Annotated in this window: 65 protein-coding genes, 1 pseudogene and 1 riboswitch (2 of these 67 only partly in view); of the genes and pseudogenes, 33 read left to right on the top strand and 33 right to left on the bottom strand. The window is 66.4% G+C overall.

Annotated elements, in window-relative coordinates; translation table 11 throughout:
• The 3 genes in view from ASG62_RS24205 to ASG62_RS24215 are tightly spaced (at most 26 nt apart) and all read right to left on the bottom strand, a layout consistent with a single transcriptional unit that may run on beyond the window.
• Positions 1-887, bottom strand: partial view of a 5-(carboxyamino)imidazole ribonucleotide synthase gene (locus tag ASG62_RS24205; RefSeq protein WP_056697683.1) — the 5' portion only. Its footprint begins 193 nt before the window's first position; only the first 887 of its 1,080 coding nucleotides appear in the window; the start codon lies at positions 885-887; its stop codon lies beyond the left edge, outside the window.
• Positions 884-1,348, bottom strand: a complete 465-nt coding sequence (gene purE / locus ASG62_RS24210; RefSeq protein ID WP_056697822.1) for a 5-(carboxyamino)imidazole ribonucleotide mutase — start codon at positions 1,346-1,348, stop codon at positions 884-886. The genes ASG62_RS24205 and purE overlap by 4 nt, the downstream gene beginning before the upstream one ends.
• Before the next feature lie 26 nt (positions 1,349-1,374).
• Complete coding sequence (locus ASG62_RS24215; protein ID WP_056697680.1) at positions 1,375-1,578, bottom strand: YdcH family protein; 204 nt, start codon at positions 1,576-1,578, stop codon at positions 1,375-1,377.
• 215 nt (positions 1,579-1,793) lie between these two features.
• Here ASG62_RS24215 and ASG62_RS26040 point away from each other — a divergent pair, with 215 nt between their 5' ends.
• Positions 1,794-1,967, top strand: a complete 174-nt coding sequence (locus ASG62_RS26040) for a YdcH family protein (protein ID WP_082537405.1) — start codon at positions 1,794-1,796, stop codon at positions 1,965-1,967.
• A 118-nt stretch (positions 1,968-2,085) separates the two neighbouring features.
• On the opposite strand, the gene ASG62_RS24220 is transcribed toward ASG62_RS26040, so the two are convergent.
• Positions 2,086-2,841, bottom strand: a complete 756-nt coding sequence (locus ASG62_RS24220) for a sulfite exporter TauE/SafE family protein (RefSeq protein WP_056697678.1) — start codon at positions 2,839-2,841, stop codon at positions 2,086-2,088.
• Positions 2,842-3,089: 248 nt separating this feature from the next.
• On the opposite strand from ASG62_RS24220, the gene ASG62_RS24225 reads away from it, so the two are divergent.
• The 6 genes from ASG62_RS24225 to ASG62_RS24250 all read left to right on the top strand — a co-directional run bounded on the left by ASG62_RS24225 (position 3,090) and on the right by ASG62_RS24250 (position 8,685).
• Complete coding sequence (locus tag ASG62_RS24225; protein ID WP_056697675.1) at positions 3,090-3,776, top strand: thiamine phosphate synthase; 687 nt, start codon at positions 3,090-3,092, stop codon at positions 3,774-3,776.
• Positions 3,773-4,804: a tetratricopeptide repeat protein gene (locus ASG62_RS24230; protein ID WP_056697673.1), complete on the top strand. Its 1,032-nt coding sequence runs from the start codon at positions 3,773-3,775 to the stop codon at positions 4,802-4,804. The genes ASG62_RS24225 and ASG62_RS24230 overlap by 4 nt, the downstream gene beginning before the upstream one ends.
• Before the next feature lie 103 nt (positions 4,805-4,907).
• The gene (gene efp / locus ASG62_RS24235; RefSeq protein ID WP_056697671.1) at positions 4,908-5,471 is read left to right on the top strand and encodes an elongation factor P; all 564 of its coding nucleotides are present in this window, start codon (positions 4,908-4,910) and stop codon (positions 5,469-5,471) included.
• A 77-nt stretch (positions 5,472-5,548) separates the two neighbouring features.
• Positions 5,549-6,397: an inositol monophosphatase family protein gene (locus tag ASG62_RS24240; protein ID WP_056697669.1), complete on the top strand. Its 849-nt coding sequence runs from the start codon at positions 5,549-5,551 to the stop codon at positions 6,395-6,397.
• A 211-nt stretch (positions 6,398-6,608) separates the two neighbouring features.
• On the top strand, positions 6,609-7,652 hold the full coding sequence (locus ASG62_RS24245) for a MotA/TolQ/ExbB proton channel family protein (protein WP_056697664.1): 1,044 nt from the start codon (positions 6,609-6,611) through the stop codon (positions 7,650-7,652).
• 4 nt (positions 7,653-7,656) lie between these two features.
• On the top strand, positions 7,657-8,685 hold the full coding sequence (locus ASG62_RS24250) for a peptidoglycan -binding protein (RefSeq protein WP_056697661.1): 1,029 nt from the start codon (positions 7,657-7,659) through the stop codon (positions 8,683-8,685).
• A gap of 34 nt (positions 8,686-8,719) precedes the next feature.
• Here the strand turns inward: ASG62_RS24250 and ASG62_RS24255 are convergent, their stop codons facing one another.
• Positions 8,720-10,522, bottom strand: a complete 1,803-nt coding sequence (locus ASG62_RS24255; RefSeq protein ID WP_056697818.1) for an ABC transporter transmembrane domain-containing protein — start codon at positions 10,520-10,522, stop codon at positions 8,720-8,722.
• A gap of 268 nt (positions 10,523-10,790) precedes the next feature.
• On the opposite strand from ASG62_RS24255, the gene rpmE reads away from it, so the two are divergent.
• A complete protein-coding gene (rpmE, locus tag ASG62_RS24260; protein WP_056697657.1) occupies positions 10,791-11,012 on the top strand; it encodes a 50S ribosomal protein L31 in 222 nt (73 codons plus the stop codon).
• A 154-nt stretch (positions 11,013-11,166) separates the two neighbouring features.
• On the opposite strand, the gene ASG62_RS24265 is transcribed toward rpmE, so the two are convergent.
• The gene (locus tag ASG62_RS24265; protein WP_056697815.1) at positions 11,167-11,697 is read right to left on the bottom strand and encodes a DUF1465 family protein; all 531 of its coding nucleotides are present in this window, start codon (positions 11,695-11,697) and stop codon (positions 11,167-11,169) included.
• A 367-nt stretch (positions 11,698-12,064) separates the two neighbouring features.
• On the opposite strand from ASG62_RS24265, the gene ASG62_RS24270 reads away from it, so the two are divergent.
• Both ASG62_RS24270 and ASG62_RS24275 read left to right on the top strand, forming a co-directional pair.
• Entirely contained in the window at positions 12,065-13,072 is a 1,008-nt protein-coding gene (locus ASG62_RS24270; RefSeq protein WP_056697654.1) for an NAD(P)H-quinone oxidoreductase, read from the top strand.
• A gap of 137 nt (positions 13,073-13,209) precedes the next feature.
• The gene (locus ASG62_RS24275) at positions 13,210-13,911 is read left to right on the top strand and encodes a DUF1013 domain-containing protein (protein WP_056697650.1); all 702 of its coding nucleotides are present in this window, start codon (positions 13,210-13,212) and stop codon (positions 13,909-13,911) included.
• A gap of 232 nt (positions 13,912-14,143) precedes the next feature.
• Here ASG62_RS24275 and ASG62_RS24280 read toward each other — a convergent pair whose 3' ends face one another.
• Entirely contained in the window at positions 14,144-14,953 is an 810-nt protein-coding gene (locus tag ASG62_RS24280) for a glucose 1-dehydrogenase (protein WP_056697647.1), read from the bottom strand.
• Positions 14,940-16,784: a glycoside hydrolase family 15 protein gene (locus ASG62_RS24285; RefSeq protein ID WP_244487651.1), complete on the bottom strand. Its 1,845-nt coding sequence runs from the start codon at positions 16,782-16,784 to the stop codon at positions 14,940-14,942. Before ASG62_RS24285 ends, ASG62_RS24280 begins: the two co-directional genes overlap by 14 nt.
• Before the next feature lie 247 nt (positions 16,785-17,031).
• On the opposite strand from ASG62_RS24285, the gene ASG62_RS24290 reads away from it, so the two are divergent.
• The 8 genes from ASG62_RS24290 to phoB all read left to right on the top strand — a co-directional run bounded on the left by ASG62_RS24290 (position 17,032) and on the right by phoB (position 25,993).
• Positions 17,032-18,135 (top strand): hypothetical protein, encoded by a 1,104-nt coding sequence (locus ASG62_RS24290; RefSeq protein WP_156382347.1) that lies wholly within the window; start codon positions 17,032-17,034, stop codon positions 18,133-18,135.
• A 107-nt stretch (positions 18,136-18,242) separates the two neighbouring features.
• Positions 18,243-19,514, top strand: a complete 1,272-nt coding sequence (locus ASG62_RS24295) for an ATP-binding protein (protein ID WP_082537412.1) — start codon at positions 18,243-18,245, stop codon at positions 19,512-19,514.
• 174 nt (positions 19,515-19,688) lie between these two features.
• Positions 19,689-20,729 carry a PstS family phosphate ABC transporter substrate-binding protein gene (locus ASG62_RS24300; RefSeq protein WP_056697637.1) on the top strand — a complete coding sequence of 347 codons (1,041 nt, stop codon included), beginning with the start codon at positions 19,689-19,691 and terminating at the stop codon, positions 20,727-20,729.
• Positions 20,730-20,871: 142 nt separating this feature from the next.
• Positions 20,872-22,344 carry a phosphate ABC transporter permease subunit PstC gene (gene pstC, locus ASG62_RS24305; protein ID WP_056697634.1) on the top strand — a complete coding sequence of 491 codons (1,473 nt, stop codon included), beginning with the start codon at positions 20,872-20,874 and terminating at the stop codon, positions 22,342-22,344.
• Entirely contained in the window at positions 22,341-23,663 is a 1,323-nt protein-coding gene (gene pstA, locus ASG62_RS24310) for a phosphate ABC transporter permease PstA (RefSeq protein ID WP_056697630.1), read from the top strand. Before pstC ends, pstA begins: the two co-directional genes overlap by 4 nt.
• Before the next feature lie 16 nt (positions 23,664-23,679).
• Complete coding sequence (pstB, locus tag ASG62_RS24315) at positions 23,680-24,489, top strand: phosphate ABC transporter ATP-binding protein PstB (RefSeq protein ID WP_156382370.1); 810 nt, start codon at positions 23,680-23,682, stop codon at positions 24,487-24,489.
• Positions 24,490-24,511: 22 nt separating this feature from the next.
• Positions 24,512-25,249 carry a phosphate signaling complex protein PhoU gene (gene phoU / locus ASG62_RS24320; protein WP_056697622.1) on the top strand — a complete coding sequence of 246 codons (738 nt, stop codon included), beginning with the start codon at positions 24,512-24,514 and terminating at the stop codon, positions 25,247-25,249.
• A 12-nt stretch (positions 25,250-25,261) separates the two neighbouring features.
• A complete protein-coding gene (phoB, locus tag ASG62_RS24325) occupies positions 25,262-25,993 on the top strand; it encodes a phosphate regulon transcriptional regulator PhoB (protein ID WP_056697619.1) in 732 nt (243 codons plus the stop codon).
• 148 nt (positions 25,994-26,141) lie between these two features.
• Here the strand turns inward: phoB and ASG62_RS24330 are convergent, their stop codons facing one another.
• Positions 26,142-26,723, bottom strand: coding sequence for a GcrA family cell cycle regulator (locus tag ASG62_RS24330; protein ID WP_056697806.1), 582 nt, complete (start codon positions 26,721-26,723; stop codon positions 26,142-26,144).
• Between the two features lie 461 nt (positions 26,724-27,184).
• Between ASG62_RS24330 and ASG62_RS24335 the strand changes: the two genes are divergently transcribed.
• Genes ASG62_RS24335 through ASG62_RS24345 form a run of 3 tightly spaced genes read left to right on the top strand, consistent with a single transcriptional unit; the run spans position 27,185 to position 30,359 of the window.
• The gene (locus tag ASG62_RS24335; protein WP_056697804.1) at positions 27,185-28,396 is read left to right on the top strand and encodes an aspartate aminotransferase family protein; all 1,212 of its coding nucleotides are present in this window, start codon (positions 27,185-27,187) and stop codon (positions 28,394-28,396) included.
• Positions 28,397-28,407: 11 nt separating this feature from the next.
• On the top strand, positions 28,408-29,343 hold the full coding sequence (argF, locus tag ASG62_RS24340) for an ornithine carbamoyltransferase (protein WP_056697616.1): 936 nt from the start codon (positions 28,408-28,410) through the stop codon (positions 29,341-29,343).
• Positions 29,340-30,359 carry an Hsp33 family molecular chaperone gene (locus tag ASG62_RS24345; protein WP_056697613.1) on the top strand — a complete coding sequence of 340 codons (1,020 nt, stop codon included), beginning with the start codon at positions 29,340-29,342 and terminating at the stop codon, positions 30,357-30,359. The genes argF and ASG62_RS24345 overlap by 4 nt, the downstream gene beginning before the upstream one ends.
• Positions 30,360-30,379: 20 nt before the next feature.
• Here the strand turns inward: ASG62_RS24345 and apaG are convergent, their stop codons facing one another.
• On the bottom strand, positions 30,380-30,772 hold the full coding sequence (apaG, locus tag ASG62_RS24350) for a Co2+/Mg2+ efflux protein ApaG (protein WP_056697611.1): 393 nt from the start codon (positions 30,770-30,772) through the stop codon (positions 30,380-30,382).
• A 155-nt stretch (positions 30,773-30,927) separates the two neighbouring features.
• The gene (locus tag ASG62_RS24355) at positions 30,928-32,124 is read right to left on the bottom strand and encodes an O-succinylhomoserine sulfhydrylase (protein ID WP_056697609.1); all 1,197 of its coding nucleotides are present in this window, start codon (positions 32,122-32,124) and stop codon (positions 30,928-30,930) included.
• Positions 32,125-32,217: 93 nt separating this feature from the next.
• A riboswitch (SAM riboswitch) is annotated at positions 32,218-32,295 on the bottom strand.
• Between the two features lie 129 nt (positions 32,296-32,424).
• Between ASG62_RS24355 and ASG62_RS24360 the strand changes: the two genes are divergently transcribed.
• A complete protein-coding gene (locus ASG62_RS24360; RefSeq protein ID WP_056697606.1) occupies positions 32,425-33,507 on the top strand; it encodes a 2'-deoxycytidine 5'-triphosphate deaminase in 1,083 nt (360 codons plus the stop codon).
• Positions 33,508-33,627: 120 nt separating this feature from the next.
• On the opposite strand, the gene ASG62_RS24365 is transcribed toward ASG62_RS24360, so the two are convergent.
• From ASG62_RS24365 to ASG62_RS24445, 21 genes and pseudogenes are all read right to left on the bottom strand, one after another.
• Entirely contained in the window at positions 33,628-34,725 is a 1,098-nt protein-coding gene (locus tag ASG62_RS24365) for a tyrosine-type recombinase/integrase (protein WP_056697603.1), read from the bottom strand.
• Between the two features lie 59 nt (positions 34,726-34,784).
• Positions 34,785-34,895, bottom strand: a pseudogene (locus ASG62_RS27780) (excisionase family DNA-binding protein); the annotation flags it as partial.
• On the bottom strand, positions 34,895-35,317 hold the full coding sequence (locus ASG62_RS26860) for a hypothetical protein (protein WP_056697601.1): 423 nt from the start codon (positions 35,315-35,317) through the stop codon (positions 34,895-34,897). The gene ASG62_RS26860 and the pseudogene ASG62_RS27780, both read right to left, overlap by 1 nt.
• Positions 35,314-35,628: a hypothetical protein gene (locus ASG62_RS24375; RefSeq protein WP_056697596.1), complete on the bottom strand. Its 315-nt coding sequence runs from the start codon at positions 35,626-35,628 to the stop codon at positions 35,314-35,316. The genes ASG62_RS26860 and ASG62_RS24375 overlap by 4 nt, the downstream gene beginning before the upstream one ends.
• Positions 35,625-35,783 (bottom strand): hypothetical protein, encoded by a 159-nt coding sequence (locus ASG62_RS26865; RefSeq protein WP_210168401.1) that lies wholly within the window; start codon positions 35,781-35,783, stop codon positions 35,625-35,627. The genes ASG62_RS24375 and ASG62_RS26865 overlap by 4 nt, the downstream gene beginning before the upstream one ends.
• Positions 35,783-36,205, bottom strand: coding sequence for a hypothetical protein (locus ASG62_RS24380; protein WP_056697593.1), 423 nt, complete (start codon positions 36,203-36,205; stop codon positions 35,783-35,785). The genes ASG62_RS26865 and ASG62_RS24380 overlap by 1 nt, the downstream gene beginning before the upstream one ends.
• A complete protein-coding gene (locus ASG62_RS24385) occupies positions 36,202-36,969 on the bottom strand; it encodes a hypothetical protein (RefSeq protein WP_056697589.1) in 768 nt (255 codons plus the stop codon). Before ASG62_RS24385 ends, ASG62_RS24380 begins: the two co-directional genes overlap by 4 nt.
• 130 nt (positions 36,970-37,099) lie before the next feature.
• On the bottom strand, positions 37,100-37,492 hold the full coding sequence (locus ASG62_RS24390; RefSeq protein WP_056697585.1) for a hypothetical protein: 393 nt from the start codon (positions 37,490-37,492) through the stop codon (positions 37,100-37,102).
• The gene (locus tag ASG62_RS24395; protein ID WP_162246036.1) at positions 37,489-37,800 is read right to left on the bottom strand and encodes a hypothetical protein; all 312 of its coding nucleotides are present in this window, start codon (positions 37,798-37,800) and stop codon (positions 37,489-37,491) included. Before ASG62_RS24395 ends, ASG62_RS24390 begins: the two co-directional genes overlap by 4 nt.
• 193 nt (positions 37,801-37,993) lie before the next feature.
• Entirely contained in the window at positions 37,994-38,314 is a 321-nt protein-coding gene (locus tag ASG62_RS24400; RefSeq protein WP_056697579.1) for a hypothetical protein, read from the bottom strand.
• Positions 38,311-38,694, bottom strand: a complete 384-nt coding sequence (locus ASG62_RS24405; protein WP_056697574.1) for an HNH endonuclease — start codon at positions 38,692-38,694, stop codon at positions 38,311-38,313. The genes ASG62_RS24400 and ASG62_RS24405 overlap by 4 nt, the downstream gene beginning before the upstream one ends.
• Positions 38,691-39,911 (bottom strand): recombinase RecT, encoded by a 1,221-nt coding sequence (locus tag ASG62_RS24410; RefSeq protein WP_056697573.1) that lies wholly within the window; start codon positions 39,909-39,911, stop codon positions 38,691-38,693. Before ASG62_RS24410 ends, ASG62_RS24405 begins: the two co-directional genes overlap by 4 nt.
• Positions 39,908-40,873 carry a PD-(D/E)XK nuclease-like domain-containing protein gene (locus ASG62_RS24415; protein WP_056697571.1) on the bottom strand — a complete coding sequence of 322 codons (966 nt, stop codon included), beginning with the start codon at positions 40,871-40,873 and terminating at the stop codon, positions 39,908-39,910. Before ASG62_RS24415 ends, ASG62_RS24410 begins: the two co-directional genes overlap by 4 nt.
• Positions 40,870-41,145, bottom strand: a complete 276-nt coding sequence (locus ASG62_RS24420) for a hypothetical protein (RefSeq protein WP_056697568.1) — start codon at positions 41,143-41,145, stop codon at positions 40,870-40,872. Before ASG62_RS24420 ends, ASG62_RS24415 begins: the two co-directional genes overlap by 4 nt.
• 2 nt (positions 41,146-41,147) lie before the next feature.
• Positions 41,148-41,411: a hypothetical protein gene (locus tag ASG62_RS24425; RefSeq protein ID WP_056697566.1), complete on the bottom strand. Its 264-nt coding sequence runs from the start codon at positions 41,409-41,411 to the stop codon at positions 41,148-41,150.
• Entirely contained in the window at positions 41,408-41,581 is a 174-nt protein-coding gene (locus tag ASG62_RS26870; protein ID WP_156382350.1) for a hypothetical protein, read from the bottom strand. The genes ASG62_RS24425 and ASG62_RS26870 overlap by 4 nt, the downstream gene beginning before the upstream one ends.
• Positions 41,581-41,751: a hypothetical protein gene (locus ASG62_RS26875; RefSeq protein WP_156382351.1), complete on the bottom strand. Its 171-nt coding sequence runs from the start codon at positions 41,749-41,751 to the stop codon at positions 41,581-41,583. The genes ASG62_RS26870 and ASG62_RS26875 overlap by 1 nt, the downstream gene beginning before the upstream one ends.
• Positions 41,751-41,981, bottom strand: a complete 231-nt coding sequence (locus ASG62_RS24430; RefSeq protein ID WP_056697563.1) for a hypothetical protein — start codon at positions 41,979-41,981, stop codon at positions 41,751-41,753. The genes ASG62_RS26875 and ASG62_RS24430 overlap by 1 nt, the downstream gene beginning before the upstream one ends.
• Positions 41,982-42,151: 170 nt before the next feature.
• Complete coding sequence (locus ASG62_RS24435) at positions 42,152-42,358, bottom strand: hypothetical protein (protein ID WP_056697561.1); 207 nt, start codon at positions 42,356-42,358, stop codon at positions 42,152-42,154.
• A 44-nt stretch (positions 42,359-42,402) separates the two neighbouring features.
• Complete coding sequence (locus ASG62_RS24440; protein ID WP_056697559.1) at positions 42,403-42,756, bottom strand: hypothetical protein; 354 nt, start codon at positions 42,754-42,756, stop codon at positions 42,403-42,405.
• Positions 42,757-43,140: 384 nt separating this feature from the next.
• A complete protein-coding gene (locus ASG62_RS24445; protein ID WP_082537402.1) occupies positions 43,141-43,968 on the bottom strand; it encodes a helix-turn-helix transcriptional regulator in 828 nt (275 codons plus the stop codon).
• On the opposite strand from ASG62_RS24445, the gene ASG62_RS24450 reads away from it, so the two are divergent.
• From ASG62_RS24450 to ASG62_RS24465, 4 genes are read left to right on the top strand one after another with little or no spacing between them, the layout of a single operon-like run.
• Positions 43,937-44,170, top strand: a complete 234-nt coding sequence (locus tag ASG62_RS24450) for a hypothetical protein (RefSeq protein WP_056697553.1) — start codon at positions 43,937-43,939, stop codon at positions 44,168-44,170. The genes ASG62_RS24445 and ASG62_RS24450 overlap by 32 nt on opposite strands.
• A complete protein-coding gene (locus ASG62_RS24455) occupies positions 44,167-45,147 on the top strand; it encodes a DUF3102 domain-containing protein (protein ID WP_056697551.1) in 981 nt (326 codons plus the stop codon). The genes ASG62_RS24450 and ASG62_RS24455 overlap by 4 nt, the downstream gene beginning before the upstream one ends.
• Positions 45,128-45,703 (top strand): hypothetical protein, encoded by a 576-nt coding sequence (locus ASG62_RS24460; RefSeq protein ID WP_056697547.1) that lies wholly within the window; start codon positions 45,128-45,130, stop codon positions 45,701-45,703. The genes ASG62_RS24455 and ASG62_RS24460 overlap by 20 nt, the downstream gene beginning before the upstream one ends.
• Positions 45,700-45,939: a hypothetical protein gene (locus ASG62_RS24465; protein ID WP_057180622.1), complete on the top strand. Its 240-nt coding sequence runs from the start codon at positions 45,700-45,702 to the stop codon at positions 45,937-45,939. The genes ASG62_RS24460 and ASG62_RS24465 overlap by 4 nt, the downstream gene beginning before the upstream one ends.
• Here the strand turns inward: ASG62_RS24465 and ASG62_RS24470 are convergent.
• On the bottom strand, positions 45,899-46,201 hold the full coding sequence (locus tag ASG62_RS24470; protein WP_056697545.1) for a hypothetical protein: 303 nt from the start codon (positions 46,199-46,201) through the stop codon (positions 45,899-45,901). The genes ASG62_RS24465 and ASG62_RS24470 overlap by 41 nt on opposite strands.
• A gap of 75 nt (positions 46,202-46,276) precedes the next feature.
• Between ASG62_RS24470 and ASG62_RS24475 the strand changes: the two genes are divergently transcribed.
• The 7 genes from ASG62_RS24475 to ASG62_RS24510 form a co-directional block, all read left to right on the top strand.
• Positions 46,277-46,765 (top strand): hypothetical protein, encoded by a 489-nt coding sequence (locus tag ASG62_RS24475; protein WP_056697543.1) that lies wholly within the window; start codon positions 46,277-46,279, stop codon positions 46,763-46,765.
• Between the two features lie 298 nt (positions 46,766-47,063).
• Positions 47,064-47,561: a hypothetical protein gene (locus tag ASG62_RS24485; RefSeq protein ID WP_056697539.1), complete on the top strand. Its 498-nt coding sequence runs from the start codon at positions 47,064-47,066 to the stop codon at positions 47,559-47,561.
• Entirely contained in the window at positions 47,561-48,142 is a 582-nt protein-coding gene (locus ASG62_RS24490; protein ID WP_056697537.1) for a hypothetical protein, read from the top strand. Before ASG62_RS24485 ends, ASG62_RS24490 begins: the two co-directional genes overlap by 1 nt.
• On the top strand, positions 48,142-48,819 hold the full coding sequence (locus ASG62_RS24495; RefSeq protein WP_056697534.1) for a hypothetical protein: 678 nt from the start codon (positions 48,142-48,144) through the stop codon (positions 48,817-48,819). The genes ASG62_RS24490 and ASG62_RS24495 overlap by 1 nt, the downstream gene beginning before the upstream one ends.
• Positions 48,816-49,391: a hypothetical protein gene (locus ASG62_RS24500; RefSeq protein ID WP_056697532.1), complete on the top strand. Its 576-nt coding sequence runs from the start codon at positions 48,816-48,818 to the stop codon at positions 49,389-49,391. The genes ASG62_RS24495 and ASG62_RS24500 overlap by 4 nt, the downstream gene beginning before the upstream one ends.
• A complete protein-coding gene (locus tag ASG62_RS24505) occupies positions 49,388-50,047 on the top strand; it encodes a hypothetical protein (RefSeq protein ID WP_056697530.1) in 660 nt (219 codons plus the stop codon). The genes ASG62_RS24500 and ASG62_RS24505 overlap by 4 nt, the downstream gene beginning before the upstream one ends.
• A gap of 68 nt (positions 50,048-50,115) precedes the next feature.
• Positions 50,116-50,811 carry the 5' portion of a site-specific DNA-methyltransferase gene (locus tag ASG62_RS24510; RefSeq protein ID WP_082537411.1) on the top strand. 351 nt of this gene lie beyond the right edge of the window, so the window shows 696 of its 1,047 coding nt (coding positions 1-696); the start codon lies at positions 50,116-50,118; its stop codon lies off the right edge, out of view.

A 50,811-nucleotide genomic window follows, 5' to 3' on the forward strand; every position in this document is an offset into this window, starting at 1 on the left:
GCGACGGCGCGGATGTGCTGCTCGAACTGCGAGACGGTGCAGGCCGCTTCCGTCCAGTGGCCGGAATTGTGGACGCGGGGGGCGATCTCGTTGACGAGTAGCCCGCTTTCGGCGGCGAAGAACTCGACGCCGATGACGCCGACATAGTCCAGCCGCTCCAGGATCTCCGTCGCGATGGCCGCGGCCTCTGCGGCCACGTAGAGCGGAATGCGGCCGGGGGCGGTGGAGCGTTTCAGGATGCCGAGCGAATGCACGTTCTCGGCGGCGTCGTAGACCCGGATCTCCCCGGTCCGTCCACGCGCCGCGATGACGGAGAGCTCGTAGAGGAAGGGAACCTTCTTCTCCAGGATAGAGGGCTTGCCGCCCAGGCTCTCGAAGGCGTCGGCATAGGGGCTCTTCGGCCGGATCGTCGCCTGTCCCTTGCCGTCATAGCCGAATCGGCGCGTCTTCAGGATGCAGTCGCCACCCAGATCGTTCAGCGCGTGGTCGAGTTCCTGCGCCGTGTCGACGGCGCGCCAGCCGGCGGTCGCGATGCCGATGCCGTTGAGGAACGCCTTTTCGACGACGCGGTCCTGCGAGACTTCCAGCGCGTTCGGCGGGGGGAAGACCGGCGTCTTCGCCTCGACGGTGCGGATCGGGTCCACCGGCACGTTTTCGAACTCGTAGGTGACGACGGCCGATCGCTCGGCGAGATCGGCGAGCGCGGTGACGTCGTCGTAGCGCGCCACGATCGTCTCGTTGGCGAGCTGGGCCGCCGGGCAGGCGGCATCGGGATCGAGGATCAGCGTGCGATAGCCGAGGCGGGCGGCGGCCGAGGCGAGCATGCGGGCGAGCTGCCCGCCGCCGACGATGCCGATCGTCGCCCCGATGGGCAGCGGCGCGCTCATGCCGTTTCCTCCGGGCGCTCGGCGACCGCGGCGCTCTGGCGGGCGCGATAGGCGTCGAGCCGCTCGGCGAGGGCCTCGTCGCCAAGGGCCAGGACGCTGGCGGCTAGAAGCGCGGCGTTGACCGCGCCGGCGCGGCCGATGGCCAGCGTGCCGACGGGAATGCCGGCGGGCATCTGCACGATGGAGAGAAGACTGTCCTTGCCGGACAGGGCCTTGGATTCGATCGGCACGCCGAAGACGGGCAGGGGGGTCAGCGAAGCGCACATGCCGGGCAGATGGGCGGCGCCCCCTGCGCCCGCGACGACGATCTTGAAGCCTTCCGCCTTGGCGCCCCTGGCGAAGTCGAACAGGCGCTCGGGCGTGCGGTGCGCCGAGACGATCCTCGCATCGAAGGATATGCCAAGGCTCGCCAGCGTCTCCGTGGCATGGCGCATGGTCGGCCAGTCGGACTGGCTTCCCATGATCACCGCGACGTCGGCCGGCCCGCTCACGCGCTGATATCCGGAATGATCTGGTCTTCCACGTCCTGGAGCCGGTCCTTGACCGCCAGTTTCTTCTTCTTCATCCGCTGGATCTGGAGGCGGTCGCAGCCCATCCTGTCCATGGCGTCGATCGCCGCATCGAAATCGGCATGCTCCTGCCGAAGCCGCGCCGCCTGAAGACGCAGCGCCGCCTGTTCCTGATCCGCCATGAAGCCCCTTTCGGATCTCGTCCGTTCGCCCCGATCGTTCCCGTTCCTTGGAACGCTTCGCACCTGCAACCGATTATCAGCCCGCGCCCGATTGTGAAACAGGCCGCTTTCCGAGGTTCGACACTGCGTAGGTTTTGTGACACCCTTCGGTGTCCGCGCTGTGAAACCGGGATCGGAGGAAGCGGCCGGGCGCCAACGAAGCGAAAGGAGCTACTATGTCCTTGGACGTGCATCTTGCGACGCTTGAACAGAGGCATTCGGCACTCGACGATCAGCTTTCGTCGGCAAAGGCCAAGCCGGCTATCAGCGATGCGGAGTTACGGGAGCTGAAGCGGCGGAAACTTCAGCTCAAGGACGAAATGGAGCGGCTGCGAACGGGGCAGCGCTGAACCTTTCGAATGTGAACATCTGCCCGGTCGCGGCTTTAGCCGCGCCCGGGATCAAACCGGGATACCGCGGCGCTCGCTCGTTTCAGTGCCGATGTCGAGCGACCGAAAGGCCGGCCCCTCAGAGAAAGGGCGCCACGCTGTCGTAGACGAGCTTCAGCCCGACGGGGATCAGGAGCGCCGTCGTCACGAGGTAGAAGCGCTCGCGGTCGACGCGCTTGACCAGCCAGACCCCTGCGAGCGTGGCGAGCGGCGCCAGCGGCAGGAGCACGGCGGAGGTCGCGAGATTGTCGGCCGACAGCTGCCCGAGCAGGAAGAACGGCAGGATCTTCAAGGCGTTCGTCACCGCGAAGAAGATGACCGTCGTTCCGGCATAGACCGATGGCTCCAGGCGCAGCGGCATGACGTAGACCTGGAAGGGCGGGCCGCCCGCATGGGTCGCGAAGCTCGTGAAGCCCGAGACGATCCCCCAGAAGAAGCCCCGGACCTTGTCGCGTGCCTTCGGCTTCGGCCGGTGCCGCGCCGCCAGGAACCAATGCGCGGCGAAGAGAAGGCAGAGGCTTCCGATGAGAAAGCGCACGCCGTCGGTCGAGATCGTCGTGGCGGTGAGATAGCCGAGGCCGACGCCGAGGACCGATGCCGGCAGGATCAGCTTGAGAAGCGGGCCGTCATAGGTGCCGCGCCACGCGAAGAGGCCGACCGCATCCATGAGGAGAAGGATCGGGAGCATGATCCCGGCCGCCGCGACCGGCGAGATCGTCAGCGCCATCAGGGGCACGCCGAGCATCGAGATCGCACCGCCGAACCCGCCCTTGGCGAGGCCGACGAGGATCACGGCGGGAATGGCGACCATATAGAAGAGGGGATCGGTGATCATGCGGTGCTCGGGACGGCTTCGCGGGTTCGGGCCGCGCGTAGCGATAGGGGTATGCGCCTCGCTCCGCAATCGCCGCGTCCGCGCCGGATCGATGCGCCGCGCCCCGATGCCGCCATTCTTGTTTGAGAAGGGCTGGCTTGTTTGAGAAGGGCTGGCTTGCGCGGGAGAGGCTGGTCTTCGTCGCAGGGTCGGGGCGCCGTTCGATGCCGGACCCTACCCATGCGCATCGTGCTTGAGTAGAATGGGCCATGGCCAAGCAGAAAAAGAAGTCCGCCCCCGTGGCGCCCGCATTCGTTCGTCCGCGTCTCGTCCTCGCCACGACGCTCCTGCCCGACGGCGAAGCCGGCGAGCGCATGCTCCGCGCCGCCCTGTCCGGCGGTGATGTCTCCAGCGTCATCTTCGATCCCGCAGGACGCGACGCCGACGCCTTCCAGTCCTTTGCCGAGCCGCTCGTCGCCCTCGTGCAGGACTATGGCGCGGCGGCGATCGTCACGGACGATTCCCGCTGCGCCGGCCGAGTCCAGGCGGACGGGCTGCATCTCACCGATGGCGACGTCGAGGCGCTCGGCGAGGCGGTCGAGCGCTACCAGCCGCGCCTCATCGTCGGCGCTTCCGGCTTCACGACACGGCACGATGCGCTGGAGGCCGGCGAGAAGCTGCCGGACTATCTCATGTTCGGCCGCCTCGGCGGCGATGCGGAGGATGCGGCCGACCCTGCCGACCTCGACATGGCGGAATGGTGGGCCGACATCGTCGAAGTGCCGTGCATTCTCCTCGGGGGCGGCGATCTTTCGTCCCTCAAAGAGGCCGCGGAGACGGGCGCGGAGTTCATCTGCCTGTCCCGCGCCGTCTTCGGCGCACCGGACGGGGCTGCCGAGGCCGTGACGCAGGCCAACCGCGTCTTCGACGAACTCGCCGAGAGCGTCGCGGCGTGAAGCGGGCTTTCGTCCTCGCCGCTCTTTGCATGCTGTTCGGCGCCGGCGTCGCGTCGGCGCAGCAGGTGCCGATCCAGCGCGTGCCGATCCCCAAGCCCTCGCCGCTGCGAAGCGAGCCGGCCGCGGCCGTGCCGGTCGCCCCGGCGACAGCGGCGGCCGCCGCCGAGCAAAGCCCCAAGCCCGGCGATGCCGCGGTGCAGCCGGCCGCGCGCGCCTATGGCGCCTATCAGCAGGGCCTCTACGTGACGGCGGTGAAGCTCGCCGAGCCGCTCGCCAATCTCGGCGATCCCGCCGCGCAGACGCTGCTCGGGGAAATCTATTCGCGGGGCCTCGGCGTTCGGCAGGACGAGAAGCTCGCCGCCCGCTGGTACGAGGCGGCCGCCAGTTCCGGCAGCGCGGAGGGGCAGTTCCGCTTCGCGCTGCTTCTCATCGACGGGAAGGTCGTCGGCCAGGACCTCGCCAAGGCGCGCGACCTGATGAAGGCCGCCGCCGATGCCGGCATTCCGCTGGCGGGCTACAATTACGCGCAGATGCTGATCCAGGCCTCGCCCGTCGCCGGCTTCACGGAGGCGCTGCCCTATTTCGAGCGCTCGGCCCGGGCCGGCGTGGCCGATGCGCAGTACGCGATGAGCCAGATCTACGCCTACGGCAAGGGCGTGCCGATGCCGGATCTGCCCAAGGCGCGAAACTGGCTCCAGGCGGCGGCGGCCGGCGGTCACGACACCGCGCAGATCGAGCTCGGCATCTGGATGATCAACGGCAAGGGCGGGCCCGCCAGCGCCGGGGACGGCGCACGCTGGCTGCTTCGCGCGGCGACGCGCGGCAATCCGATCGCCATGAACCGCATCGCGCATCTCTATAAAGACGGCATCGGCGTGCCCGCCGACAAGATCGAGGCCGGCAAGTGGTCGGTTCTCGCCAAGCGCGCGAACAATGCCGATACGGGCCTCGACACGTTCTTCCGCGGCCTCGACGAAGGCACGCAGAAGGCAGCGCTCGAAGCCGCCAACCGCTTCCGGGCGGGCTGACCTGCGACCGGCTAGGCTTGAACGGGCGGGGCTTTTGTGGTCTTGAGCCCCTTCGCGGGGCGCCGGTCCCGCTCCCCCTTTCAGCTGACATTCGAGCGACACGATGAAGATCAACGGCAACGAAATCCGTCCCGGCGACGTCATCGAGCATGCCGGCGGCCTCTGGGCGGCGGTGAAGACCTCGCATGTGAAGCCGGGCAAGGGCGGCGCCTTCGCCCAGGTCGAGCTGAAGAACCTCATCGAGGGCACCAAGCTCAACGAGCGTTTCCGCGCCGCCGAGACCGTCGAGCGCATCAAGCTCGATCTGAAGGACTTCACCTTCCTTTACGCGGAGGGCGAGAACCTCGTCTTCATGGACACCGAGACCTACGAGCAGCTGGAACTCCAGACCGATTTCGTCGGCGATCGAGCCGCCTTCCTGCAGGACGGCATGAAGGTGACGGTCCAGCTCTACGAGGAGCGCCCGATCGGCATCAAGCTGCCCGACCAGGTGACGCTCGCCATCGTCGAGGCGGACCCGGTGGTGAAGGGCCAGACGGCGGCCTCCTCCTACAAGCCGGCCAAGATGGAGAACGGCGTGCGCGTGATGGTGCCGCCCTTCATCGACACGGGCGAGCGCATCGTCGTGGACACCAACGAGATCACCTACGTCCGCCGCGCGGACTGACCGCATTCCCCGGCAGTCCCTGCCGGACCCGACGGCCCCCGCTCTTTCAAATCTCCATCTTTCGAGGCTCGCCGCTCATGGCCCGTTCCGCCATTCTCAACGTCATGACGCAGGCCGCCATGAAGGCCGGCCGTTCGCTGACGCGCGATTTCGGCGAGGTTCAGAACCTTCAGGTCTCGCTGAAGGGACCGGCCGACTACGTCTCGGCCGCCGACCGCAAGGCCGAGGACATCGTCTACCAGGAACTGGCGCGCGCGCGGCCCGACTGGGGCTTCCTCATGGAGGAGCGCGGCGCGATCGAGGGCAAGGACAGCCAGCACCGCTGGCTCGTCGATCCGCTGGACGGCACGACGAACTTCCTCCACGGCATTCCGATGTTCGCCGTCTCCATCGCGCTGGAGCGCGACGGAGAGATCGTCGCGGGCGTCGTCTTCAACCCGGCGGCGGACGAGCTCTACTCGGCGGAGAAGGGCGGCGGCGCCTTCATGAACGACCGCCGCATCCGCGTGGCGGCCCGCACCAAGCTGCACGAAGGCCTGTTCGGCACGGGCGCGCCCTTCCTCGGGCACGGCGACCACGCGCGCTTCCTCTTCGAGATGCGCCATGTGATGACGCAGTCCTCCGGCATCCGGCGCATCGGCTCGGCCGCTCTCGATCTCTGCTACGTCGCGGCCGGCCGTCTCGACGGATTCTGGGAGCGCGACCTCAAGCCCTGGGACATCGCTGCCGGCGCCGTGATCATCCGCGAGGCCGGCGGCTTCGTCTCCAATGCCGACGGCGGCAAGTTCGACCACATCGCGGGCGACGTCGCCTGCGGCAACGAGACCATGCACCGCCAGCTCGTCGAGCAGCTGAAGACGGCGGGCGCGGCCTATCGCGGTTCGAAGGCCCCTCCGGCGGCGCCGGCGGCCGAGCCCTCGGCCTGAAGGCGGCCGAGACGGCGTTGGACGATGGGCGGAACCTTCGTTTCATCCGCCGTCCGGTAGGTCGCCCCGACCGATGCGTTCGGTAAGGCGAAGCGGAGCCGAGCGACGATCGGGACGCGCGCTGGCTGTTTCCTTTTAACGCCTGTCGCTTAAGCTGCGAGGAAAGCATGTCTCAGTGAGCATGCCGTTCCTTGTTGGGGTTGCAGGCGCGATGCAGGGTTTCAATTCGCCGACGGACGACCTGAAGAGGCGCCCGGGCGGTTTCGATTCCGACGACCTGACGAGCCCGATGGTGTTCCTCTGGTCGATGCTGGTCTTCCTGGCGCTGGCCGGCTTCGTGGCCGCCGTGCTCGGGCGCCAGATCACCAGCGCCTTCTCCACCAATCCCGGCCTCAACGGCCTGATCGTCGGCGTCCTGACGGTCGGCATTCTGCTCGCGCTGATCCAGATCGTGCGCCTCGCCCACGAGGTGCGCTGGGTCAACGCCTATCGCAACGGCTCCGACGAGTTCGAGCGGATGCGCGATCCCGTTCTTCTCGCGCCGATGCGCGCGCTGATCGGGCGCCGCCAGTCGCTGGCGCTCAACACGCAGTCGATGCGCGCGGTGCTGGATTCGGTGGCGACGCGGCTCGACGAGACGCGCGACATCGCCCGCTACCTCACGGGCCTTCTGGTCTTCCTCGGCCTTCTCGGAACGTTCTGGGGTCTTCTCGGCACGATCGGCTCCATCGGCGACACGATCCGCTCCCTCGATCCGGGCGGCGGCGACACGTCGAGCGTGCTCGACGCGCTGAAGGCGGGCCTCGCCGCGCCGCTGGAGGGCATGGGCACGGCCTTTTCCTCCTCGCTCTTCGGCCTCTCCGGCTCGCTCGTGCTCGGCTTCCTCGATCTGCAGATCGGGCGGGCGCAGAACAGGTTCTACACCGAGCTGGAGAACTGGCTCTCCTCCGTCACCGATGTCGGCTCGGATGTCGCGCTCTCGCCGATCTCCGCCGGGTCGGGCTCCTCCACCGAGGAGGTGCGCCTTCTCGCGGAGCGGTTGGCCAAGGCGGTGGCCGAACAGGGTGTCTCGACGAAGACGAGCGCCTCCATGGCGAGCTTGGCCGAAAGCATTCAGGGTCTCGTCCAGCACATGCGCTCCGAGCAGCAGCTCCTGCGTGATTTCGTCGAGGCGCAGGCGGGCGAGCAGCGCGAGCTGCGCGGCGTGCTCGAACGGCTCGCCAGCTCCATCACCCCGCCCCGGCGCGAGGGCTGAGGCGATGGCGCTCTCGCGCAACCGGCGGTCCGAGCGGACGATCGACTACTGGCCGGGCTTCGTCGACGCGCTCTCGACGCTGCTTCTCGCCATCATGTTCCTGCTCTCGGTCTTCGTGCTCGCGCAGTTCCTGCTCAGCCGCGAGATTTCGGGGCGGGACGCCGTTCTCGACCGGCTGAACTCGCAGATCCAGGAGCTGACGCAGCTCCTGTCGCTCGAACGCAGCACCGGCCAGGATTTCCAGGACCAGATTGCCAGCCTCCAAGCCTCCCTGCAGGAAGCGGAGGACGGCCGCTCGCGGCTCCAGAGGGCCCTCACGGAAGGCTCGGGCACGGCGGCGAGCGCGAGCGCGGAGGCGGGGCAGCTGCGCACCGAGCTCGAAGGCGAGCGGACGGTGTCGCAGCGCGCGGCCGCGCAGGTCGAACTTCTGAACCAGCAGCTCTCCGCGCTCCGCCAGCAGATCGCGGCGCTGGAAGACGCGCTGAACGCCTCCGAGACGCGCGACAAGGAGAGCCAGACGCGGATCGCGGATCTCGGCAGCCGGCTCAACGTGGCGCTGGCGCAACGCGTGCAGGAGCTGGCGCGCTACCGGTCCGACTTCTTCGGGCGGCTCAGGGAAATCCTGTCGGATCGCGAGAACATCCGAATCGTCGGCGACCGCTTCGTCTTCCAGTCCGAGGTTCTCTTCCCCTCCGGTTCCGACGTCCTGCAGCCGAGCGGCACGGAGGAGATGCGCAAGCTCGCCGCCGCCGTCGTGGAGCTGTCGCGCGAAATTCCCTCCGACATCAACTGGATCATCCGGGTGGACGGCCATACGGACGCCGTGCCCATCACCGGCGGTCGCTTCGCCGACAATTGGCAGCTCTCGACGGCGCGCGCGGCTGCGGTCGTACGCTACCTGATCTCCGAGGGCGCGCCGGCGAACCGGCTGGCCGCGACGGGGTTCGGAGAGTTCCAGCCGATTGATCCCGCCGACACGCCGGAGGCCCGCAACCGCAATCGCCGAATCGAGCTGAAGCTCACCGAGCGCTGAAGGGCCGGTCGGATCGGAGTGCTGCGGCCGCTCCCTATTCGGCGGCGCCCAGAAGCTCGGTCCGGCCGCTGTCGAACTGCAGGCGCGCCAGCCGGGCATAAAGGCCGCCGCGGGCGATCAGGGAGGCGTGGGTGCCGTCTTCGACGATCCGCCCGCCATCGAGCACGAGGATGCGGTCGGCCTTCAGCACGGTCGCGAGGCGATGGGCGATGACGATCGTGGTGCGGCCGAGCATCAGCTTTTCCAGGGCGCGCTGGACGAGGATCTCGCTCTCGGCGTCGAGGGCGGAGGTCGCCTCGTCGAGGAGGAGGATCGGCGCATCCCGCAGGATCGCGCGGGCGATGGCGATGCGCTGGCGCTGGCCGCCGGACAGCGTGACGCCGCGCTCGCCGAGGCGCGTGGCGTAGCCGGCCGAGAGGCGCTCGATGAAGTCGTTGGCAAGGGCGGCGGTCGCGGCGGATCGGATCTCGGCCTCGTTCGAGCCCGGGCGGCCGAAGGCGATGTTCTCGCCCGCCGAGGCAGCGAAGACGGTGACGTCCTGGGGCACGAGAGCGATCCGGCCGCGAAGGGCGGCAAGATCGGCCTCCCGCGAATCGACGCCGTCGATCAGGATGCGGCCGGCGGTCGGATCGTAGAAGCGCTCGATCAGCGAGAAGATCGTGGACTTGCCCGCGCCGGAGGGCCCGACGATCGCGACGGTCTCGCCGGGCCGCACCTCGAAGGAGAGATCGTGCACGGTCGTGCGCTGGGGCGCGCCCTCGTAGGCGAAGGAGACATGCTCGAACCGCACGGAGCCGACGGCCGGAACGGGCAGCTGTGCCGGATGGGCGGGCGAGGCGATGGCGGGCCGTTCGCCGAGCAGCTCGGACAGGCGCTCGGCGGCGCCGGAGGCGGCCGAAAGCTCGCTCCAGACCTCGGAAAGGGCACCCAGGGCACCCGCGGCGAAGACCGAATAGAGCAGGAACTGGCCGAGCGTGCCGGCCGTGAGCGTTCCGGCGATCACCTGCTGGGCACCGATCCACAGGACGGCGACGACCGAGCCGAAGATCATGAAGATCGCAAAGCCCGTCAGAAGAGCACGCGAGGTCACGGAGGCGCGTGCGGCGTCGAAGGCGGTGTCCACCGCCTCGGCGAAGCGGCCGGCGACGGCGGGCTCGCTGGTGAAGGCCTGGACGGTCCGCACCGCGCCGATCGCCTCGTTGGCATAGGCGCTCGCCTCGGCCAGCATGTCCTGCGCGGCACGGGAGCGGCGGCGCACGGAGCGGCCGAAGGCGACGAGCGGCACGACGATGACGGGGATCGCGGCAATGACGATCAGCGAAAGGCCGGGGCTCGTCCAGGCCATCATGGCGACCGCGCCGATGGCGAGGATGATGTTGCGTAGGGCGAGCGAGGCCGTGGCACCGACGGCGGACTTGATCTGCGTCGCGTCGGCCGTCAGACGCGAGACGATCTCGCCGGACATGGACTTGTCGAAGAAGGCCGGCGAGAGGCGCGCCACATGGGCGAAGACATCCTTGCGCAGCTCCGCCACGATGCGCTCGCCGAGCGTGATGACGAAGAAGTAGCGGCCCGCGCTGGCGATCGCCAGAATGCCGGCCAGGATGAGGAGCATGCCGAAATAGGCGTCGATGAAGCCCGTATCGGCGGTCGAGAAGCCGTGGTCGATCACCCGCCTGACGGCGACGGGCAGCGAGAGCGTCGTCACGGCGGCCAGCGCCAGGAACACGAGGGCGCCGCCGACCAGCTTCTTCTGGCGGGCGAGATAGGGCAGGAGACGGGCGAGGGGCTTCAGGTTGCGCGAACTCGCGGCCTCAGCACCCGCCGGGCGGGCCATCGGGGTCTTCATGACGAGGCTGCTTCCTCCTGCCGGCGATCTGGGGCCTTTTCGGCCCTCGGAAGCCGCGGCTCGGCGCAAGCCGCGCCTTCCGCAGGGGCGGTGTCCGGCGACCCTTGTGCCCTTATGGGTGCTGATGTATAGGCTCACCCTCGAATTTGGAAGCTTATCGCGCCCGAATGCCCGTCGAAATGCGTCTCTCCTGCGGCTCCCGTCGCAGCGCGGCGCGACCTTCGGGACAGCGCCACTCTAGAGACGGACAGACCCGATGAAGGCCAACACCCATCCCGACTACCACACGATCAAGGTCGTGATGACGAACGGCACCGAGTACCTCACCCGCTCCACCTGGGGCTCCGAGGGCGACACGATGAACCTCGACATCGACCCGACCAGCCACCCGGCCTGGACCGGCGGCAACCAGCAGCTGATGGATCGCGGCGGCCGCGTCTCGCGCTTCAAGAAGCGCTACGAAGGCCTCGGCATCTGATCTCGTCCACCCGGACGACATGCGAAAAAGCCCGGAGCGATCCGGGCTTTTTTCGTTTGCGGTCCGAGAGCCGACATCGACGAAAAAAGGGCGCCCGCTTTCGCGAGGCGCCCTTTGCTCATGACGGCGATGCTTATGATGGCGCTGATCGTGCTCAGCGGGCGAGGAAGGCCGTGCGCAGGAGGTCGATCTGCTCGCCGACCGGGTTGGTCGCCTCGATCTGGATCTGGTCGATGTCGCCGTAGATCTCGCGATCGAGAATGGCGATGCGGCGCTCCAGCTTGAGGGCGCGGTCGACCAATGTGCGGAAGGCTTCGGGAAGCTCGCCGAAATAGGGGGAATCGCGGCCGGTGCCCACGCCTTCGAGACGGACCTTGACCTTCTCGGCCTCGACCTGCGCCCGCGACATGTCGCCCTGGTTGGCCGCGCGCTGGAGCAGCAGCCAGGAGGCGACCTGCATCAGCCGCGTCGTCAGGCGCATGGATTCGGCGGCATAGAGCGTGGAAACGGCTCGGGACAGCGCCTTGGCTTCGACCCGGCCGGGACCGTCGAGATAGATCGCCGTCTCGTCGACGAGCGTCATCCCTTCGTTGAACAGCGGCTGGAACGAACGGGAAAAGGCCAGATGCTCCGCCAGTCGGATCGTTCTGTCCTCGTCGCGCGGCTCCAGGGTCTGAATGGTCATGAGGCGCACCAGCTTTCCAAAGGAATCGCGGCGCACCGCCGGGTTTGTCCGACGGTGCAGACCGTTGGCCCGAAAGTGCGTCGAAGCAGAGCCGATGGCAAGGCCGACTCAACCATCCTGGTTAACGGGCCTTAAGCCTGTCGGTTCGCTTTCGAGCGCCCGTCGAAACGAAAAAAAGGGCCGCGCGAGCAGCCCTTCGAAGTTTTCAACAGGGAGACGTCGGAGGAAGCGGCAGGCCGCTTCGTCAGCCAGCAAGCTGGATGCCCTGATAAGACCGCGTAAACCCTAATCCTTGGTGAAGACGGGATGACCTCGCTCATTCCTCCTCTACCTTGTCGAGGGAATTGCGGGGACGAAGAGACAAGCGATGACAGCCGATAGAGAAATGACCGCGATCACGATCGAGGCACCCGGCGGGCCGGAGGTTCTCAAACCCTCCCGCGTGCCCATGCCGGTTGCGGGCGATGGGCAGGTTCTGATCGAGGTGCACGCGGCCGGCGTGAACCGGCCCGACGTGTTGCAGCGTCTCGGCGCCTACCCTTCGCCGAAGGGCGCGCCGGACTGGCCGGGGCTGGAGATCGCCGGAACGGTCGTGGAACTGGGGCAGGGCTGTTCGCGCTACCGCCTGGGCGACCGGGTCATGGCGCTGGTGCCGGGCGGCGGCTATGCCGAATATGCGGCTGTGGCCGAGGCGAACACGCTGCCGATTCCCGACGGTTTCGGCTTCGTGGAGGCCGCCGCGATCCCCGAGACCTTCTTCACCGTCTGGCACAACGTCTTCCAGCGCGGCGGGCTGACGGCGGGCGAGAGCTTTCTCGTGCATGGCGGCACGTCCGGCATCGGCACGACGGCGATCCAGCTGGCCGCGCATCGCGGCGCGAAGGTCTATGCCACCGCCGGCAGCCGCGAGAAGTGCGAAGCGGCCGTCCGGCTCGGCGCGACGGCGGCGATCAACTATCGCGACGAGGATTTTGCGGAGGTGCTGGAGGGGCTGACCGGCGGCCACGGGATCGACGTGACGCTCGACATGGTCGGCGGGCCTTATACGGCCAAGAATCTCAAGATCGCGGCCGAGGACGGGCGGATCGTGCAGATCGCCTATCTGAAGGGGCAGAAGGTGGAGATCGATCTCCAGCCCATCATGCAGAAGCGCCTGCATCTGACGGGCTCGACGCTGCGGGCGCGCAGCGTCGATTTCAAGGCGTCGGTCGCGCGGGAGATCGAGGCGGAGGTGTTTCCGCTGTTTCGGTCCGGGGCCGTGAAGCCCCTGATCGATACGGTCTATCCCCTGGAAAAGGCGGCGGACGCGCATCGTCACATGGACGACGACCATATCGGCAAGATCGTTCTGACGACGTCCCACCACAAAGGCTGAGGATGACGGAAGAGCGACCGCATCGATTTCCTTGCGGAGCGCACGCGGAGGTCTTATAACCCTTCGCAATTCCTTAAATCGTGGTGAAGTTTCACCGGCCTGCCCCTCTGGAGCTGGCGTAGCGGAGGACCGCATTCATGTCCCAGCAGCTTCTCATGCCGAAGGCCACCGCCGTCTGGCTGGTCGACAACACGTCGCTGTCCTTCGAGCAGATCGCCGACTTCTGCACCTTGCACCCGCTCGAGGTGAAGGCGATCGCGGACGGCGAGTCGGCGCAGGGCATCAAGGGCATGGACCCGATCATGACCGGCCAGCTCACCCGCGAGGAAATCCTGAAGGGCGAGACCGACGAGAAGCATCGCCTGAAGCTCTCGCCGCCGAAGGTTCGCGTGCCCGAGGCCAAGCGCAAGGGGCCGCGCTACACGCCGGTCTCCAAGCGCCAGGACCGCCCGAACGCCATTCTCTGGCTCGTGCGCAACCATCCCGAACTGCCGGACCCCGCGATCTCGCGCCTCGTCGGCACGACCAAGAACACGATCCAGCAGATCCGCGAGCGCTCGCACTGGAACGCCGCCAACCTCACGCCGATGGACCCGGTGACGCTCGGCCTCTGCTCGCAGATTGATCTCGACATCGAGATCGAGAAGGCATCGCGCGGCATCGCGCGGCCCGAGGAGGTCGCGGAGGAGGAGCGCCTGCTCTCCGCCGCCCAGACCCAGAACTATCGGGGCCGCGAGACGACCGAGGACCAGGAGCTCGACGCCGCCGCCGTCTTCGCCAAGCTGACCTCCATGCGCCGCACGCCCGCCGAAGTGGCGGAGGACGAGGACCAGCTCTGATCCCGGCTGCCTAGCGGCTGTCTGAAAAGCCCCTCGGGTCGGCCCGGCGGTGCTTTTCCGGCGTCACTTCGTTGCCGATCCTCGCCGATGCCCCGGCATCGACTGCGTTCGGCGCTTCGTGATCGCCGAAAAATCCCTCGACGGTCCTGCGCCGGGGATTTCTCAGACAACCTCTTAGAGACATTTTGGAAAGGGCCGTCCGGCAACGGGCGGCCCTTTTTCGTTGGGGCGGTCAGCCGTTGCCGCGAAACTCCGGATAGAGCGTCATGCCGCCGTCGACGAAGAGCGTCTGGCCGGTCATGTAGTCCGACGCATCCGAGGCGAGGAAGGCGACGGCGCGGCCGATATCTGCGGGCTCGCCGATCCGGCCGTAGGGGATGAGCTTCAGCATGCCCTCCTCGTTCCGGGCGCGCTCCTGCGCGTTGATCGCGGTCGCGATGGCGCCGGGGGCGACCGCGTTGACGCGAATTTTTTCGGCGGAGACCTCCTGGGCGAGGGACTGCATGAGAAGATGCAGCCCGCCCTTGGAGGCCGCATAGTTCACATGGAAGGCCCAGGGGATGACCTGGTGCACCGAGGAATCGAAAATCAGCTTGCCCATGGCCGGGCTGACCTGCGAACGGACGCCCTTCTTTCGAAAGCGCTTGATCGCCTCGCGCCCGACGAGAAAGCCGCCGGTGAGATTGACCGAGATGACGGCGTTCCAGTCGTCCAGCGTCATGTCGCCGATCTTGGCGTCCTTCTGCAGGCCGGCATTGGAGACGACGATGTCGAGGGGCCCAAGGGCCTCCTCCGCCTGATCAAAGAGCCGGACGATATCGGCCTCGACCGAGACGTCCGCCTGGATGACGACGGCGTGCTGGCCGAGCGCCTCGATCTCGGCGGCGGTCTCCTTCGCCTCGTCCTCGGAATGGCGGTGGTTGACGACGACATCGGCGCCGGCGCGCGCCAGCTCGATCGCGCAGGCCCGGCCGATGCCGGCGGAAGCGCCGGTCACCAGGGCGACCTGGCCGACGAGACTGTGTTTTTCAAAAGACGCCATCGGGGTCCTCCGTCTGGTGGAATCGGTGGAAGGCGGGATCGCTGCGGTCGCCGTTCAACGAGCGGTCGAGCCATATGGCTGCCGAGATCAGCGACAGATGCGTGAGGCCTTGCGGGAAATTGCCGAGATGGTCTCCGGCCGAGGAGAGCTCCTCGGAATAGAGGCCGAGATGGTTGGCATAGGAATGGAGCTTCTCGAACAGGAAGCGCGCCTCGCCGACCTTGCCCGTGCGGGCGAGGGCCTCGACATACCAAAAGGAGCAGATGGTGAAGGAGCCTTCCTCGCCCTCCAGCCCGTCGGAATTCTCGTCGAGATTGACGTAGCGGTGGACGAGGCAGTCGTGGACGAGCTCGCGCTTCACGGCGGCCAGCGTCGAGATCCACATCGGATCGCGCGGGTTGATGAACTTCACGAGCGGCATGAGCAGCACCACCGCATCGAGGCCGCGCCCGCCCTTGTATTGCGTGAAGGCGCCGATCTCGGGGTTCCAGAACTCCTCCAGCAGCGTCTTCTGGATCTTGTCGCGCTCGGCGCGCCAGCGCTCGATCGGCGCGGGCAGGGAGTGGCGGATCGCGAGGCGCAGCGCCCGGTCGAACGCGACCCAGCACATGAGGCGCGAGGACAGGTACTCGCGCGGCTCGCCTCGGCTTTCCCAGATGCCGTGATCGGGCAGGCCCCAATTGTCGGCGAGCCAGTCGATGATCCGCGACGTCGTCGACCAGACGGCATTGGACGGTTTTCCGCGGACGCGCGACGCGATGTAGAGCGTGTCCATGAACTCGCCGTAGATATCCATCTGGCGCTGGTCGAAGGCCCCGTTGCCGATGCGCACGGGGCGGGAGTTCTCGTAGCCCGAGAGATGGTCGAGTGAGATTTCGGGAAGCTCGGTGCCGCCGTCCATTCCGTACATGATCTGAAGATGCGGCTCCCCGCCGGAGAGCGCGTGCTGCATGAGGAAGTGCATGAAGTCTTCCGCCTCGTCGAAATAGCCGAGGCGCGAGAAGGCGTAGATCGTGAAGGCGGAATCGCGGACCCAGGTGAACCGGTAGTCCCAATTGCGCTCGCCCCCGATCACCTCGGGCAGGCCGAACGTGCCGGCCGCGGCGATCGAGCCGTGTTTCATGGAGGTCAGGAGCTTCAGCGTCAGGGCCGAGCGCACGACGAGATCCTGGCGGAAGGTCGGGTAGGTTCCGGCGGCCACCCAGTCGTGCCAGAAGGCGCGCGTCTCCACGAAAGCGTCGCGCACATAGGCGTCGTCGACCGCCTTCTGGCCTTTGCGGCCGGGGCAGAGGACGGCGTGGCAGGTCTCGCCCTCCTTCAGCCGGACCGTCGCGGTCGCCGTGCCGTTCTCCAGCGTCACGGGCATGGACGTGTGGAAATAGAGGGGCTCGGCGCCCGGCCACGCGGCGCTGAAGCCGCCGTCGAAGAGGGTGAGCGTCGGGGTGATCCGGGCATAGTCCGGGCGGGGCGAGACCGACAGTTCGAAGAGAAGTTCGCCGACGATCGCCTTGGCCCGCCGCACGATCCGGCCGGAGCCGTCGAGCGGCATGAAGTCGGAGACCTCGCCGATGCCGGACTCGCCGAGAAACCGCGTGATGAGGATGTTGGTGTCGGGCAGGTAGATCTGGCGATGGCGCATCGTCTCGTCGCGCACGCCGAAGCGGAAGTGGCCGCCCCGCTCGGCATCCAGCAACTCGGCGAAGATCGAGGGCGAATCGATGTCGGGCTGGCAGAAGTAATCGATCGTTCCGTCGATCGCGACGAGGGCGAGGGTCTGCATGTCGCCGATGACGCCGTGATCTGCGATCGGCCTTGAGGTTCTCTGCGGCAAGGGGTTCTCTCGTTCCAATGCGAATGGCTCGATGTCGATGGCGGGGGAGATTGGGCTCACCGGCGCCAAGTAAATCCGTGCCCGGCGAAGTTTCCGGCCGAAGGGGCTCCGCGACGATTCTTTTTGGCGGTGGTGCCCTTCTTCAGCCATTTTCGGTAAGGCGTTCAGAGGGAGGCTGGCGGGAGCGTCCCGTGTTCAAATGCCGACCCAGCCTTTATGTCTGGACGGAGCGAGCGGGGAGACGACGATGAGCGCGATGGAACAGAGCCTGCGGCGCGCGCTCGATGCGGGCGATGCGAGCGATCCGGCCTTTCGCGAGACGATCTACGCGGCCTCCGAACGGGCGCTGGAGCGCATGCTCGCCGAGCGACCGCTGGACGAAGGCGCGGCGCAGGCGCAGCGGATTCGTCTGGCCGAAACGATCAACCGGGTCGAGCAGGACTACTATCAGGCGACCGAAGCGGGCCTCGATGCGGGGGAGGCGGGTTGGACGCCCGATTCCGAGCCCGAGGACGGGGAGCCGGACGAGCGTGCCATGCCCGGCGAGCTTCGTGCCCATGCCGCCGACCTTCCGCCGCCACCCGCCGCCACGGCCGCCGATGCTCGAACGGGCTCGGCCTCCGGCCATCGGCTCGTGGACGAGAATGCGCCGGCCTTTCTGCGCCGCTCGTCCGAGCCGGCCGCGGACCGGCGCGCCGGCCCGGCCGCTCTCCGGCCGCAGCGCGTGCCCTCGACCAGCGGCTTCGGCAGCGGCGGCAAGGCCCCGTCCGGCGGTTTCCGCCGGATCTTCGTCCTCGTCGTCGCGCTCGCCTTCGCGCTTCTGGCCTATCTCGTCTACGGCATGATCTACGGCCCGACCACGACGGAGCCGGCCGCGACCTCCGATGCGAGCCCGGGGAGCGACGACGATCGATGGATCGCGCTCTTCGACGGCACGCAGCTCGCGGCCATCGCGACGCCCACCGGCGGCCGGGTCGAGACCGTCACCGGCTTCGACGACCGGCCGGCCGTCCGCATGAGCTCGGCCGGCGAGGGCGGCGAGATCGAGGTTGCGGTCGGTCCGGGCGTCGCCCGCGAGCTGGCCGGCGAGACCGTGCGCGTGGAACTGACCGTCGGCTCGCCCGATGGCGAGCCGCGCGAATTCGGCGTGCGCTGCCTCTTCTCCGGCCAGACGGTCTGCGGCACGCAGCGCTTCAGAACCGCGCAGTCCAGCGAGGCCTTCGTCTTCGACATGGCGGTTCCGCGCGGCGCCCGAAACGCCGGAAGCATCGCGATCGAGCCGGGCTATGGCGCAGGCAGCCGTCCGCTCGACCTCTACGGCGTGCGTGCCCGGATGGGCGAGGCGGCCTGACGAAACCGCCGTCCGGCTGACATGCCCTTGTCGCCGGATTCAGGGATAAGGACCGAATCGGCCGCGATTTCGAGACGGCGGCCGGATTCGGAGATGCGATGAGCACGATGAACGAGCCCGGAGTGAAGGAGGCGCCCCGCCAGTTGCCGCTGGCGCGCGTCGTCGCATTGGCGCTCGCCGCCTTCTCCGCCATCGCGTTCTTCGACGAGAGCGCGCGCTGGGTCGCGGTTGCGGCGGGCTCTCTCTTCCTCGTGGCCTGTCTCGCTCTGTCGCGGGATACGGCCGTGCCGCGCCGCGAGCGCGGGACGCGCCGCCGGCAGGCGACGCTCTGGCCGGACAGCGGCACGAAATCGGTGGTCGAGGCGATGGCCGAGCCCGCCTTCCTCATCGACCGCAATCTCCTCCTGCGCTTCCAGAACAGCGTGTCGGAGCGCGTCTTCGGCGCGATGGCGCTGGGCGACGCGATCTCGCTGCGCTTCCGCTCGCCCGAACTGATCGCCGCCATCGAGACGGCCGTGCGCGAGCGCAAGACGACGCATGCCGCTCTCGTGGAGGGACGTTTCGCCGAACGCTCCTGGAGCGTGGAGATCCTGCCCGTTCCGGTCGGGCAGGGCGGCGAGCCCGCCTTCTTCCTCCTTCTTTTCCGCGACCGCACGGCGGAGCGCCGCATCGAGCAGATGCGCACCGACTTCATCGCCAATGCCAGCCACGAGCTGCGCACGCCGCTCGCCTCCCTCATGGGCTTCATTGAGACCCTGCAGGGGCCGGCCAAGGACGATGCGCAGGCGCGGCTCCGCTTTCTCGACATCATGCGCGACCAGGCCGGGCGCATGTCGCGGCTGATCGACGATCTTCTCTCGCTCTCGCGCATCGAGATGAAGCGGCACGTTCCGGTCGAGAGCATCGTCGATCTCGCCGAGATTCTCGACGACGTGCGCGAAGCGCTGTCGCCGCTGGCCTCCGAGACCGGCGTCACCATCGAAATGGACCCCGAGACCGCGCCGCTGGCGGTGGCGGGCGAGCGCGACGAGCTGGTTCAGGTCTTCTCCAATCTCGTCGAGAACGCCTGCAAGTACGGCGAGAGCGGCGGCCGGGTGACGATCCAGCTCCTGGAGACGCGCGAGCGCGGGCGCCATTTCGTCGATGTGGCCGTGCGGGACTTCGGTCCTGGCATCCCGCCCGAACACGTCCCGCGCCTCACCGAGCGATTCTACCGCGTCGACGTCGGCTCCTCGCGCGGCAAGCGCGGCACCGGACTTGGCCTCTCCATCGTGCGCAATATCCTCATCCGACACCGCGCCCGATTGCTCGTCCATTCGGTGGTCGGCGAGGGATCGACCTTCACAGCCCGCTTCCCGGCCCTCGACAAGACGTCGTGACGAATCGCGATTCAAGCGATTTCAAAGACTTATATTGTCACAAAAGCGCAATCGAAGTGTCATAGACCAGTCGTCCAAGGGGGCTATCCAAACCCCCGTGAACCACGGCGGCCGCAGAGGCCTCCGGCTCCCCCATTCCGGTTCGGTCTCCAATCCCATCAGGAAGGTCCCGTCATGACCATTCGCTCTTTCGCCGCAGGCCTCGCGCTCGGCGCCGCCTTCGTCGCCGCTCCCGCCTACGCCCAGTCCACCGAAGCGCTGCAGATCGCCGGCTCCTCGACCGTCCTGCCCTACGCGCAGATCGTCGCCGAGACCTTCGGCGAGACCTATCCCGACTTCCCGACCCCGGTCGTGGAATCCGGCGGCTCGGGCGCGGGCCTCAAGCAGTTCTGCGCGGGCGTCGGCTCCTCGACCATCGACATCGCGAACTCCTCGCGCGCCATCAAGGACTCCGAGAAGGAGACCTGCAAGTCCAACGGCGTCTCCGACATCCAGGAGGTCAAGTTCGGCTATGACGGCATCGTCTTCGCCAGCGACGCGGCCGGCCCGGACTTCAAGCTGACCCCGGCCCTCGTCTTCAAGGCGCTCGCCGCCAAGACCGTCGTCGACGGCAAGGTCGTCGACAACGCGGCCAAGACCTGGGCCGACGTCGACGCCTCGCTCCCGGCCTGGAAGATCGAGACCTACATTCCGGGCGAGAAGCACGGCACGCGCGAAGTCTTCGAGGAGAAGCTTCTGGCCGCCGGCTGCAAGGAGACCGGTGCCCTCGAAGCCTTCAAGGCGTCCGGCCTCGACGAGAAGGCCGCTGCCGAGCAGTGCCATGCGGTCCGCAAGGACGGCGGCGCGGTCGATATCGACGGCGACTACAACGAGACGCTCGCCCGCATCGATTCGAACAAGCAGGGCGTCGGCGTCTTCGGCCTCGCCTTCTTCGAGCAGAACCAGGACAAGCTGAAGGTCGCGACCGTCAACGACGTCGTCCCCACCGTCGAGACCATCTCGAAGGGCGAGTATCCGGTGTCGCGTCCGCTCTACTTCTACGTGAAGAAGGCGCATATCGGCGTCGTTCCCGGCCTCAAGGAATATGTCGACTTCTTCCTCTCCGAGGACATGATCGGCCCCGAGAGCCCGCTCGCCCAGTACGGCCTCGTGCCGGCTCCCGATGCCGAGCGCGAAGCCTACCGCTCGGACTTCGACGCCGGGAAGACTATGTAAGATCGATGTTCTTCCGGGGCCGGGCGCTTGTCGCGCCCGGCCCCGGAGTCCATTCGGCCGGCGCCTCTTGGCGCCCGGTCATCATCCGTTGCCGGTTGCCGCTCCCGCCGAGCCGCCTGCCGTTGGTAGGGTAACTTTTCCGTTGTCGATCCCCGCGCTTGTCGCCATCGTTCTCCTGATCGGAGCGGCCGCAGCCTATATGGCCGTGGTCAAAGGCCGTCGCCTGACGCCCGAGCCCGGCCAGAAGGTTCACTCCCGCCCGCCCTATCACGGCTCCTACGTGTTTTCCTGGGCCGTCCTGCCGGCCCTCCTGGCGCTCGCGCTCTGCCTGATCGCGGCGCCCGTCGTCATCTCGCACAATGTCGCCGGCGCCATGCCGGAATCCGCCGATGCCGGCCAGGCGACGCTCGCGCGCTCGATGGTCGATACGGTGGCGCAGGGCCTTCGCATCCTGCCCGATGCCGAGCGTGAAGGGGCGGCCAGCCTTTCGGTCGCCGAGCTTCGGCCGCTTCTGGAGCGGCGCGGCATCGCCATCGCCTCCTCCACCGAGGACTACATGGTGCCGATCGCGGCCGAGCAGAACCGGCAGCAGGCCATCGCCTGGACCGGAACGACGGCTCTCGTCCTCCTGCTCTCGGTCGCCGGCGCGCTGCTGAGCCTGTCGCAGATCGCCGTGCGCATGCGGGCCCGCAACCGGGTCGAGGGCATCGTGCGCAGCATGCTGATCCTCGCCTCGTCGGTCGCGATCCTCACGACCATCGGCATCGTCTCCTCCATGCTCTTCGAGACGGTCGACTTCTTCTCCCGCGTGCCGGCCACGAGCTTCTTCTTCGGCACGGTCTGGGACCCCCGCTTCTCCGGCGGCACGGGCGGCGAGGGCCAGTTCGGCCTGATCCCGCTTCTCGCCGGCACGCTCTACATCGCCTTCGTCGCCATGCTCGTCGCCGTGCCGATCGGCCTCTTCGCCGCCATCTACATGGCCGAATATGCCCGGGGCGCCGTGCGCTCCTTCGTGAAGCCGATGCTGGAAGTGCTCGCGGGCATCCCGACCATCGTCTACGGCTTCTTCGCCCTGATCACCGTCGGTCCGTTCCTGCGCGATCTCTCGGCGGAGCTGAACGGCATCGTCACCGGCGACTACACGAACTTCATCCAGGGGCAGAGCGTTCTGACGGCGGGCCTCGTCATGGGCGTCATGCTCATCCCCTTCGTCTCCTCGCTCTCCGACGACATCATCACCTCGGTGCCGGGAACCCTTCGCGACGGCTCGCTCGGCCTCGGGGCCACGCGCTCCGAGACGATCAAGAACGTGATCCTGCCGGCGGCCTTGCCGGGCATCGTCTCCGCGCTGCTCCTCACCGCCTCCCGCGCCATCGGCGAGACGATGATCGTGGTGCTGGCGGCCGGCGTCGCGCCGAACCTCACGCTCAATCCGTTCGAAGCCATGACGACGGTGACGGTCAAGATCGTCAACCAGTTGACCGGTGATCTCGAATTCAACTCGCCGCAGACGCTCGTCGCCTTCGCGCTGGGCCTGACGCTCTTCGTCATCACGCTCTGCCTGAACATCTTCGCGCTCTACATCGTGCGCAAATACCGGGAGCAGTACGAATGACCGACGCGACCGTCGACGGGGCCGCCATCCCCCGCCGGGCCGTGCCCCGGCGCGACATCGGCATCAAGAAGCGCTACGCCGCCGAGCGCCGGTTCCAGGCCTACGGAATCACCGCGATCGCGATCGGCATGATCTTCCTCGCCATCCTGCTCTGGAGCGTCATCTCGAAGGGCTACACGTCCTTCTTCCAGACCGAGATCCTGCTGCCCGTGACCTATGCGGAGAGCGTGATCGACCCGAAGAACCAGCGGGCCGACGATCCGCGCATCCTCGCCCGGCCGCTCGCCTACCAGAAGATCGGCCGCGAATCGCTCTACGGGCTGATCGGCGTCGATCCGCAGGACAAGGCGGCCACGCGGCTGGCCGGCGCGCTCCTCTCCGACGGTGCCCCCGCGCAGCTGTCGCAGATCGTCCAGGCGGATCTCACCGCGCTGAACCAGACGCGGGAGGTCTGGGTCTATGCATCCGGCGCCGTGGACAGCGTTGTGAAGGGCCAGTTCGACGTCTCGATCCCCGAGAGCCGCCGCCCGATCAAGGACGCGCAGCTCGCCTGGATCGAGCAGCTGAAGGCCTCCGGCCATCTGAAGCAGAACTTCAACTGGGGCTTCTTCACCAACGGCGCCTCCAGCCGCGCGGAGACCTCGGGCGTCGGCGTCGCCATCGTCGGCTCGCTGACCATGATGCTGGTCGTCCTCGTCCTGGCGCTGCCGCTCGGCGTCGCCGCCTCGATCTATCTCGAGGAGTTCGCCCCGAAGAACCGGTTCACCGACCTCATCGAGGTGAACATCAACAATCTCGCGGCCGTGCCCTCGATCGTCTACGGCATCCTCGGTCTCGCGGTGTTCATCGGCTATCTCGGCATGCCGCGCTCGGCCTCGCTGGTCGGCGGTCTCGTCCTGACGCTGATGACGCTGCCGACGATCATCATCGCCACCCGCGCGGCGCTGAAGGCCGTGCCTCCCTCGATCCGCTCGGCCGCCCTCGGCCTCGGCGCGTCGAAGATGCAGACGACGTTCCAGCACGTTCTCCCCCTGGCCATGCCGGGCATCCTCACCGGCACGATCATCGGGCTCGCCCATGCGCTCGGCGAGACCGCGCCGCTGCTCCTCATCGGCATGAAGGCCTTCGTCGCGGACTATCCCTCGACCCCGCTCGATGCCTCCAGCGCGCTGCCCGTTCAGATCTATCTCTGGTCGATCGAGGCCGACCGCGCCTTCGTGGAGCGCACCTCCGGCGCGATCATGGTGCTCCTCGCCTTCCTCGCGGTGATGAACGTCTCCGCTATCTTGCTTCGTCGTCGCTTCGAGCGGCGCTGGTAGAACGGTCCGAACCATGATGGAACACTTCCAGACGACACTCACCAAGGGTCCGGCCGTGCCGATAGACAGACAGATCAAAATGCGGGGCGATAAGGTCACCGTACATTACGGTGCCAAGCAGGCGCTTCACGCCGTCAGCCTCGACATCGCCGAGAAGCAGGTGACGGCGCTGATCGGCCCGTCCGGCTGCGGCAAGTCCACATTCCTGCGCTGCCTCAACCGCATGAACGACACGGTCGAGTCCGCCCGCGTCGGCGGCAAGATCACGCTTGACGGCGAGGACATCTACAATCCCGACATCGACGTCGTGGAACTGCGCGCCCGCGTCGGTATGGTCTTCCAGAAGCCCAATCCGTTCCCGAAGTCGATCTTCGAGAACGTCGCCTACGGACCCAAGATCCACGGCCTCGCCAAGTCCAAGGCGGACATGGAGGAGATCGTCGTCTCCAGCCTTCGCCGGGCCGGCCTCTTCGAGGAGGTCAAGGACCGGCTACACGAGGCCGGCACGGGGCTCTCCGGCGGCCAGCAGCAGCGCCTGTGCATCGCCCGCGCCATCGCGGTCTCGCCGGAGGTCATCCTCATGGACGAGCCCTGCTCGGCGCTCGATCCGATCGCGACCGCGATCGTGGAGGAGCTGATCGACGAGCTGAAGCAGAACTTCACGATCGTGATCGTCACCCATTCCATGCAGCAGGCCGCGCGCGTCAGCCAGGTCACGGCCATGTTCCACCTCGGAAACATCGCCGAGGTCGGCTCGACCGAGAAGATGTTCCAAAATCCCGACGACAAGCGGACGCAGGACTACATCACCGGACGCTTCGGCTAACCGGCGGACGAGGAGGAAGACCATGGACGAGCATATCGTCAGATCCTACGACGAAGAACTGAAGTTCATCGTGCGCCGCATCTCGGAAATGGGAGGCCAGGCCGAGCGCATCGTGGAGCGGGCCGTCGCCGCGCTGATGCGCAGCGACTGGGGCCTCGCGCAGTCGGTCGTCGCGGACGACCTGCTTCTCGACGCCGCCCAGCGCGAGCTCGACGAGCGCGCCATCATGACCATCGCCAAGCGCCAGCCGATGGCGCACGACCTGCGCGAGATCGTCGGCGCCATCCGCATCTCCAACGATCTCGAGCGCATCGGCGATCTCGGCAAGAACATCGCCAAGCGCGTCATCGCGGTCCACGAGCACCAGCAGCCGATCAAGCTCGTGCGCGGCATCGAGCATCTCTCGGAACTGGCGATCGAGCAGCTGAAGCAGGTGCTCGACGCCTATGCGCAGCGCGATCACGTCCGCGCGGAGGACATCCGCGAGGGCGACGAAGAGATCGACGCCATGTACACCTCGATCTTCCGCGAACTCCTGACCTACATGATGGAAGATCCGCGCAACATCACCGCCTGCACGCATCTCCTCTTCTCGGCCAAGAACATCGAGCGGATCGGCGATCACGCGACGAACATCGCGGAGACGATCTACTACATCAAGACGGGCGAGCAGATGGCCCAGGAGCGGCCGAAGAACGACCAGACCGCTTCGATGCGGCTCACGGTCGAGGACGGCATCGCGCCGGCCTCCGGCAGTTAAGGGGCCGTCGAGGTGAACGCCCGCATCGCGGTGGTCGAGGACGAGGAAGCGCTGGGAGTTCTCCTGCGCTACAATCTGGAGGCCGAGGGCTACATCGTCGACACGATCGCGCGTGGCGACGAGGCCGACCTCCGGCTGAAGGAGGCGGTTCCCGACCTTCTCATCCTGGACTGGATGCTGCCCGGCCTTTCCGGCGTCGAGCTGTGCCGGCGTCTGCGGACGCGGCCGGAGACCGAGCGGCTGCCGATCATCATGCTCACCGCGCGCGGCGAGGAATCCGAGCGCGTGCGCGGCCTCTCGGTCGGCGCGGACGACTATGTGGTGAAGCCCTTCTCGACGCCTGAGCTTCTGGCCCGTGTGCGCGCCATGCTGCGGCGGGCGAAGCCCGAGAAGATCTCGACGCTTCTCTCCGCCGGCGACATCGACCTCGATCGGGAGACGCATCGCGTCCGCCGGTCGGGCCGCGAGATCAAGCTCGGACCGACGGAGTTCAAGCTCCTCGAGTTCCTGATGCAGTCGCCCGGCCGCGTCTTCTCGCGCGAGCAGCTGCTCGACGGGGTCTGGGGCCGGGACATCTATGTCGACGAGCGCACGGTGGACGTCCATGTCGGGCGCCTGCGCAAGTCGATCAACCGGGGCCGGCAGCGCGATCCCATCCGCACCGTGCGCGGCGCGGGCTATGCGCTGGACGAGCAGTTCACGGCGGCCAAGGCCGTCGTGCGAAGCGACGCCCTCAGCGCCTGACGCCACGCTTCCTTCTGCTTCGAGGCCATCGCATCCTGCCGGATGCGGTGGCCTTTTCGCGTCGCGGCGGATGTTCGGACTTCGCGCCGGGCCTGAAACGAAAAACGGCGCCTCGAAGGGCGCCGTTTCGATCTCGTGTCGGTGCCGCTCAGCGGACGCGGCGGCGTTCCGAGACGGGCTGGAAGGCGAGGCGCGCGTGATAGGCGCAATAGGGGGAGGCGTCGTTCGAATGGTTGCCGCAGAAGCGGAAATCGGCCTGGAGCGGGTCGCCGAGCGGCCATTTGCAGGTGCGGTCGCTGAGCTGGACGAGCGTCAGGTTGCGCGAGATCGGAACGACCTCGCCGGGCACGCGCGGCTGCAGGTCGCCGATGACGAGCTCTTCGTCCGGCTCGATCTTGAAGGCCGTAGCCCCGTCCACGCGGGGGGCGGAGCGGGGGGCGGACGGGCTGGCGACGACGCGCAGGGTGGCCGGAATGACGACGGCCTCCTCGACGGAGACGTCGCTCTCCTCCACGATCACCGTGTTCAGCTCGTCGGCACCGACCAGCTCCGACGCCGCCAGGACGCCGCTCGATGCGGGCCGGGCCCGGCCTTCGAGCTTCAGGCGATGGACCTTGCCGATCACCGCGTTGCGCGTGACGCCGCCGAGCTGGGTGGCGATCTGGCTGGCGCTCAGCCCCTCGCTCCAGAGCTTGCTCAGAAGCTCCACTCTCTCGTCGGTCCAGCCCATGCAAAGCTCCTTCACTTCTGGCCCGCGCGGCAGGACGGAATCCATCATCCCCTTCCCAGCCACAGGCCAGGAAGCGATATCAACATCTATTGGTTGACGAGGTCCGCCGCACGAAATCTTGTGTCTTGGAAAATTTAACCTATCGGGTGAGTCCGTGACAAGAGTCGGTCCCATTGACTGGAATCGATTTCGAGCTTTTCCCCAGGTGTCTCGATTCGAAACCCGGTTCGGCCGCTTGACCGAAAGCGCCCGCCGCCGACCGAGGAAGACCCGGCTTCGATTGACATTTCCGCTTCTTTCTATGGTATAGGCACGAAACTTCCTCGAAAGCGGATGCTCCTGCGGGGGCGTTATCAGGACCGCCGGTGAGCGCCTCGGGCGCGCTTCGGCCCCAAGAGCCATTGCGGCGAGCCCTCCATGGATTCCGGGCCGCCCCTTCCGATACGGAAATGAGCGTCGTCATGTCTGCCGAGTCCCCGTCGTCCTCCCCCCTCTACTCCACCTATGCGCGCGCGCCGCTCCAGTTCGAGCGCGGTGCCGGTGTCTGGCTGGAGACGGCGGACGGCCGCCGATATCTCGATCTGGCGGGCGGCGTCGCGGTCAACTCGCTCGGCCATGCCCATCCCCATCTCGTCGAGGCGCTCAAGAGCCAGGCCGAGAAGCTCTGGCACGTCTCGAACCTCTACGAGATCCCCGGACAGAACCGGCTCGCCGAGCGTCTGACGGCCGTGACCTTCGCCGACCGCGCCTTCTTCACCAATTCCGGCGCCGAGGCGATCGAATGCGCGGTGAAGACCGCGCGGCGCTATCACTATGTGAACGGCAATCCCGAGCGTTTCCGGATCGTCACCTTCGAGGGCGCCTTCCATGGCCGCACGCTTGCCACGATCGCCGCGGGCGGGCAGGCGAAGTATCTGGAAGGCTTCGGGCCGAAGGTCGAGGGCTTCGATCAGGTCGCCTTCGGCGATCACGAGGGGCTGAAGGCCGCGATCACCGATGCGACGGCCGCCATCCTCGTCGAGCCGATCCAGGGCGAAGGCGGCATCCGCTCGGTCCCGCCGGAGTGCCTGCGGGGGCTTCGCGAGCTTTGCGACGAGGCCGGCATCCTCCTCATCTACGACGAGGTCCAGACCGGCGTTGGACGCACCGGGCATCTCTTCGCGCATGAGGCATCGGGCGCCTTCCCCGACATCATGGCGGTGGCCAAGGGCATCGGCGGCGGTTTCCCCATGGGCGCGTGCCTTGCGACCGAGGAAGCGGCCAAGGGCATGACGGCCGGCACGCACGGCTCGACCTTCGGCGGCAATCCGCTCGCCATGGCGGTCGGCAATGCCGTGCTCGACGTGATTCTGGAGGACGATTTCCTGCAGAACGTCCGCGACGCCGCGCTGCAGTTCAAGCAGGGCCTCGCCTCGCTGGTCGACCGCTTTCCCGACGTCGTGTCCGAAGTGCGCGGGGAGGGGCTCCTTCTCGGCATCAAGGCCAAGGTGCAGAACACGGCGCTGATCGCCGAGATCCGCGATCATGGCGTTTTGACCGTTCCCGCGGGCGACAATGTCGTGCGCCTCCTGCCGCCGCTGATCATCACGGCGGACGAGGTGCGCGAGGCGCTGGCGCGCATCGAGGCCGCCGTTTCGAGCCTGTCGCTCGCCTCCGCCAAGAAGTCGGCGTGAGCGGCATGGGGATGAACGGAGCCTTCGGGCAGAAGCCCCGGCATTTCATCGATCTGGCCGTGGTCGAGAAGGCCGAGCTGCATTCGATCGTGAGCGATGCGATCCAGCGCAAGGCGCTCGGCCGTGACGGGCCGAAGCCGCTTTCCGGCAAGGTCCTGGCGATGATCTTCGACAAGCCCTCGACGCGCACGCGCGTCTCCTTCGACGTCGCCATGCGCCAGCTCGGCGGCGAGACGCTGTTCCTCTCCGGCACCGAGATGCAGCTCGGCCGGTCCGAGACGATCGCGGACACCGCGCGCGTCCTCTCGCGCTATGTCGACGCGATCATGATCCGCACGACGACGCACGACCGGCTGCTCGAAATGGCCGAATTCGCGACGGTGCCCGTCATCAACGGGCTGACCGACGACACGCATCCCTGCCAGATCATGGCCGATCTCATGACCTATCAGGAGAAGCGCGGCTCCGTCGCGGGCAAGACGATCGCCTGGAGCGGCGACGGCAACAACGTCCTGAACAGCTTCATCGAGGCCTCCGCGCGTTTCGACTTCACCTTGCGCATCGCGACGCCCGAGGGCTCGGAGCCGGATGCGGGCCGCATCGCGCGCGCGCGCGCCGACGGCGGCTCGATCGTCACGACCTTCGATGCCGTGGAAGCCGTGCGCGGCGCCGATCTCGTCGTGACCGACACCTGGGTCTCGATGGGCCGCGAGGATCAGGCGCGGGGGCACAACGTCTTCCAGCCCTATCAGGTCGACGGACGCCTGATGAGCCACGCCGCGCCGGACGCGTTGTTCATGCACTGCCTGCCAGCCCATCGGGGCGAGGAGGTCACGGACGAGGTGATCGACGGGCCGCAGTCGGTGGTGTTCGACGAGGCGGAGAACCGTCTTCACGCCCAGAAGTCGATCCTCGCCTGGTGCTTCGGCGAGGTCGCCGCATCATGAGTTCGCAGATCACTTCGGACGAGGCGGGTTATTCCGGGCTCGGCGGCTTCGGCTTTGCCGGCGACGACGCGGTCGTGCCCTTCCATGTGGAGGCGCTGGACGCGCGCGGCCGCGCCGTGCAGCTCGGCACCATGCTCGATCAGGTTCTCGGACGTCACGACTATCCCGAGCCCGTCTCGCGGCTTCTGGCCGAGATGATCGTTCTGACCGTCCTTCTCGGCACTTCGCTGAAGTTCGACGGCAAGTTCATCGCGCAGGCGCAGACGGACGGGCCGGTCGATCTTCTCGTGGTCGATTTCACGACGCCCTCCAGCGTCCGCGCCTATGCGCGCTTCGACGAGGAGCGGGTCGCCGCCGCCGCTGCCGGCCCGCACGCGGCCGAGACGCTGCTCGGCGCCGGCACGCTGGCTTTGACCGTCGATCAGGGCGGCCACATGCAGCGCTATCAGGGCATCGTGGAACTCACCGGCGGCTCCTCGCTGGAGGACGTGGCCGAGGGCTATTTCCGGCAGTCCGAGCAGATCCCGACGACCGTGCGCCTTGCCGTCGCCCGGATCGCACGGCGTTCGGAGGCCGGCGGCTTCGTCGAGACCTGGCGGGCCGGTGGCCTCATCGCGCAGTTCCTGCCCGAAGCGCCCGAGCGGATGCGCATGCCCGACCTGCCCGGCGGCGACGCGCCCGAAGGCGCCGAGGACCTGTCCGTCTTCGCAGACGACGACGCCTGGACCGAGGTCAAGGCGCTGGTCGAGACCGTCCACGACTCCGAACTCGCCGATCCCGATGTCGGCGTCGAGCGCCTTCTCTTCCGGCTGTTCCACGAGCGCGGCGTTCGCGTCTTTCCGGCGACGGCCGTCATCGACGACTGCTCCTGCTCGCGCGAGCGCATCAAGGAGGTCCTTTCCAACTTCTCCGCCGAGGAGATCACGGAGAGCGTCGAGGAGGGCCGGATCGCGGTCACCTGCGAATTCTGCGGCGAGCATTACGACTTCGCGCCGGAGGAATTCGAGACCGACTGAATTCGCGCGACCGGTTCGGCTCAGTTCAGGATACGCCGGTGGACCGGGGCATCCAGCGAGAAGGCGGGGATGTCGGCCTCGAAGCTTTTGCCGGAGGGAAGCTGCATCCGGTAATGGCCGCGCATGATGCCGGACGGCGTCGGCAGCGGGCAGCCGGACGTGTAGGTGTAGCTGTCGCCCGGCGACAGGATCGGCGTGTCGCCGACGACGCCCGCCCCGCGCACCTCTTCGACATGGCCCCGGCCATCCGTGATGTGCCAGTAGCGATGCGTCAGCTGCACGGTGTCGCGGCTGCCGTTCTCGATCTCCACCTTGTAGGCGAAGACCCAGCGTCCGTCGTCCGGCTTCGACTGCGCCTCCAGATAGCTCGGCGTGACCGTGATCGTGATGTGGCGGGTGGTGGCGCTGTACATGGGCTGTCCTGATCCCTTCCGTCCGATGCTCTACCAGCCGTTGTCCTCGGACCTATCGCCGGGCGGCATGCCGGTCAACGACCGGGGGCGCGGAAGGTGTCGCTGCCGCGCCCGCCGATGGGGCGGGCACGGTGATCCCGGTTGCGAGAGGCCGCTCAGATCGCGCGAAGGGCGATCTCGATATCGTCGATGAGATCCGCCACGTCCTCGATGCCGACGGACAGGCGCAGGAGTCCGTCGTTGATGCCGAGTTCGGCGCGGATTTCGGGGGCGAGGTTCTTGTGCGTCGTCGTCGCGGGATGCGTGATGAGGCTCTTGGAATCACCGAGATTGTTCGAAATCTTGATGACTTCGAGCGCGTTGGAGAAGCGGAAGGCCGCTTCCTTTCCGCCCTTCAGATCGAAGGCGACGAGCGTCGAGCCGCCCGTCATCTGCTTGGCGATGACGGCGGCATCGGGATGGTCGGCGCGGCCGGGATAGAGGACGCGCGCGATCTCGTCCGACTGCGCGAGCCGATCGGCGAGGAGCCCGGCGCTCGTCGTCTGGCGCGCGACGCGCAGCGGCAACGTCTCGAGGCCCTTCAGCATGGTCCAGGCATTGAAGGGCGAGAGCGAGGGGCCGGTGTGGCGGAAGAAGTCCGCCAGATTCTTGTCGATCCAGTCCTGGTTCGACAGGATGACACCGCCGAGGCACCGTCCCTGGCCGTCGATATGCTTGGTCGCGGAATAGACGACGATGTCGGCGCCGAGCTGCAGCGGCTTCTGCTGCATGGGCGTGGCGAAGACGTTGTCGACGACGACGGTGGCGCCGGCCGCATGGGCGATCTCGGCGACGGCCGCGATGTCGATGACCTCCAGCGTCGGATTGGTCGGCGTCTCCATGAAGAAGACCTTGGTCTCCGGGCGCACGGCCTCGCGCCAGGCGTCGAGATCGCGCCCGTCGACGAAGGTGGACGCGACGCCGGCGCGTCCGAGAACGGTTTCCACCACATAGCGACACGAGCCGAAGAGGGCGCGCGAGGAGACGATGTGATCCCCCGCCTTCACCTGGCACTGGAGCGCGGCGGTCACGGCGGCCATGCCGGAGGCGGTGGCGCGCGCGTCCTCGGCGCCTTCGAGCGCAATCATGCGCTCCTCGAACATGCGCGTCGTCGGATTGCCGTAGCGCGAATAGATGAAGCCGGGCTCCTCGCCCTTGAAGCGGGCCTCGGCGGCTTCGGCGCTGTCGTAGACGAAGCCCTGCGTCAGGAAGAGCGCCTCGGAGGTCTCGCCGAAGCCGGAACGCACGGTTCCGCCATGCACCATCTGCGTTGCCGGGCGAAGCGTGCGGCTGGTCTTCGATTTCGTGTCCATCGACAGGTCTCCTGATCCGGGGCGGCGCAGCCAAGCGCGAACCCAACGCGAAAAGGCCGGTCTTCGCGTCGCCGCAAAGCCGGTCTCCGAGCCAATACGTTCGGGACGGCCCTTTAGCGAATTGTTTAACGTGGCTGCAAGCCGGCCGGCCAAATCACCACGATGCGCGCCGATATAGCGCCGTAGACCCCGAAGCGTCAATTCCTCGAATGCGGGGTCTCTTGGCTCTTGGCCGCCGCTCCGCTAGGGGAAGGGGGCTGCCGAAACGGCAGGCGTCGGGCGTCAGGGATCGGAACGGGCATGACAGGGGGCATCCTGCCGGATCGCGAGATCGCGGCGCTCTACAGCGCGGGGGCGATTTCATCCATTGCGGCGCTCGATGCCGACCAGATCCAGCCGGCGAGCCTCGATCTTCGCCTGGGGAAGACGGCCTATCGCGCGCGCGCGAGCTTCCTGCCCGGGCCGAACGCGACCGTTTCCGACAAGCTGAAGCGCTTCTCCTTGCACGAGATCGACCTCTCCAACGGTGCGGTTCTGGAGACGGGCTGCGTCTATCTCGTGCCGCTGATGGAGAGCCTCGCGCTGCCCACCGGCGTCACGGCCGCGGCGAACCCGAAATCCTCCACCGGGCGGCTCGACATCTTCACCCGGGTCATCACCGACGGGGCGCAGGAATTCGACAAGGTGCCGGCCGGCTACACGGGGCCGCTCTTTCTGGAAATCTCGCCGCGCACCTTTCCCATCGTGGTGCGGCCGGGCTCGCGCCTCAGCCAGATCCGCTTTCGCGCCGGCGGCACGCTTCTCACCGAAGCCGACCTTGCCGCGCTTCATGCGGCGGAAACGCTGGTCGCGAGCCGCGAGGCCAATATCTCGCATGGCGGCATCGCGCTTTCGATCGACCTCGTGGGCGACGAGGACGGGCTCGTCGGCTATCGCGGCAAGCGGCACACGGGCGTCGTCGACGTCGACAGGCGGGGCGCGCATGCCGTCGCCGAGTTCTGGGAGCCGATCCGGCGCTCGGGGGAGGGCGAACTCGTGCTCGATCCCGACGAGTTCTACATCCTCGTCTCCGCCGAGGCCGTGCACGTGCCGCCCGCCTATGCCGCCGAGATGACGCCGTACGATCCGCTCGTCGGCGAGTTCCGCGTCCACTATGCGGGCTTCTTCGACCCGGGTTTCGGCCATTCCTCCGCCGGCGGGACGGGCAGCCGCGCCGTGCTCGAAGTGCGCAGCCACGAGGTGCCCTTCATCCTGGAGCACGGGCAGATCGTCGGCCGCCTCGTCTACGAGCGCATGGCCGCGCTGCCCGAACGGCTCTACGGCCTCGACCTCGCCTCCAACTACCAGGCCCAGGGCCTTAAACTCTCCAAGCATTTCGCCTGACGCCTGCCCGACCCGATCCGCCGCCTCTTGCGCGGCGGATCGCCGTCCACTACCAAGATGGCCGAGCGCGGGCGTAGTTCAGCGGTAGAACGCCAGCTTCCCAAGCCTCATTGCTCATTCTCATTCTCCAGCCATTTTCAATATCTTAGCAGTTTCTGCGGCGTCTGTCGTGGCAACGGGCGTGGTAATCGCTGCACGCTCCACCGCTTCGAGCCCATTTCGCAGGTCGTCGTTCGTCACATGGGCATAGCGCGCGGTGGTCGTGACCTGTGTATGGCCCAAGAGCTTCTGCGCCAGTTTCAGGTTCCCGGTCGCGCGCACGAGGCGCGTCGCAGCGGTGTGTCGGGTGTCGTGAAACCTGAAGTCTTTCAGGACTGGCGCGACGTGCCTGGCCCAGACGGTGTGAAGCCCTTCGGCTGTGATCGGGTAGCGCTCGCCTTTGACGCGGCCATCGCGCGTCCGTTTGGCGATGAAGGTGAACACCTCGGGGCCGTCATCACGGCGCAGCGACCATAGAAGGTCGTAGACGGGCTGGATCATGGGAATGGTGCGGGCCACATCGCCCTTGCCGGTCACGCGGAACTCGCGGGCGAAGAAGTTCACGTCGCGCCACGTCAAGCCGACGATCTCAGCGCGCCGGCATCCGGTTAGGATCGCGAACCGCAGTAGCGGCCGATAGTCCTCGGGGATCGCCGCGAGAGCTGCCGTCTCCTCGTCGTGGCTGGCCTCCCGAACCCGCTCCTGCGGCTCCTTCAGCTTGTGGTCTGCCCAATCAATCTCTTGAAGTTTTGCGCCGTTCATTTTCTTGGCCCGGTTCAGGATCGTCCGTAGCGGCTCGACCACCGTCCGGTTCACAGTCGCGTTGGCGACGCCTTCCCCGCGTCGTTTGGCGACAAGGCGAGCCACCATCGCGTTCGTGATATCCGCAATCATGGTGGTCTTGCCGATTTGGTCTTGTAGCCATGCGATGTTGCGCTGCGGCCCGGACGGATCTGAATGGTGCTGGCCGATCTCGTCGTAGTAGAGGAACGCGGCGCTCTCGAAGCTCAAGGGCTTTGAGGTGTCGATCCGATTGGCTTCGGCTGTTCGTTTGATGCCTTCCTCGAATTTCTCCGCGTCCCGCTTTTTCGCGCACTCAGTAGAGCCTGAAAATCGCTGACCCCGAAGACGGAAGTCGTAGGAATAGTGCGCCGCGCCGGGGCGCTTGAATACAGACATCTCCGCTCCTCAATGAAGGCTTCGAGGTCGGACGGGTGATACCGTCGCGTCTCCCGATCCCGTTGGCCGATGTTCACGTAGCGGATGCTGCCGTTCTGCGTCAGGTCGCGCAACTGGCGGGTGGAGATGGCAAGATGCTTCGCCGCCTCCGCTGGTGTGAGAAGGCCCATCACGCCCCCTCCTTGTCTGGAGCCGTGAGAGAATGGATGGCGGCGCGCTCCATCGGGAGCATGCAGCCCATCGCGCGAAAGATATGTCCTAGGCCAGCAGTCCCTGGTTCATCATAGAACCGCTCCCAAATCGCGTCTTTTCCGTCCTCGACGCCCCGGCGGTATGCCTCTGCCTCCCGCTCGGAGCCCATGCCGTTGAGGCGGGCTTGCTCTGCGAGCCGCTCGGGCAGCTGGATCTGGTCCTCGTCGTCGGTCTTCTTGATGTAGTCCATCAGGATATCGTCGGGGCTCCAGACGCCTTTGCACTTGGCGGCGCGAATACCTTGCCGTGCACACCAGATTGTCCATCGGATGGCATCGCGAATGAGCGTGGCCCGAGCCTCACGGCAGATTGCTTCGTCGCGCTGTGCATCGTCGGTCACGGCTTTTTCTCCTCTGCCAGATGCGGGGAGGCGGCGCGGCGCGCGAGGTATTCACGGGCACACTTCTCGCCTAGTGTCTCTTCCGCCACCGGCTGCGGCTCGGGCTCTGAGGCAAGGGCGGCGCGGAGAAGCTTGGATGCCGAGCGAAGAGAGTTGGCCGCAGCCTTGTCCTGCGCCGCCTCCGGGTCCCCGTACATTAGCCAGTTGCCTCCCATTGTGCGGTGAAGCTTGACGCGGGCTTCGAGGATTTCCGCGTGTCGATCGAAACCCAACGCCCCGATAAGGTCCGGGCGGGATGGATGGGCGGTCATGGGCGCGGCTCCTGCTTCGTGTCCGATCGATAAGCGTTGATCACCCGGTTGGCCCAACGATCGTCCAGAGGCATCATGATCGCTTCAGCGATGCGGCTTTGTGGCGGCTCGTAGCTCGACCAGAAGCCGGGATCGTTCTCAGGGTGCTTCCCCATCACGCGCCTCCATCCTGCCCGGCGCGGGCTCGCTGACGATCGGCGGGGAACAGGCAAGGGTTGACCCTGTGACCTTTGGAGGCGACGCGCATTGCAATTTCACGGGACTTGGTTCGGACCGTGTACCCGTTGCGGCTATAGGTCCATATCTGCTCCTCGACCGCCTGGGGCGCGGCGGCGGGTGTGCAATACGGACAGCGCGCCGCGTTGTGGTGGTTCGTTGGATCGAACCCGAGTGCTTCGCAGACCGCGCGCATGTCCTCCGCGTCCGTTGCCGGGGCGGCGGGACGGGATGCGCGATCGGCCATGATGGCGCGTTCCATCAATTCGTATACTGACAAACGCTCGTCTCTGTTCGCCATGTCGTCATAGACACGAACAACCAACGCCCGGACATGAGCCGGCACCTCGTCCCGGCTCATGTCCGACGCTCCGAGAGGGCGGCGGGCGTATTGCGGACAGGCGGCGCACGATCTTCAACGGCTGTTCCGTCGTTGTTGTACATGTAGATGCCGAACCCGACTTTGAGCCATTTGCAGTCGCCGTCGTCCGTGTGAAGGGTGACGGGCATCTTCAAGCCTCGCGAGACCTCCAAAGGCTTCGTCCAGTCGATAAGCTCCTCCACCTCCTCCGTCCGCCCATCCGGTACGGCCGGGGCGGTGGCGAGGGCGGCAGCGAGAACTCTAAGGGCAGCGTTCACCGCATAGAGTTGCTCGTGCTCGCCCGACGCCTTAAGCGCGCCCGCCGATACCTTGTCCATCTGGTCGCCAGGGAAGAGGAAATGGATACGCTCTGCCGCCGCCCGCAGGCTCGCCTCCGCGTTCTGGACTTCGGGGGCGAGGGTGGCCGCAGTACAAGCGGTGCATTCTCCAAGCCATTCGCCATCCGCACGATGCACGTCGCCTGTTCCGTCGCAGTATTCGCAACGCTCCTCCCGCGCCGTCCCGTCCTCTACGACGGGGGCGGGCTGGAGACAGGCGAGGCGCTGGAGAGCATCGCGGATTTGCTCGCCATGACGCTCGACCGTGCGCAGGAGGTCGTAGTTGTGCCGTCCGGCGAGAGGGTCCTTCGGGTGTGCCGAAAGGCTGACGACGCCCATCATATCGCGCACCTGATCAGCGGCCCACTTCAGGTCGCGCTCGACCCTCGCCCGGACATCATCTGAAACGAAGTTCATCTCAAGCAATGCAGCGCTCCTCCGGCGAACGGGCTAAATAGCCATGTGGCAACAATCCAGAGCGGGTTTCCGGTATTACAAGCTACTTTGAAACTAACAGGCCAGACAACGAAGAGAAGGAAGAGCTGAATAACCGAGATCACCCCCTCCCCTCCGCCTTGACGAGTGCCGCCTGCCGCTCATCCGAAGCCTTGTCCATCGGAGAGGATGCGGAGGCGAGAGGGCGGCAGGATAGAATGCGGTTTTTCAGATGCCGCTTGAGAAAAGTAGCCATCGGAAAGGCTGTCGTGGCTTTCTCGATGGCCTGCTTCAGAATACTTTCAACTAGAAGTTCGATTTCTGAAACGACATGATCCACCGTGACAGCATAGCCGTCCGCATCATCAGCAGTTTTCCAGAACTCAGCATCTTCTAATATCTTGCGGATATCAGCGCTCATTGCCTGCCATCCTTCTCTAGGAATGGGCTGGGTCTCGGTGCCTGTGGCGTTCGGCATGGTGGTGGCGGGGATGGTCGTCGAGAGAGTGCTCATGCGGGTGCCTTCGTGGCCTTGGCGATTGCCGCCTTCATCTGCTTGTGAATTGTGCCGTTCATCGCCCACGTGTGCTCAAACAGGCGCTCGCTCGCGATCAGAGCGGCCAGCAGGTCATCGTGAGAGTTCAGCATGTCAGCGACCTTTTGCAGCTCGCCTTTGGCCACCCATTCTGTCTGCTTGGCGACTGGGAAACCGAGTGTTATGCAGGTGCGGCCTTCCGCATCTTTGGTTTTGCGGGGCGACTGATGGAGTGTGCCGTCTTCGACGTAGAAGCTGCCGTCTTCCAGGCTTTTCATCTCGCTCATGTTCGTCTCCGATGAGTTGAACCCGCTCGCCTTGGCGGGAGAAAAGTCGCGGACGCTCATCCGAACACCGCCCACGCGCCGCCGGCCACGATCAGCCAAAACACGGTCCCGAGCTTGATTGCATTCGCGAACCCCAGCGCTTCCGAGATCGGGGCGCGGGTGGTGCTAGGTGTGTCTGTGATGGGGTGCATGGTCAGGCCCTCACGAGGTCGGAGAGGCGGCTTACGGCACCGCTTTCGCTGTTCGGCCAAGTCGTCCAAGCCCACTCGCCCGCTATGGCGCGGATGTTGACTTCACTCGTTCCACGAAGCACTCGGTCCCCGACCTTCAGCGGGTGGGGCTCGACGGAGACGATGTCGAGGCGCGAGTGATGGAAGGCGCCGCTCGGATCAGGGTTGAGGGTATCGATCGATACGAGCGGCCCAGCCTTGCCCATTTCGATGATCTTGCCGCGCACTGTAACGACATCGCCCTCACGCAGCGTTGAAACGTCGATCTGTGATGGGGTGGTCATCGGACATCGTCCTTGATGGCGCGCAGACCGAACGGACCCTGCTCGTAGCGGGTGCCGGGCGCGGGTTTGCGGAAGGAGGAGGGCTTGCGCGGGCCGCCGGCGCGCTCGGCTTGGCGCTTGGTCTTGGCGGCGCGCGGCGTGTCGACGGTGCGGGTCTTGATCGCGTGGCATCGCTTGCAGACGCAGGCGCAGTTCTCGAGCGTGGCCTCGCCGCCGATGCTGTCTGCGATGATGTGGTCGAAGTCGAAGCCTGCGGAGAGATCGCCGTTGCAGCGGGCGCCGGGCTCCAGGCCATAGTCGGCGCCGACGGCTTCGCACTTCTTGCCGGCTCGCTTGAAGGCTTCTCGGCGAATGACGATTCCGAACTCGGTCCGGCTCATCGGCGCGCCGCCGGGCGAACATCCGCCTCCTTCACTCCGATCTCAGCGGCGATCAGCGCGACCGCGGCGGCGAGGTTGGACTTGCCGAGGATGACGTCGTTGGACCGGGTGACGATCTTCTTCAGCGCCGGATGGTGATCCTCGGGGATCTCCTTCTTCCAGAAGGCCGATGCGGTAGCGATGGCGTCCTGACGTGCCTTGCCGTCCAGATCGTTGGTGGCGATCTCCAGGAGTTTGGAGGCCGCCTCGGCGAGGAGGTTGGCGACGGCAGCCGGCGCAGGCTGAGTGCTCTCGTCGGGCTGCTCTTCCGCCGCCGTGTCTCCCGGGAAGCCTTCGTCCGCTTCCGTGCCTTCAGCGGCCTCCTCTTCGGCGTCCTCGATCTCGTCTTCGTCCAGAGTTTCGTTGTCGGGTTCCTCGACGGTCTCCACCGTCGCCTGATCACGATTGAAGCCTTCCCGTGCATCGGTGAGGCTCGCCTGCCTGCCGGCGGTGAGCCGATCCTGCAGCGAGGGCCGTGCATCCGGCGCGCGCGACAGGTCATACATCGCGTCGTCCCGGGCGATCAGGTCGTGAAGATCGGTCGAGAGCGGGAGGCGCTTGGACAGCCGTCGGATGGCCGACTTCTTCGCCATCTCCTCCCACCATGTCGCCCACGGGCCGCTGTCGCGCGACCGGGAGACGGAGCGGATCTTCTCGATGTCGCGCGGCGTCAGCGTCTCGACGTAGATCGAGCCATCCTTCATCTTCGCCATCGCGAAGACCTGCCGGATGTGGCCGTAGTCGGGGAGCTCGGCCTGCTCATAGGCAAGATGCTCGCCCTCGTCGTCGATCCAGGACCGGAAGCTGTCGCCGCCGAACACGACCTTGGCCGTGATCATCGCGACTTCGCCGGACTGGTGGATGCGCTTAATCACGCCGCCGATCATCGGCATCCACTGGACCTTGCCCTTGAAGACGACAAAGGCGCCTTCGCGCTTGTCCGGCAGAAGACCGTCCTGCGCCGCGCGAATGGCCGATTCCATCAGGCTCTTGCGATCGGCGCTGAGGATGTTCGGATCAGAGAGGACCGCCGTCATCACGACGCGCTGAAACTTCTCCGGCTTGATGTGCGACGGCAGGGCCGCGGCGAACTGCTCGCCCATGCGGTCCAACTCGTTGCGAAACCGATCGCGCGGAGAGAGCTCGCGCCCTTGATCGGTCGTGGCGAGCGCGCTCATGCGGCCTTCTCCATCTCGAGGAAGTCGTCGATCTTCTGCTTCGCCCAGGGCTTGAGCTGCAGGTGGCGCTCGCCAGCGGCGAACGGACGCGCGCCGGGCCACTCGCCAGCGTCGAGGCACTTGCGGATCGTCTTCAGAGCCCAGCGGATTTCGCGTTCGCCGCGGTCGAGCTCGTGCTCGGACATTTCGACATGCGCGGTGTCCGGCACTTCGTCCTTCAGCACGTAGACGAGGGCGAAGGTCGTGAACGGCAGATCGAGTGCGCGACACACCATGCGGATCATGGCACCCTGCAGGTAGTAGCAGGCGTCGAAGGCCTGCTTCTCGAGGAAGTCCTCGCTGAAGTCCGCCGTGGTCTTCAGGTCGGCATAGATGCCATCGCCGCTCGGGATGACGTCGGGCCGGACCTTGATCCAGATGCCGGTCTCCGGGTCCTTGAAGGCCATCGTGCGCTCAATGGCGCCGTCGAGGATTCGCGCGTCGCGGATCAGCGGATAGCGCGCGGCGTCGTCGCGGATGCGGCCGATCATGGCGCGCTGGTCCGGCGAGATGATCGTCTTGCCGCCTTGCTGGTCGCGCCAGTCCTGGCAGAAGCCGGCGTTCCAGTTCCAAGGCTTGGTGTCGCCCTCGCCCTTCTTCGGCTTCTCGTTCGGGTAGACCGCCGGGTGGACGGCATAGGCCGCGTCGAAGTCCTCGTCGCCGAGGAGAAGGGCGTGCGTCGCCTTGCCGAAGCTGAGCGCCTTCGTGGTCTCGACTGCGATGTGATCCGGGTTGTGCTTCCAGCGTCCCCAGAAGGCCTTCGGGCTGCCGCCATGCGAGGGTAGGAGCCACTTCATCGCGCTCTTGGAGAGCGACGGCGCATCGAACAGGTCGACGTCGCCGTGATAGGTCTCGATCGGGACGCCCGCATAGATGCCGGGCTCGGTGATCTGCGTGCCATCCCATGTGCGTTCGGTGATCATGCTGCGACCTTTCTGCGGCGCTCGGCGCGCTCTGCGGATGCGACCTTGGCGGCGGCGATCTCTGCCTGGCGCTCGGTCCACCAAGCTTCGGCGCGGGCGAGCGCATGGGCCTTGGACTTCGACCAAAACCGCATGTTGAAGGCCTGCTCGCGCGGGTTCGGGTTGCCAGCGGTGGACGCCGGCTGAAGCAGGATTTCGCCGTACCAGCGGAGGTGCTCGGGCGCCTCGGGCGAGGTGTAAGCGACGAAGCGGACTGACTGGACGCGGGCCATCGTCAGAGCCTCCCCGCCGCGCGCAGGCAGGCCTCAGCCTCGGCGCGACGTTCCTGGCGGTTGCTTTCCTTGGCCTTCTCGGCCCACTTCATCGCGGCCTCGTCGTCGTCTTTGGCGCGGATGATCGTGCCGTAGATCGCGATGGCGCCGCGCTCGATGAGATCGGCGGGCAGAGGCTTGGCGCGGGCAGGGCGCGCCGGGCGATCGTCCTCGAACGGATCGAACGAGGTGGCGAGCTTCTGCGCCTGGAGGATGCGGCCGCTCATGCCCGACGCTCCGACCGATCCACCTTCACCTTGTGGAAGATCACAGGGTCCGGCAGGCAGGCGATGCGGATGCAGTCGCGAGCGGCCTCGGGCGTGTCGGCCTGGACGACCTTGATCTGGTCGTCACCGCCGGCGGCGTAGTGAACGCGGAAGGGGATCGCGGGCGCCATTACTCGGCCGCCTCCCGAGCCGCACGGGCGCGTTCTGCGTCCTGACGCTCCAGTTCCTCGCGATAGACGTCGTCGCGATCCTGGCGGCGCTTGTGGTCGTGGTAGGCCGCGGCATCGGCGAACCCGAGATATCCAGGGCCGTCGTTCCAGCCGTAGGGAGAGCGGCCCATCACTCGGCCGCCTCTGCCAGGGCGTGGACTTCCGGTTCAGCATAGAGGACGCGGAACCGCGCAGCGCGAGGCAGCCCCTCCAGCGCATCGGTCGAACCGAAAAGGGTGATGCTCAGTTCGCCGTCCGCGGTGGAGATCGTGAGCGTCCGGCTGTTGCCGTTGTCCGGCATGGCGGAAGTCAGCTCGACCGCAGTCACGCCGTGGATCATGAGGCTGGACAGCATCCCCATCTCAGCGGCTCCCCATCGAAGCGATGAGGGGCAACGAAGGGCGCGCCGTGTCGGAGAGGATGAGAGCCGAGCCCATGAAGCAGGCCATGAAGGCCCCAAGGGCGAGGAGTTCGGCTAACGGCTTGAGGATGTGCATGGCAAAGCTCCCGGCGGGTGCGCGGTGAAAGGGTTCAGGCTGCGATGAGGTGTTCGACGAGGACGGGTGCCGAGCGGCCGGTGATCTTCACGACCATCGCGCCACGTCCGATCTCCCAAGGACGGGAGACGACTTCGGCTTCCTGGGCATGCTGCTCGCCGGAGACGGGGAAGAACTTGACCTTGGCGCCGAGGGGAAAGCGCTTGGCGGCTTCGGCAACGGTCAGGGTGGGTTGGCGCATGGTGTGTCTCCCGAGCCGGTGATCCGAACCCGCGATGGGGTGGATCAGGCGGCAGGCTTGTTCATCATGCCGGCGAGCGTCGACACCGGGTCTGCCGAACGCTGCATCGTGCCGCGTGTCACGGTGACCGTGTCGCCATAAGCGGAGGTCGCCTTCTCGGCTGCAGCCTTCCAGTTGGCCTCGGCCTCATGGCGGGTCGGCATGTCGGGGAGCCCGATGCGGGCGTGAGCGCCGATCGCATCCATCGTCTCGCGGTGGCCGAGTTCGTGCGTCCAGACGTCGTGACCGGCCAAGACAGTCGCGATCTCGTGCATGCGGCTGATGGAGGTCGAGCACAGGGCGATGCCGGTCATCGCAGTCGCGACCTCAAGCGTCGGGAATTCGTGGGTCTCGGCCATCTGTCTGCTCCATCGGTTGGCGTGTTCGCCGTCGTTCGATGGAGCCATTCGTACGGTATGTACGATTGCCGGTCAAGTACGTTTTGTACGATTTCCGTTGACCGCACGTTTTGTACGATCGTATAGAGGGTGCATCGGCGACGAGTGGTGCAATCCCACTACCAGCACTGCGTCGATGGCGTGGGAGTTAGATCACCCTACAGCGCCGCTGGAGAAATGAGGGCGGAGAAGCCGACGAGGCCTCCTGGCGTATGTCCCATCCCGGCTCCGGTCGTCAGGACAGCCAAGGCTCCCCAGCCTGCGAAAGCTTCGGCTTCCGTGGGTTAGGGGAGTCTTTGGCTCGAACCCTCCCACACCAGACGTCAGAACACTGAAGCAGACCTATCAGAGGTCAGTGATCACACGCCTCACGCGACCGACCACGTAGACGTCATCCTCATCTACCGGAAGCGACATGTGATCGAGGTTGGTTGAAAACGGTTGCAGCATCGGACGCGGAGTTCGGCGGAACCGCTTGAAGGTCGTCTCGCCACCATCTAGCGCGAAGACGTAGTATCGATCGTTGATCAGCGAATCGTCGGCGCGGTTTACGATGATGATAGACCCGTCAGGCGCGATGCGGTTCATGGAATCGCCTTCGACCTTCAATGCCAGCCAGTCTCCTCGCGGCAGGTCGGCGATCGGCAAATAACGTTCGACCTCATCAAGAATAACGCCGTCCCTCTTTTTCAAGCCGCCGGCGCTTACCCACGAGACAACAGGTATCTGTATCACAGGATAACCTGGCGTAGCCTCTCCGAGGTCAGGATCGTAGTCGTCGTCTGCAGACGGTGTGGTCGTGCCAAGGTCAAGAAGGACCTTGTCGATAGCTTCTTTCATGGTCGCCGATTCATGGTTGGCGCCATAGATGATCCAAGCAGGGTCTACGTCCAAGGCGGAACCATACTTCAAGGCGGCCTTCAGGCTGATTTCCCGGTTCCCGTTCTCGTGGCTATTCCACGAATGCAGATTCAACTTGGTTGCCCGCGACGCTTCCGACCGCGTTTCATAGCCTTTCGCGAGGCGGGCTTGCTTGAGGCGTTCTCTAGGCTCTTCCATGCGTACGTTCTGAACGATTTCCTTCGTGCAGGGTGTACGATTTCCGCTTGCGCTTAATTCGTACTGAATGTACGAATTGGGAATGAGCGACGAACCCGCATCGATCTCCGCCATTATCGACACTTTCCCGACGATCGCAGTCTTCGCGACTGAGGTTGGATGTGGATACGAGGCCGCACGGCAGATGCGGAGGCGCGAGAGCATCGCGCCCGAGCACTGGTCCCGAGTGATTGAGGTGTGTTCCGCACGTCAGATCACCGGCGTCACGTTCGAGTGGCTCGCCCGGCAGCGTGCGAACGCATCGGTGGCGGCATGAGCACGCTCCGCGTCATCGACCGGGGCGAGCAGGTCGCCTTCTCCTATGAGAGCGTCGCAGTCGACGTTGCGACGGAAGCACGGCAGGCAGCGGAGCGGATCAACCTTCGTCTGCGCAGGACGGCCGAAGACGTGGTTGAGATCGGCCGCGATCTGACCCGGATGAAAGAGCGGCTGCCACACGGTTCGTTCCTGCCGTGGATATCTGCCGAGTTCGGCATGAGTGACCAGACGGCTAGACGATTCATGCAGGTGACGAAGGTCTTCGCCAGCAAATCCAACATGTTGTTGAATTTGGACGCATCTGCTCTCTACGAACTCGCCGCTCCCAAGACTCCGATCGAGGTCCGCGAGGAAGTGGAGCGGATGATTGAGGCCGGCGAGGTGGTTCGCTCCGCCGATGTCGCCGAACTGAAGCGGCAGCATGCAGCCTCTGAGGCCGCGAAGTTCTCCGCCGATCTTGATGCCGAGAAGGCGACTGCGAAGGCCGGCGAGCTGCAGTCCGACTTCGATATCAAGATCGCCGAGGCCGTAGCCGTCGCGGCTAGGAAGATCGAAGACGGCTACCTCGCCAAGCAGGCGCAGCTCGACGAGCAGATCGCGAAGCTCCGTTCCGAGAATGCGCGGCTCAAGGCCGGGCCCGTCACGGCGCCGATCATCGACCACGACACCGGCAACGTCGTCTCGTTCACTCCCCGATCGCTGACCGAAGCCCTGGCAGCCGAGATCGACGCTGAGCACGACGAGCATGTCGACGCCGAATTCAATGAGACAGCCAATCCCGAAAAGCGAGCCCGCGTGGTTGTCGGTGTCTGCCGGCAGATCGTGGCCGTGAAGGCAGACCCGCGGTCGGTGTTCCGCGGCATGACCCAAGGCAAGCCAGAGCAAATCATCGCTGAAAACAAGGCGATGATCGAGACCGCCTTCTCCCTCTTCAAATCCATAAAGGACCAGTTTGATGGCAAACCGCGTCGTTGAGACGAAGGAATTTCGAGAGGCTTTCCGAAGAGAGATCATCGCCTGCGGTGATGTCTCGCCGGAAGGCAAGCGCCGCCGCAACATCCTCGGCATCGGCGGCCGGCAGCTCAGCATCAGCGCTGGCGTCGACATCCTCGGAACCCTCATTCGCCAGTTCCAGGACAAGGGCGCGACGCTCTGCCGGTCGCAGATCGACCTCCTGAACCCGAAGGGCGCGCGTCGGTACGTCTCCGAGCAGATGAACGCGATGGCCTCGGCCAAGCTGTCCGTCGGCGCCAATCCGATCGAGACCCTGCACAAGTCGCTCGGCGATCTGATCGTCGTGGCCCGGAAGACCGGCCGAAACGTGTACATCAGCAAGGCCTCTGCGACGGCGCTGGAAATCCAATGCTGCATCGATCTGCGCATCGGCAAGTCGAACGCCCAGGCCGAGCGGACGGAAGCTCTGACGGAGCATCTGAAGGAGGGCATGGTCGCCCTCGGCGATCGGACGGTGGCGGATGCGATGGTCGCGGACGTCGAGCAGTATTTCCGCGCCGTCGATCGCGCCGCATGACTCTCGTGGCCGCCGTTCCCCTTCAAGCTGCCAAGGGCGTCTTCAAGCCTTGCCGCTGGTGCAGCGGAGCGCGCGGCCACATCGACGCGGCGCCGGTCATTGAGCCGGCCCGCCACGTCGGCCGGATGATCTGCGACGGCTGCGGCCGGCAGACCGGATGGGTGTCCGACAGGGCGCTCCGCAAGGCCGAAAAGCTCACCCATCACGCCGCTCCCGCCAGCGAGGCCGCAGCATGACATCGTTCTTGCCTGTGTCGCCATCTGGATCGGCATCTCGCTTGCCGCATGCTGCCTTCTCGGCCCCTTCCTCCGCGACAGCGCAGCGGCGCAAAGCATCCAAGCGCCTGAGGGTTTCGACCCTGTGCCAGTTTCTCTCCGTGCCGTGCTTACGGGCCGCGACGTAGGCCAGATCCACGCTGCTCACGCCCATGGCGCCGAGCAAGGCTGCCACCGCCTCCACCATCGTCAGTCCGTCCATGTCGTCGCCGCTGGGTTCCATGCAGCGAACATGTCGCAGGGCCGGCAATAGCTCACTGAAATCCCGCAGCGCACTCTTTCACCGACAGGTCAGAAGATGTCCGATCTCAGAAAATCCACGGGTGCGATGCGCTTGGCGATCAAGGCGGCGGTCCGGCGCGCTCTGACGCTGGCCGGCGGCGGGGAGAGCGTCCAGCACGCCACGCGCGTCAACGGCGCCTCGCTTTCGCGCTATGCCAGCGCCAACCCGGATCACGAATTGAACCACGCGCCGATCGACGTCGTGCTCGATCTCGACCTTGAGGCTGGGCAGCCCGTCATCCTGGCCGCCTTCGCCGATGCGCAGGGCTACGACATCGTTCGGCGCGAGCGGCCCGACACCGCGTCCGACATGCCGTGGTGCGCCAAGATGGGCATCCTGTCGAAGCAGGACAGCGCCGTGCTCGGGCAGATCGGTGATGCGCTGGCCGACGGCAAGATCAGCCCGGCCGAGGGCCGCTGCATCGTCGACGAGATCGAGAAGGAGGAGCTTCTCCTCCGCCGGCTCAAGGAGCGGGTGATCGCGGAATCCGGGGCGGGCCGATGAGCGGCCGCTCCCTCACAGACAGTCCGTCCGGGACTTTCGACCGGTGCCAGTTCGGCGCATCGGAACAGCTTTCATGTGCGGCGGGCCCGGACGGGCTACGGACTTGCTTCCCCGCCAATGAGAGCATGCCGACGAGGGGCGGGGAGGCTGTAGCGGCTTCCCCGTTCCGCCCCGTCGGCCCCTATGCAGAGCACATCGTTCGCGGGCTGGCCCGCCATCTCCATAACCGCGCGATTGACGAGGCCGCCACGAAAGAGGCGATGGCGCTCGGCTCCCGCGTCCAGCGGAGGGAAGGCTGATGCCTCACTTCACCTGGACCGACGAGGCCAAGGCCGAGGTCGTGAAGCGCTCCCGCATGGGCTTCACCTATGCCGAGATCGCCGCCTATCTCGGAACCACGCGGGAAGCCATCTCGCGCGCCGTCACCCGGCACAAGCTGATCTCCGTCGAAGAGCGCCGCAAGCTCCAGTCCGAGCGGCTCATCGGAAAGAAGCAGCCGAAGGCCGTGGTCGCCAAGCGCTCGCGGCACATGAAAGCGACGTGGGCCGATCCCGTCATCCGGGCCGAGCGCGTCTCCCGCCGGCGGAAGGCCTGCGAGCGGCCCGAGGTCCAGGCGCAGATCGCGGCAGCTGCTCAGGCATCCTTCCGTAAGCGCCGTGGTGGCTTCGACCTGCCGGACGCGGAGACCGCGGCGAAATACCGATTCCTTCGCGAGAGCAAAGGCATCCCGGCAGCCGAGGCCGGTCGAATGCTCGGCCTTCTTCCATCATCCACCAGCCAAGAACGGAGAGCCTGATGGCCCGCGCCGCGAAGAACACCGCATCCGCCGAAACCGGCCCGGCCGGCATCGGGCACAACGACATCGCCTTGAAGGACCTCAAGGTTCTCTTCTTCATCGGCCGGCAGAAGTATCTCGCTGCCCAGGCTGCGCAGAAGGCCGCCAACGCGGAGATGAAGCGCGTCGGCAAGGTGATCAAGGTGGACCTCGGGGAGTTCGGCCTCGACAGCATCAAGGCCTACGAGAAAGCCCAGACGCCCGAGGGCAAGGCAGCGCTCCAGGCCCGCCAGGAAGCCGAGCGGCAGGCCATGAGCTTCGCTGGCATCCCGATCAACACGCAGCTCGATCTTCTCACCGATCGCATGCCGCTCGTGGAGCGAGCCTATCGCGATGGCGAAGAGGCGGGTCTTCGTGGCGACACGCTGAACAACCCTTTCAGCGAGGCATCCGAGGAAGGCCACGAATATGCTCGCGGATGGCATGACGGGCAGGGCGCCCTCTTCGCCGGCATCAAGCAGAAGGAAGCCGAGGCGGCGGCCGAGCTGATCAAAGGCCCCGGCCATGACGGCGGCGGCGATCTCGACGAGGAGCAGGACTGATGGCTGGGTCTGCTCGCGGGCTGTTCCGCGCCACCGGCAAGAAGTCCAAGCCCGTTGCCGTCCGTGACCTTGCTGGCGACATCGTCATGGCCGATGCGCTGGAACGTGAGAAGGACGACTTCTACCCGACTCCGCCCGAGCCGACCCGCGCCATCCTCTCGGCCGAACTAAGGCGGCTGAGGGACTTCCATACGGTCTGGGAGCCGGCGGCTGGCGACGGCGCCATGGTGCGCGAGATGGAATCGGTCGGGCTGACCGTCCGCGCATCGGACCTGATTGACCGCGGCTGCGGTGCTGACATCCGGTCCTTCTACGACTTCCCGGCAGCGCCATCGCCTGCGATCCTCACGAACCCGCCCTTCGCCGAATGCGGCTGGGGCAACGGCAAGGCTCGCTGGCTGACGCATGCGCTCGACAACCTCGGCGTCGAGTACATGGCGCTCCTGATGAACTGGGGCTTCCCAGGCGCCGGTGGACTCGGGCCCTTCTGGGCGAAGCATCCGGCAGCCCGCGTCTATCTGATGCGCTGGAAGATCGACTTCACCGGGCAGGGTGCCCCGCCCATGCTCAACGCGTGGTTCGTCTGGGATCGCCAGCACCGCGGCGAGACGGTCCTTCGGATGCTGGACCGGGCCGATGCGCGTCAGGCGGAGATGTTTGGCGAGGTGGCGGCATGAGCCTGATCCTCGGCCTCGACGCCGCCTCCACCACCGGCTTCGCCTATTACGACGACACCCGCAGCATATCGGCCATGGAGGTCGGAGTGCTCCGCGCCAAGGGCGACGGCTTCGAGGACCGCGCGTCGTTCCTCGGCCGCGAGCTCGTCGTCATGCTCCGCAAGCGGCGGCCCGACTTCGTGGCGATCGAGCAGCCGCTCCGCATGCTTCCCGGCGGCAAGCGCAAGGAAAAGTTCATGGGCGAGGAGGTGGAGGTCTCCGGCGCCGGCGGCGGGACCAACGCGCTCATCCTCTCCAACCAGATCGTGAGCGCCTTCTGCACCGCGGCCCGGATCAAGGACATCCCCTTCGTCCTGATCGCCTCCGCCACCTGGCGCACGCAGTTTCTCGGCTTCGGCCGCAAGCCCGGATTCGACCGGAAGGCCTGGAAGAAGGCGGCCCGCGAGCGCTGCGCTGCGCTGAAGATCTCCGTGACCAACGACGACATGGCCGAGGCCTGCGGCGTGGCCTTCGCCGCCACCGCGACCGACGCCTTCAAGATGATGAAGCACCAGATGGAGCGAGCCGCATGATGAACCTCGTCGACATCCGCGAGCGCGCCGAACGTCGGCAGCAGGCCGCGCACCAGAACCAGAGCTTCCATCGCGAGCAGCTGTCCAAGGCAGAGGCGGAGGAGGGGGATCTCGGTATCATCATCGACGGGATCGACGACCTGATCGAGGCGCAGGCTACGTTCGCGAAGATCATGCACGGCGCGTCGCCCGAGCTTCTCGCCGCTATCGGCGCGACCGAGACGACCACTGGCACCATACCGGCCATCCCGGCTGAGGAGCCGGTCGCTGAAGAGGTCGGCGTCGGAACGCCGCCCGCCGCGGTCGAGCCGCCTGTCGCTCCGAAGCGCGCGGTTGCCCGCAAGGCGAAGGAAGCCCCTGCCGATCCCATAGTCCAAGCCGCCGCCAAACCGCCAGCACCCGCCGACGCGCCGCGTCCGACAGACGCCGCCCTCGACGCCAAGGTGCTCGACATCATGCAGCGCGCGGCGGCCAGCGGCGATGGGCAGGCGATGTTCGACATGGCGACGTTGGCCGGCAAGATGGAAGTCACCTCCCTCGCGCTCGACAAGTCCTTCACCCGCCTGGCCGAGGCCGGCCGCATCGTGCGCCAGAGGTGCGAGCTTAAGGGCCATGCCGCGTTCGAGGTGATCGCCGAGACGGAGGCGGCGGAGTGACAATCTCCACATTCCTCGACGGCCGGGTACGGCTTCATCTGGGCGATGTGCGGGAGCGGCTCGCCCTCATGCCCGAAGGTTCGATCGACTGTGTCGTGACCTCGCCGCCTTACTTCGGCCTTCGCGATTACGGGATGCTTGGTCAGATCGGAATGGAAGCTACGCCTGCTGAGTTCGTCGCGGCACTGGTCCAGGTGTTCCGGCAGGTGCGTCGCGTCCTGAAAGCCGATGGATCACTCTGGCTGAACATCGGCGACAGCTATGCGGGATCGTGGGGCGCGCAGTCTCGAGGAGATGACACGCCCGGCACCTTGGAAGGTGGGTCGATGATCTCGGCGCGCCAGATTGCCGCTCACCCAAGAGGGCAGTCCGGGACAGGATCGCTCAAGCGCACGCCCGGATTGAAGCCGAAAGACCTCATGATGATTCCGGCGCGCGTCGCGATCGCCCTTCAGGATGACGGCTGGTATCTGCGGCAAGACATCATCTGGCACAAGCCGAACCCGATGCCGGAGAGCGTACGCGATCGCTGCACCAAGGCGCATGAGTATGTCTTCCTCCTCACCAAGTCGCCTCGTTATTTCTACGATGCTGACGCAATCGCAGAGGGCCTCGCGCCAGCTTCGGTCGGTCGTCTCGCGCAGGTAGGTCTCGCATCTCAGGCAGGTTCTTCTCGCGTCCCTGGTAAGGCGAATGGGGCCATGAAGGCAGTCGCGGGCGGAAGAAAGCGTGGCGTTCCTCCTCGCCATGCTTCCTACGAAAGC

The organism is Aureimonas sp. Leaf427, from assembly GCF_001425485.1.
GTDB lineage: Bacteria > Pseudomonadota > Alphaproteobacteria > Rhizobiales > Rhizobiaceae > Plantimonas.

What these genes read in the sequence shown, in the direction of transcription:
- purE (WP_056697822.1), bottom strand. Translation starts at nt 1,348, where the DNA reads ATGGGAAGCCAGTCCGACTGGCCGACCATGCGCCATGCCACGGAGACG.
- ASG62_RS24435 (WP_056697561.1), bottom strand. Translation starts at nt 42,358, where the DNA reads ATGCGCCAACCCACCCTGACCGTTGCCGAAGCCGCCAAGCGCTTTCCC.
- phoU (WP_056697622.1), top strand. Translation starts at nt 24,512, where the DNA reads ATGGACGAGCATATCGTCAGATCCTACGACGAAGAACTGAAGTTCATC.
- apaG (WP_056697611.1), bottom strand. Translation starts at nt 30,772, where the DNA reads ATGTACAGCGCCACCACCCGCCACATCACGATCACGGTCACGCCGAGC.
- ASG62_RS24475 (WP_056697543.1), top strand. Translation starts at nt 46,277, where the DNA reads ATGTCCGATCTCAGAAAATCCACGGGTGCGATGCGCTTGGCGATCAAG.
- pstB (WP_156382370.1), top strand. Translation starts at nt 23,680, where the DNA reads ATGGAACACTTCCAGACGACACTCACCAAGGGTCCGGCCGTGCCGATA.
- ASG62_RS24245 (WP_056697664.1), top strand. Translation starts at nt 6,609, where the DNA reads ATGCAGGGTTTCAATTCGCCGACGGACGACCTGAAGAGGCGCCCGGGC.
- pstA (WP_056697630.1), top strand. Translation starts at nt 22,341, where the DNA reads ATGACCGACGCGACCGTCGACGGGGCCGCCATCCCCCGCCGGGCCGTG.
- ASG62_RS24270 (WP_056697654.1), top strand. Translation starts at nt 12,065, where the DNA reads ATGACAGCCGATAGAGAAATGACCGCGATCACGATCGAGGCACCCGGC.
- ASG62_RS24490 (WP_056697537.1), top strand. Translation starts at nt 47,561, where the DNA reads ATGGCCCGCGCCGCGAAGAACACCGCATCCGCCGAAACCGGCCCGGCC.
- ASG62_RS24380 (WP_056697593.1), bottom strand. Translation starts at nt 36,205, where the DNA reads ATGAGCCGGGACGAGGTGCCGGCTCATGTCCGGGCGTTGGTTGTTCGT.
- ASG62_RS24215 (WP_056697680.1), bottom strand. Translation starts at nt 1,578, where the DNA reads ATGGCGGATCAGGAACAGGCGGCGCTGCGTCTTCAGGCGGCGCGGCTT.
- ASG62_RS24400 (WP_056697579.1), bottom strand. Translation starts at nt 38,314, where the DNA reads ATGACCACCCCATCACAGATCGACGTTTCAACGCTGCGTGAGGGCGAT.
- ASG62_RS24365 (WP_056697603.1), bottom strand. Translation starts at nt 34,725, where the DNA reads ATGTCTGTATTCAAGCGCCCCGGCGCGGCGCACTATTCCTACGACTTC.
- ASG62_RS24420 (WP_056697568.1), bottom strand. Translation starts at nt 41,145, where the DNA reads ATGGCCCGCGTCCAGTCAGTCCGCTTCGTCGCTTACACCTCGCCCGAG.
- ASG62_RS24295 (WP_082537412.1), top strand. Translation starts at nt 18,243, where the DNA reads ATGAACGAGCCCGGAGTGAAGGAGGCGCCCCGCCAGTTGCCGCTGGCG.
- ASG62_RS24450 (WP_056697553.1), top strand. Translation starts at nt 43,937, where the DNA reads ATGAGCGACGAACCCGCATCGATCTCCGCCATTATCGACACTTTCCCG.
- ASG62_RS24445 (WP_082537402.1), bottom strand. Translation starts at nt 43,968, where the DNA reads ATGGCGGAGATCGATGCGGGTTCGTCGCTCATTCCCAATTCGTACATT.
- ASG62_RS24390 (WP_056697585.1), bottom strand. Translation starts at nt 37,492, where the DNA reads ATGAGCACTCTCTCGACGACCATCCCCGCCACCACCATGCCGAACGCC.
- ASG62_RS24255 (WP_056697818.1), bottom strand. Translation starts at nt 10,522, where the DNA reads ATGGCCCGCCCGGCGGGTGCTGAGGCCGCGAGTTCGCGCAACCTGAAG.
- ASG62_RS24440 (WP_056697559.1), bottom strand. Translation starts at nt 42,756, where the DNA reads ATGGCCGAGACCCACGAATTCCCGACGCTTGAGGTCGCGACTGCGATG.
- ASG62_RS24415 (WP_056697571.1), bottom strand. Translation starts at nt 40,873, where the DNA reads ATGATCACCGAACGCACATGGGATGGCACGCAGATCACCGAGCCCGGC.
- ASG62_RS24500 (WP_056697532.1), top strand. Translation starts at nt 48,816, where the DNA reads ATGAGCCTGATCCTCGGCCTCGACGCCGCCTCCACCACCGGCTTCGCC.
- ASG62_RS24240 (WP_056697669.1), top strand. Translation starts at nt 5,549, where the DNA reads ATGGCCCGTTCCGCCATTCTCAACGTCATGACGCAGGCCGCCATGAAG.
- ASG62_RS24225 (WP_056697675.1), top strand. Translation starts at nt 3,090, where the DNA reads ATGGCCAAGCAGAAAAAGAAGTCCGCCCCCGTGGCGCCCGCATTCGTT.
- ASG62_RS24460 (WP_056697547.1), top strand. Translation starts at nt 45,128, where the DNA reads ATGGCAAACCGCGTCGTTGAGACGAAGGAATTTCGAGAGGCTTTCCGA.
- ASG62_RS24465 (WP_057180622.1), top strand. Translation starts at nt 45,700, where the DNA reads ATGACTCTCGTGGCCGCCGTTCCCCTTCAAGCTGCCAAGGGCGTCTTC.
- ASG62_RS24470 (WP_056697545.1), bottom strand. Translation starts at nt 46,201, where the DNA reads ATGGAACCCAGCGGCGACGACATGGACGGACTGACGATGGTGGAGGCG.
- ASG62_RS24345 (WP_056697613.1), top strand. Translation starts at nt 29,340, where the DNA reads ATGAGTTCGCAGATCACTTCGGACGAGGCGGGTTATTCCGGGCTCGGC.
- ASG62_RS24335 (WP_056697804.1), top strand. Translation starts at nt 27,185, where the DNA reads ATGTCTGCCGAGTCCCCGTCGTCCTCCCCCCTCTACTCCACCTATGCG.
- argF (WP_056697616.1), top strand. Translation starts at nt 28,408, where the DNA reads ATGAACGGAGCCTTCGGGCAGAAGCCCCGGCATTTCATCGATCTGGCC.
- ASG62_RS26040 (WP_082537405.1), top strand. Translation starts at nt 1,794, where the DNA reads ATGTCCTTGGACGTGCATCTTGCGACGCTTGAACAGAGGCATTCGGCA.
- rpmE (WP_056697657.1), top strand. Translation starts at nt 10,791, where the DNA reads ATGAAGGCCAACACCCATCCCGACTACCACACGATCAAGGTCGTGATG.
- ASG62_RS24395 (WP_162246036.1), bottom strand. Translation starts at nt 37,800, where the DNA reads ATGAGCGAGATGAAAAGCCTGGAAGACGGCAGCTTCTACGTCGAAGAC.
- ASG62_RS24290 (WP_156382347.1), top strand. Translation starts at nt 17,032, where the DNA reads ATGAGCGCGATGGAACAGAGCCTGCGGCGCGCGCTCGATGCGGGCGAT.
- ASG62_RS24250 (WP_056697661.1), top strand. Translation starts at nt 7,657, where the DNA reads ATGGCGCTCTCGCGCAACCGGCGGTCCGAGCGGACGATCGACTACTGG.
- ASG62_RS24275 (WP_056697650.1), top strand. Translation starts at nt 13,210, where the DNA reads ATGTCCCAGCAGCTTCTCATGCCGAAGGCCACCGCCGTCTGGCTGGTC.
- ASG62_RS24505 (WP_056697530.1), top strand. Translation starts at nt 49,388, where the DNA reads ATGATGAACCTCGTCGACATCCGCGAGCGCGCCGAACGTCGGCAGCAG.
- ASG62_RS24425 (WP_056697566.1), bottom strand. Translation starts at nt 41,411, where the DNA reads ATGAGCGGCCGCATCCTCCAGGCGCAGAAGCTCGCCACCTCGTTCGAT.
- ASG62_RS24495 (WP_056697534.1), top strand. Translation starts at nt 48,142, where the DNA reads ATGGCTGGGTCTGCTCGCGGGCTGTTCCGCGCCACCGGCAAGAAGTCC.
- ASG62_RS24300 (WP_056697637.1), top strand. Translation starts at nt 19,689, where the DNA reads ATGACCATTCGCTCTTTCGCCGCAGGCCTCGCGCTCGGCGCCGCCTTC.
- ASG62_RS24265 (WP_056697815.1), bottom strand. Translation starts at nt 11,697, where the DNA reads ATGACCATTCAGACCCTGGAGCCGCGCGACGAGGACAGAACGATCCGA.
- ASG62_RS24485 (WP_056697539.1), top strand. Translation starts at nt 47,064, where the DNA reads ATGCCTCACTTCACCTGGACCGACGAGGCCAAGGCCGAGGTCGTGAAG.
- ASG62_RS24360 (WP_056697606.1), top strand. Translation starts at nt 32,425, where the DNA reads ATGACAGGGGGCATCCTGCCGGATCGCGAGATCGCGGCGCTCTACAGC.
- ASG62_RS26875 (WP_156382351.1), bottom strand. Translation starts at nt 41,751, where the DNA reads ATGGGCCGCTCTCCCTACGGCTGGAACGACGGCCCTGGATATCTCGGG.
- efp (WP_056697671.1), top strand. Translation starts at nt 4,908, where the DNA reads ATGAAGATCAACGGCAACGAAATCCGTCCCGGCGACGTCATCGAGCAT.
- ASG62_RS24405 (WP_056697574.1), bottom strand. Translation starts at nt 38,694, where the DNA reads ATGAGCCGGACCGAGTTCGGAATCGTCATTCGCCGAGAAGCCTTCAAG.
- ASG62_RS24375 (WP_056697596.1), bottom strand. Translation starts at nt 35,628, where the DNA reads ATGACCGCCCATCCATCCCGCCCGGACCTTATCGGGGCGTTGGGTTTC.
- ASG62_RS24220 (WP_056697678.1), bottom strand. Translation starts at nt 2,841, where the DNA reads ATGATCACCGATCCCCTCTTCTATATGGTCGCCATTCCCGCCGTGATC.
- ASG62_RS24430 (WP_056697563.1), bottom strand. Translation starts at nt 41,981, where the DNA reads ATGGGGATGCTGTCCAGCCTCATGATCCACGGCGTGACTGCGGTCGAG.
- ASG62_RS24455 (WP_056697551.1), top strand. Translation starts at nt 44,167, where the DNA reads ATGAGCACGCTCCGCGTCATCGACCGGGGCGAGCAGGTCGCCTTCTCC.
- ASG62_RS24330 (WP_056697806.1), bottom strand. Translation starts at nt 26,723, where the DNA reads ATGGGCTGGACCGACGAGAGAGTGGAGCTTCTGAGCAAGCTCTGGAGC.
- ASG62_RS26865 (WP_210168401.1), bottom strand. Translation starts at nt 35,783, where the DNA reads ATGGGGAAGCACCCTGAGAACGATCCCGGCTTCTGGTCGAGCTACGAG.
- ASG62_RS24355 (WP_056697609.1), bottom strand. Translation starts at nt 32,124, where the DNA reads ATGGACACGAAATCGAAGACCAGCCGCACGCTTCGCCCGGCAACGCAG.
- ASG62_RS24280 (WP_056697647.1), bottom strand. Translation starts at nt 14,953, where the DNA reads ATGGCGTCTTTTGAAAAACACAGTCTCGTCGGCCAGGTCGCCCTGGTG.
- ASG62_RS24410 (WP_056697573.1), bottom strand. Translation starts at nt 39,911, where the DNA reads ATGAGCGCGCTCGCCACGACCGATCAAGGGCGCGAGCTCTCTCCGCGC.
- ASG62_RS26870 (WP_156382350.1), bottom strand. Translation starts at nt 41,581, where the DNA reads ATGGCGCCCGCGATCCCCTTCCGCGTTCACTACGCCGCCGGCGGTGAC.